At 63.5% G+C, this 56,526-nt stretch carries 55 protein-coding genes (1 of these 55 only partly in view); 29 read left to right on the top strand and 26 right to left on the bottom strand.

Translation table 11 applies throughout. The features are described from left to right. Positions 1-13, bottom strand: the beginning of a protein-coding gene (locus AC1D05_RS12245; protein ID WP_477440972.1) for a hypothetical protein. Its footprint begins 203 nt before the window's first position; 13 of the gene's 216 nt are visible here — the first part of the coding sequence; the start codon lies at positions 11-13; its stop codon lies beyond the left edge, outside the window. Between the two features lie 168 nt (positions 14-181). Between AC1D05_RS12245 and AC1D05_RS12240 the strand changes: the two genes are divergently transcribed. Beyond that, a complete protein-coding gene (locus AC1D05_RS12240; protein ID WP_477440971.1) occupies positions 182-682 on the top strand; it encodes an MmcB family DNA repair protein in 501 nt (166 codons plus the stop codon). A gap of 14 nt (positions 683-696) precedes the next feature. Here the strand turns inward: AC1D05_RS12240 and nhaA are convergent, their stop codons facing one another. The 5 genes from nhaA to AC1D05_RS12215 all read right to left on the bottom strand — a co-directional run bounded on the left by nhaA (position 697) and on the right by AC1D05_RS12215 (position 7,388). After that, positions 697-1,893 (bottom strand): Na+/H+ antiporter NhaA, encoded by a 1,197-nt coding sequence (nhaA, locus tag AC1D05_RS12235; protein WP_477440970.1) that lies wholly within the window; start codon positions 1,891-1,893, stop codon positions 697-699. Between the two features lie 20 nt (positions 1,894-1,913). After that, the gene (locus AC1D05_RS12230) at positions 1,914-2,477 is read right to left on the bottom strand and encodes an ActR/PrrA/RegA family redox response regulator transcription factor (RefSeq protein WP_010913121.1); all 564 of its coding nucleotides are present in this window, start codon (positions 2,475-2,477) and stop codon (positions 1,914-1,916) included. 63 nt (positions 2,478-2,540) lie between these two features. Continuing rightward, positions 2,541-3,866: an ActS/PrrB/RegB family redox-sensitive histidine kinase gene (locus tag AC1D05_RS12225; protein WP_477440969.1), complete on the bottom strand. Its 1,326-nt coding sequence runs from the start codon at positions 3,864-3,866 to the stop codon at positions 2,541-2,543. 124 nt (positions 3,867-3,990) lie between these two features. Then, the gene (gene hrpB, locus AC1D05_RS12220) at positions 3,991-6,450 is read right to left on the bottom strand and encodes an ATP-dependent helicase HrpB (protein ID WP_477440968.1); all 2,460 of its coding nucleotides are present in this window, start codon (positions 6,448-6,450) and stop codon (positions 3,991-3,993) included. A 47-nt stretch (positions 6,451-6,497) separates the two neighbouring features. Then, on the bottom strand, positions 6,498-7,388 hold the full coding sequence (locus tag AC1D05_RS12215) for a DMT family transporter (protein WP_477440967.1): 891 nt from the start codon (positions 7,386-7,388) through the stop codon (positions 6,498-6,500). A 24-nt stretch (positions 7,389-7,412) separates the two neighbouring features. Between AC1D05_RS12215 and AC1D05_RS12210 the strand changes: the two genes are divergently transcribed. The 15 genes from AC1D05_RS12210 (at position 7,413) to AC1D05_RS12140 (ending at position 21,371) form a co-directional block, all read left to right on the top strand. Beyond that, positions 7,413-8,111 (top strand): PIG-L deacetylase family protein, encoded by a 699-nt coding sequence (locus tag AC1D05_RS12210; RefSeq protein WP_477440966.1) that lies wholly within the window; start codon positions 7,413-7,415, stop codon positions 8,109-8,111. Positions 8,112-8,344: 233 nt separating this feature from the next. Next, on the top strand, positions 8,345-9,676 hold the full coding sequence (locus AC1D05_RS12205) for an ABC transporter substrate-binding protein (RefSeq protein ID WP_477440965.1): 1,332 nt from the start codon (positions 8,345-8,347) through the stop codon (positions 9,674-9,676). 221 nt (positions 9,677-9,897) lie between these two features. Next, positions 9,898-10,845 (top strand): carbohydrate ABC transporter permease, encoded by a 948-nt coding sequence (locus tag AC1D05_RS12200; RefSeq protein WP_027040434.1) that lies wholly within the window; start codon positions 9,898-9,900, stop codon positions 10,843-10,845. Then, entirely contained in the window at positions 10,842-11,792 is a 951-nt protein-coding gene (locus tag AC1D05_RS12195) for a carbohydrate ABC transporter permease (protein ID WP_096453068.1), read from the top strand. Before AC1D05_RS12200 ends, AC1D05_RS12195 begins: the two co-directional genes overlap by 4 nt. Beyond that, positions 11,789-11,995 carry a hypothetical protein gene (locus AC1D05_RS12190; protein WP_256749111.1) on the top strand — a complete coding sequence of 69 codons (207 nt, stop codon included), beginning with the start codon at positions 11,789-11,791 and terminating at the stop codon, positions 11,993-11,995. The genes AC1D05_RS12195 and AC1D05_RS12190 overlap by 4 nt, the downstream gene beginning before the upstream one ends. Before the next feature lie 2 nt (positions 11,996-11,997). After that, entirely contained in the window at positions 11,998-13,110 is a 1,113-nt protein-coding gene (locus AC1D05_RS12185) for an ABC transporter ATP-binding protein (RefSeq protein WP_477440964.1), read from the top strand. After that, the gene (locus AC1D05_RS12180) at positions 13,103-14,116 is read left to right on the top strand and encodes an ABC transporter ATP-binding protein (RefSeq protein ID WP_477440963.1); all 1,014 of its coding nucleotides are present in this window, start codon (positions 13,103-13,105) and stop codon (positions 14,114-14,116) included. Before AC1D05_RS12185 ends, AC1D05_RS12180 begins: the two co-directional genes overlap by 8 nt. 74 nt (positions 14,117-14,190) lie before the next feature. Beyond that, on the top strand, positions 14,191-15,834 hold the full coding sequence (locus tag AC1D05_RS12175; RefSeq protein WP_477440962.1) for a dihydroxyacetone kinase subunit DhaK: 1,644 nt from the start codon (positions 14,191-14,193) through the stop codon (positions 15,832-15,834). A gap of 72 nt (positions 15,835-15,906) precedes the next feature. Further along, entirely contained in the window at positions 15,907-16,509 is a 603-nt protein-coding gene (dhaL, locus tag AC1D05_RS12170) for a dihydroxyacetone kinase subunit DhaL (RefSeq protein ID WP_477440961.1), read from the top strand. After that, positions 16,506-16,895: a dihydroxyacetone kinase phosphoryl donor subunit DhaM gene (gene dhaM / locus AC1D05_RS12165; protein WP_352944448.1), complete on the top strand. Its 390-nt coding sequence runs from the start codon at positions 16,506-16,508 to the stop codon at positions 16,893-16,895. Before dhaL ends, dhaM begins: the two co-directional genes overlap by 4 nt. Before the next feature lie 18 nt (positions 16,896-16,913). After that, entirely contained in the window at positions 16,914-17,216 is a 303-nt protein-coding gene (locus tag AC1D05_RS12160; protein WP_477218411.1) for an HPr family phosphocarrier protein, read from the top strand. A 41-nt stretch (positions 17,217-17,257) separates the two neighbouring features. After that, positions 17,258-18,832: a phosphoenolpyruvate--protein phosphotransferase gene (ptsP, locus tag AC1D05_RS12155; protein ID WP_477440960.1), complete on the top strand. Its 1,575-nt coding sequence runs from the start codon at positions 17,258-17,260 to the stop codon at positions 18,830-18,832. Between the two features lie 7 nt (positions 18,833-18,839). Next, the gene (locus AC1D05_RS12150; RefSeq protein WP_477440959.1) at positions 18,840-19,265 is read left to right on the top strand and encodes a hypothetical protein; all 426 of its coding nucleotides are present in this window, start codon (positions 18,840-18,842) and stop codon (positions 19,263-19,265) included. Between the two features lie 32 nt (positions 19,266-19,297). Beyond that, on the top strand, positions 19,298-20,284 hold the full coding sequence (dhaK, locus tag AC1D05_RS12145; RefSeq protein WP_477440958.1) for a dihydroxyacetone kinase subunit DhaK: 987 nt from the start codon (positions 19,298-19,300) through the stop codon (positions 20,282-20,284). A gap of 64 nt (positions 20,285-20,348) precedes the next feature. Next, entirely contained in the window at positions 20,349-21,371 is a 1,023-nt protein-coding gene (locus AC1D05_RS12140) for a nucleotidyltransferase family protein (RefSeq protein WP_477440957.1), read from the top strand. A gap of 8 nt (positions 21,372-21,379) precedes the next feature. Here the strand turns inward: AC1D05_RS12140 and AC1D05_RS12135 are convergent, their stop codons facing one another. The 5 genes from AC1D05_RS12135 to AC1D05_RS12115 all read right to left on the bottom strand — a co-directional run bounded on the left by AC1D05_RS12135 (position 21,380) and on the right by AC1D05_RS12115 (position 23,969). Next, the gene (locus AC1D05_RS12135) at positions 21,380-22,363 is read right to left on the bottom strand and encodes a serine kinase (protein WP_477440956.1); all 984 of its coding nucleotides are present in this window, start codon (positions 22,361-22,363) and stop codon (positions 21,380-21,382) included. After that, a complete protein-coding gene (locus AC1D05_RS12130) occupies positions 22,360-22,794 on the bottom strand; it encodes a lasso peptide biosynthesis B2 protein (RefSeq protein ID WP_477440955.1) in 435 nt (144 codons plus the stop codon). Before AC1D05_RS12130 ends, AC1D05_RS12135 begins: the two co-directional genes overlap by 4 nt. Before the next feature lie 19 nt (positions 22,795-22,813). Further along, positions 22,814-23,098: a PqqD family protein gene (locus AC1D05_RS12125; protein WP_477440954.1), complete on the bottom strand. Its 285-nt coding sequence runs from the start codon at positions 23,096-23,098 to the stop codon at positions 22,814-22,816. A 458-nt stretch (positions 23,099-23,556) separates the two neighbouring features. Beyond that, the gene (locus AC1D05_RS12120) at positions 23,557-23,721 is read right to left on the bottom strand and encodes a DUF2259 domain-containing protein (protein ID WP_477440953.1); all 165 of its coding nucleotides are present in this window, start codon (positions 23,719-23,721) and stop codon (positions 23,557-23,559) included. A 53-nt stretch (positions 23,722-23,774) separates the two neighbouring features. Further along, the gene (locus AC1D05_RS12115; RefSeq protein ID WP_477440952.1) at positions 23,775-23,969 is read right to left on the bottom strand and encodes a hypothetical protein; all 195 of its coding nucleotides are present in this window, start codon (positions 23,967-23,969) and stop codon (positions 23,775-23,777) included. 155 nt (positions 23,970-24,124) lie between these two features. Here AC1D05_RS12115 and AC1D05_RS12110 point away from each other — a divergent pair, with 155 nt between their 5' ends. Both AC1D05_RS12110 and AC1D05_RS12105 read left to right on the top strand, forming a co-directional pair. Further along, the gene (locus AC1D05_RS12110; RefSeq protein WP_477440951.1) at positions 24,125-26,032 is read left to right on the top strand and encodes a propionyl-CoA synthetase; all 1,908 of its coding nucleotides are present in this window, start codon (positions 24,125-24,127) and stop codon (positions 26,030-26,032) included. A 132-nt stretch (positions 26,033-26,164) separates the two neighbouring features. Further along, entirely contained in the window at positions 26,165-27,247 is a 1,083-nt protein-coding gene (locus AC1D05_RS12105) for an acyltransferase family protein (protein ID WP_477440950.1), read from the top strand. 438 nt (positions 27,248-27,685) lie between these two features. Here the strand turns inward: AC1D05_RS12105 and AC1D05_RS12100 are convergent, their stop codons facing one another. The 6 genes from AC1D05_RS12100 to AC1D05_RS12075 form a co-directional block, all read right to left on the bottom strand. Continuing rightward, a complete protein-coding gene (locus tag AC1D05_RS12100; RefSeq protein WP_477440949.1) occupies positions 27,686-30,073 on the bottom strand; it encodes a polysaccharide biosynthesis tyrosine autokinase in 2,388 nt (795 codons plus the stop codon). A 137-nt stretch (positions 30,074-30,210) separates the two neighbouring features. After that, complete coding sequence (locus AC1D05_RS12095; RefSeq protein WP_019862855.1) at positions 30,211-31,107, bottom strand: UTP--glucose-1-phosphate uridylyltransferase; 897 nt, start codon at positions 31,105-31,107, stop codon at positions 30,211-30,213. A gap of 74 nt (positions 31,108-31,181) precedes the next feature. Next, the gene (locus tag AC1D05_RS12090; RefSeq protein ID WP_477440948.1) at positions 31,182-32,150 is read right to left on the bottom strand and encodes a glycosyltransferase family 2 protein; all 969 of its coding nucleotides are present in this window, start codon (positions 32,148-32,150) and stop codon (positions 31,182-31,184) included. Continuing rightward, positions 32,140-33,090: a glycosyltransferase family 2 protein gene (locus AC1D05_RS12085; protein ID WP_477440947.1), complete on the bottom strand. Its 951-nt coding sequence runs from the start codon at positions 33,088-33,090 to the stop codon at positions 32,140-32,142. Before AC1D05_RS12085 ends, AC1D05_RS12090 begins: the two co-directional genes overlap by 11 nt. Then, complete coding sequence (locus AC1D05_RS12080; protein WP_477440946.1) at positions 33,090-34,079, bottom strand: glycosyltransferase family 2 protein; 990 nt, start codon at positions 34,077-34,079, stop codon at positions 33,090-33,092. The genes AC1D05_RS12085 and AC1D05_RS12080 overlap by 1 nt, the downstream gene beginning before the upstream one ends. A 15-nt stretch (positions 34,080-34,094) precedes the next feature. Next, positions 34,095-35,267 (bottom strand): glycosyltransferase family protein, encoded by a 1,173-nt coding sequence (locus tag AC1D05_RS12075; RefSeq protein WP_477440945.1) that lies wholly within the window; start codon positions 35,265-35,267, stop codon positions 34,095-34,097. 188 nt (positions 35,268-35,455) lie between these two features. Between AC1D05_RS12075 and AC1D05_RS12070 the strand changes: the two genes are divergently transcribed. Continuing rightward, a complete protein-coding gene (locus tag AC1D05_RS12070) occupies positions 35,456-36,952 on the top strand; it encodes a lipopolysaccharide biosynthesis protein (RefSeq protein ID WP_477440944.1) in 1,497 nt (498 codons plus the stop codon). Between the two features lie 52 nt (positions 36,953-37,004). Further along, positions 37,005-38,027, top strand: a complete 1,023-nt coding sequence (locus AC1D05_RS12065) for a phosphoribosyltransferase family protein (protein WP_477440943.1) — start codon at positions 37,005-37,007, stop codon at positions 38,025-38,027. Positions 38,028-38,064: 37 nt separating this feature from the next. On the opposite strand, the gene AC1D05_RS12060 is transcribed toward AC1D05_RS12065, so the two are convergent. From AC1D05_RS12060 to AC1D05_RS12025, 8 genes are all read right to left on the bottom strand, one after another. Beyond that, positions 38,065-39,144 (bottom strand): glycosyltransferase, encoded by a 1,080-nt coding sequence (locus AC1D05_RS12060; protein ID WP_477440942.1) that lies wholly within the window; start codon positions 39,142-39,144, stop codon positions 38,065-38,067. Positions 39,145-39,209: 65 nt separating this feature from the next. After that, on the bottom strand, positions 39,210-39,662 hold the full coding sequence (locus tag AC1D05_RS12055; protein WP_477440941.1) for a hypothetical protein: 453 nt from the start codon (positions 39,660-39,662) through the stop codon (positions 39,210-39,212). Positions 39,663-39,675: 13 nt separating this feature from the next. Beyond that, a complete protein-coding gene (locus AC1D05_RS12050) occupies positions 39,676-41,118 on the bottom strand; it encodes a GMC oxidoreductase (RefSeq protein WP_477440940.1) in 1,443 nt (480 codons plus the stop codon). Between the two features lie 67 nt (positions 41,119-41,185). Continuing rightward, entirely contained in the window at positions 41,186-42,517 is a 1,332-nt protein-coding gene (locus AC1D05_RS12045) for a UDP-glucose dehydrogenase family protein (protein ID WP_027040464.1), read from the bottom strand. 49 nt (positions 42,518-42,566) lie between these two features. Continuing rightward, positions 42,567-43,448, bottom strand: coding sequence for an endo-1,3-1,4-beta-glycanase ExoK (gene exoK, locus AC1D05_RS12040; RefSeq protein WP_477441190.1), 882 nt, complete (start codon positions 43,446-43,448; stop codon positions 42,567-42,569). 139 nt (positions 43,449-43,587) lie between these two features. Further along, positions 43,588-43,989 carry a hypothetical protein gene (locus AC1D05_RS12035; RefSeq protein WP_477440939.1) on the bottom strand — a complete coding sequence of 134 codons (402 nt, stop codon included), beginning with the start codon at positions 43,987-43,989 and terminating at the stop codon, positions 43,588-43,590. A 289-nt stretch (positions 43,990-44,278) separates the two neighbouring features. Then, positions 44,279-45,301: a glycosyltransferase family 2 protein gene (locus AC1D05_RS12030; protein WP_477440938.1), complete on the bottom strand. Its 1,023-nt coding sequence runs from the start codon at positions 45,299-45,301 to the stop codon at positions 44,279-44,281. A gap of 65 nt (positions 45,302-45,366) precedes the next feature. Continuing rightward, positions 45,367-46,497, bottom strand: coding sequence for a nucleotidyltransferase family protein (locus AC1D05_RS12025; protein WP_477440937.1), 1,131 nt, complete (start codon positions 46,495-46,497; stop codon positions 45,367-45,369). 517 nt (positions 46,498-47,014) lie between these two features. Between AC1D05_RS12025 and AC1D05_RS12020 the strand changes: the two genes are divergently transcribed. The 6 genes from AC1D05_RS12020 to AC1D05_RS11995 all read left to right on the top strand — a co-directional run bounded on the left by AC1D05_RS12020 (position 47,015) and on the right by AC1D05_RS11995 (position 52,890). Then, positions 47,015-47,167: a lasso peptide gene (locus AC1D05_RS12020; protein ID WP_010913078.1), complete on the top strand. Its 153-nt coding sequence runs from the start codon at positions 47,015-47,017 to the stop codon at positions 47,165-47,167. Between the two features lie 136 nt (positions 47,168-47,303). Beyond that, positions 47,304-47,603 carry a PqqD family protein gene (locus AC1D05_RS12015; RefSeq protein ID WP_477440936.1) on the top strand — a complete coding sequence of 100 codons (300 nt, stop codon included), beginning with the start codon at positions 47,304-47,306 and terminating at the stop codon, positions 47,601-47,603. After that, positions 47,587-48,102 (top strand): lasso peptide biosynthesis B2 protein, encoded by a 516-nt coding sequence (locus tag AC1D05_RS12010; protein WP_477440935.1) that lies wholly within the window; start codon positions 47,587-47,589, stop codon positions 48,100-48,102. The genes AC1D05_RS12015 and AC1D05_RS12010 overlap by 17 nt, the downstream gene beginning before the upstream one ends. After that, complete coding sequence (locus AC1D05_RS12005; protein ID WP_477440934.1) at positions 48,099-50,039, top strand: lasso peptide isopeptide bond-forming cyclase; 1,941 nt, start codon at positions 48,099-48,101, stop codon at positions 50,037-50,039. The genes AC1D05_RS12010 and AC1D05_RS12005 overlap by 4 nt, the downstream gene beginning before the upstream one ends. Beyond that, on the top strand, positions 50,036-51,037 hold the full coding sequence (locus AC1D05_RS12000; protein WP_477440933.1) for a phosphoenolpyruvate carboxykinase (ATP): 1,002 nt from the start codon (positions 50,036-50,038) through the stop codon (positions 51,035-51,037). The genes AC1D05_RS12005 and AC1D05_RS12000 overlap by 4 nt, the downstream gene beginning before the upstream one ends. 8 nt (positions 51,038-51,045) lie before the next feature. Next, positions 51,046-52,890 (top strand): ABC transporter ATP-binding protein, encoded by a 1,845-nt coding sequence (locus tag AC1D05_RS11995; protein WP_477440932.1) that lies wholly within the window; start codon positions 51,046-51,048, stop codon positions 52,888-52,890. A gap of 23 nt (positions 52,891-52,913) precedes the next feature. Here the strand turns inward: AC1D05_RS11995 and AC1D05_RS11990 are convergent, their stop codons facing one another. Continuing rightward, on the bottom strand, positions 52,914-53,189 hold the full coding sequence (locus AC1D05_RS11990) for an exopolysaccharide production repressor exox (RefSeq protein ID WP_477440931.1): 276 nt from the start codon (positions 53,187-53,189) through the stop codon (positions 52,914-52,916). A gap of 600 nt (positions 53,190-53,789) precedes the next feature. Here AC1D05_RS11990 and AC1D05_RS11985 point away from each other — a divergent pair. The 3 genes from AC1D05_RS11985 (at position 53,790) to pyrE (ending at position 56,524) form a co-directional block, all read left to right on the top strand. Next, complete coding sequence (locus AC1D05_RS11985) at positions 53,790-54,467, top strand: sugar transferase (protein ID WP_095200881.1); 678 nt, start codon at positions 53,790-53,792, stop codon at positions 54,465-54,467. Between the two features lie 86 nt (positions 54,468-54,553). Continuing rightward, on the top strand, positions 54,554-55,813 hold the full coding sequence (locus tag AC1D05_RS11980) for a polysaccharide biosynthesis/export family protein (protein WP_477440930.1): 1,260 nt from the start codon (positions 54,554-54,556) through the stop codon (positions 55,811-55,813). 84 nt (positions 55,814-55,897) lie between these two features. Next, complete coding sequence (gene pyrE / locus AC1D05_RS11975; protein WP_477440929.1) at positions 55,898-56,524, top strand: orotate phosphoribosyltransferase; 627 nt, start codon at positions 55,898-55,900, stop codon at positions 56,522-56,524. The last annotated feature ends 2 nt before the right edge of the window (positions 56,525-56,526 follow it).

The following is a 56,526-nucleotide window of genomic DNA, read 5'->3' as shown; positions in this document are numbered from 1 at the left end:
GGGCCTGAAGCATGGCCGCACCAAGGATTACGGTTCCAGCGAAACAACGGAAACAGCGCGTAGGGAGCATGGCTGATTTTGTAGCACAGGTACCGCTGCCCGCTATCCGGGTTTGTCAAATATATAATCGCCATCGCCCGAGGGGTTCAAACCGTGAACAAAATCTGGCATGGTGGCTGCCATGCCGATCATTTCCCCCATCGCAATCAACCCCCTCATTGACGGCCGCCAATCCGAACGCGCCATGCTGGTGCGGCGCGGCGTGCAGCGGCTGCTCATGGAAATGGGCGCGCATGTGCTGCCTGAATTGTCGCTGGCCACCGGCCGCCGCGCCGACCTCGTGGCGCTGACCCGGCAGGGCGACATCTGGATCATCGAGATCAAATCCTCGATCGAGGATTTCAAGGTCGACCGCAAATGGCCCGACTACCGGCTGCATTCCGACCGCTTCTTCTTCGCCACCCATCCCGGCGTGCCGGCGGAAATCTTCCCGGAAGAGTGCGGCTTCATCCTGTCCGACGGCTACGGCGCCGAAATCCTGCGCGACGCGCCGGAGCATCGCATGGCGGCGGCAACGCGCAAGGCGCTGATGCTGCGCATCGCGCGGGCCGGCGCGGCGCGGTTGCTGGCGGCGGAACTGGCTGGTGTGTCGGTGCCGGCGCTGGAGGGGGAGAGCGAATAGTTCGTTGTCCGCCCCTACTCCGTCTCGTCTCCCACCCCACCCGCAGCCGGCGCCATCAGCAGCACGGCGGCGCCGAGGATGGCGGCGATGAAGGAACCGGCAAGGATGCCGACCTTGACCGCGTCCTGCAGTGCGACATCGCCGGCGAAGGCGAGCAGGCCGATGAACAGGCTCATGGTGAAGCCGATGCCGCAGAGCAGCGAGATGCCGACCATATGCGACCAGCCGGCATGGGCCGGCAGATCGGCCAGGCCGAGCCTTATGGCAAGTGCGGAGGAGCCGAACACGCCGACCAGCTTGCCGACCACGAGGCCTGCAGCGACACCCAGCGTCAGTGGCTCGATCAGCGCGCCAAAGCTGAGGCCGGCGAGCGAAACGCCGGCATTGGCGAAGCCGAAGATGGGAATGACGAAGAACGGCACGATTTTGTGCAGGCCATGCTCGAGCCGATGCAGCGGCGAGTGGTCGAGGTCGTGGCCGATCCCGGCGGAGCGTTCGAGCGGAATGGTCAGCGCCAGCGCAACGCCGGCAAGCGTGGCGTGGACGCCCGATTTCAGCACCAGCACCCACAGGATGGCGCCGAGCACGAGATAGGGCACCAATGTCATCACCCGCATGCGGTTGAGCCCGATGAGCACCGCAATGACGGCGAAGGCGGCGCCGAGATAGGCCAGCGACAGGCCGCCGGTGTAGAAGATGGCGATGATGATGACGGCGCCGAGGTCGTCGATGATGGCGAGCGCGGTCAGGAAGACTTTCAGCGACGCCGGCACGCGGCTGCCGAGCAGCGACAGCACGCCAAGCGCGAAGGCGATGTCGGTGGCGGTCGGGATCGCCCAGCCGGAGAGGGCCGGTCCGTTGTTGCGGTTGATGGCGACATAGACCAGCGCCGGCACCAGCATGCCACCGGCTGCCGCGATGCCGGGCAGGACGCGGCGTGGCCAGGTCGACAGCTGGCCGTCCAGCATCTCGCGCTTGATCTCCAGCCCGACGAGCAGGAAGAACACCGCCATCAGCCCGTCATTGACCCAGTGCGAGACGCTGAGCGGGCCGAGATAGGCATGGAGAACGGAGAAATAGGTTTCGGCAAGCGGCGAATTGGCGACGATCAGCGCGAGCGCGGCGGCCACCATCAGGATGATGCCACCAGCCGCCTCGCTGTCGAGAAATTCGCGGAAAACGGAAACCGGCCGCTGCTTCAGATCCTGCATGTCGCCTCCGCTGCTCGCTCTCAGCGCGGCGCGCGCTTGGCCAATATCCGCTGCAACGTGCGGCGGTGCATGTTGAGCCGGCGCGCGGTTTCAGAGACGTTACGCTCGCACATTTCGTAGACGCGCTGGATATGCTCCCAGCGCACGCGGTCGGCTGACATCGGGTTTTCCGGCGGCGCGGCGCGCTCGCCCGAGGTGCGGGTCAGCGCCGCGAAGATGTCGTCGGCGTCGGCGGGCTTCGACAGATAATCGACGGCACCGAGCTTCACGGCGGTCACCGCGGTGGCGATGTTGCCGTAACCGGTCAGGATGATGGTGCGGGAATCCTCGCGCTTCTCGCGGATCGCGGCGACCACATCGAGGCCGTTGCCGTCGCCGAGCCGCATGTCGACCACGGCATAGGCCGGCGGATTGGCGCGCGCCTTGCCCACGGCCTCCTCGACGCTCTCGGCGGTCTCGACCACGAAGCCCCTGGTTTCCATGGCGCGGGCCAGACGGGTGAGGAACGGCTTGTCGTCATCGACGATCAGAAGCGAGGTGTCCTCGCCTTCAACCATTGCGCCAATATTTTCATCGCCTGTCATCGTCTTGAAATTCCTGCTGCCTTAATTTTACGCAGATATAGTTTTGCGCCGCTATTGTCCAATTTACGCAATGTCAAACATGGTGGCCGGGGCCGTTTCCGGGTTCAGGAAGACCGTTCTCGGCCACGAAATCTGCACCACGGCCCCTTCTCCCAGGCCGCTCGAATTGCGGAAATCGAGCGTGGCGCCCGAGCGTTCAAGCAGCGTCTTGGCGATGAATAGGCCAAGCCCCAGGCCACCGCCGGCTTCATTGCCCTGGCGCGTCGACATATAGGGTTCGCCGATGCGGTCGATGATCTCGGGCGGAAAACCGGGACCGTCATCGATGATCGAGAAGGTCACGGCGGCCTCATCCCAGCTCCAGCGCACGGTGACGCTTTTGCGGGCGAAATCGACGGCGTTTTCGACCAGATTGCCAAGGCCATAGATGACGCCCGGATTGCGGCGCCCGACCGGCTCCGGCCCGGTGCGCTCGCCCGGGCGAAGCTTGATCGAGATGCCGAAGTCGCGATGCGGCGCGGTGACCTCCTCGACCAGCGAGGTCAGCGGCAAGCGGGACAGATGCGCCTCGCCCTCCGACGACAGGCTGGTCAGGCGTTTGAGGATTTCGCGGCAGCGTTCGCTTTGCGAGCGCAGCAGCTTCACGTCTTCGCCGTATTTCGGATCGCTGCCGAGCGCCTTTTCCATTTCCTTGGCGACGAGCGTGATGGTGGCGAGCGGCGTGCCAAGCTCGTGCGCCGCCGCCGCCGCCAGGCCATCGAGCGCCGAAAGGTGCTGTTCGCGCTGCAGCACCAGTTCGGTGGCGGCAAGCGCATTGGCCAGAAGCCGCGCTTCGGCGGCCACCCGGAAGGCATAGATGGCGGTGAAGGCGATCGAAGAGAGCACCGCCATCCACATGCCGGCGACATAGATGAAGGGCATGGCCAGCGGCGCGCCTTCATACCAGGGCAAAGGCAGATGGATGAACACCAGCAAGGTCGCCGCGATCATCACCAGCCCGCCAAGGATGGAAGTCAGGCGCAGGGGCAGCGAGGTCGCCGAAATGACGACGGGCACGGTCATCAGCAGCGAGAACGGATTGGTCAGGCCGCCGGTCATGTAGAGCAGGCCTGCAAGCTGCAGGCTGTCGAAGATCAGGATGCCGAAGGCGGCAAACGGGGTAAGCCGGTGCGCGGCCGGAAAGCGGAAGGCCAGGAACAGGTTCATCCAGGCCGAACAGGCGATCAGCGCGAAGCACAGGCTGACCGGCAGCGGGAATTTCAAGCCATAGGCGACGACGAGCACCGCCACGCTCTGGCCGACAATGGCCAGCCAGCGCAGCCGGATCAGCGTGTTGAGGCGCAGCCGCTGGCTTTGCTGGAAATCGGGCGAACGCAAAACGTTGATCATGGAAATGGATTACAGCCGCGAGGCCAGGAACGCTAGGTCCGCTCCAATCCGATGGAGTCGGATTGGAGCCCTACTTCTGGTTTGAGCATGATCTTTTCCAAAAACCGGTTCCCACTTTTTGGGATCATGCTCGCGGCTTGGCGCGGGCGGTGGCGGCGGCGAGCAGCGGGTTTTCCGGCCAGACATGCTTGGGATAACGGCCGCGCATGTCGGCGCGCACATCGGTCCAGGAGCCGCGCCAGAAGCCGGGCAGGTCGCGTGTGGTCTGGATCGGCCGGTGCGCCGGCGACAACAGTTCAAGTGTCAGCGGCACCGTCCCATTGGCAATCGAGGGGTGGCGGTCCAAGCCAAACAATTCCTGCACGCGAACCGCCAGCACCGGCCATTCGCCGTCATAGCGGATCGGCACATGGCTGCCCGACGGGGCGTCGAAATGCGTCGGCGCCAGCGCCTCGACCTTGCGCTGCAAATCGTGCGGCACGAGCGAAGCGAGGCCGGCCGAGACAATGCCCGGACCGATGGCGGCAAACGAAGCCGCACCCGACAGGAACGGCAGCACCCAGTCGTCGAGGCGCTCGATCAGCGCTTCATCAGACATATCGGGCCAAGGTGCGCCGAGGCCGCGATGCAGCCAGGACAGCCGCTGGCGCAGCGTCTCGGCCTCCTTGCTCCAGCTCAGCAGCGACAGCCCGTGCTCGCGCAAGGCGTCTGCTATGGCGCGGTCGGCCTCGGCGCCGGAAGGAGCCGGCAGCATGCGTTCGGCCAGCGTGATGGCGCCGAGCCTAACCGTTTCGCGCACGCGCACGGCGCGGCGCTCGCGGTCGAAGCTCGTCTGCCGGCGTGTTTCGATCCGGTCGGCCAGCGTGGCGCGGATGTCGTCCTCGCCGATTGCCGCGGCAGCCGCTATGCGGGCATTCTGCGCCTTGCCCTGTAGGTCGGCAACGACCAGAAAGGCCTCGCCCGCCAGCGGGTCGGCGGCATCGAGCATGGCGCCTGAGCCATTGGCCAGCACGAAGCGCCCGCGCTCGCCGCGCGCCTTGGCGACGCGATCCGGCCAGGCGTGGATGAGCAGAAGACCCGCAGGGACAGCTCCACTGTTTTTTGTGCCGCCCACCTGCCTTGCCAGCCTCTCAGCCAATTGCCGTGCGGCGATGGCGCGCGGCGATCTTTCCCCGCGAAAGCGCATCAGCCGCCGTTCGAGGTCAGCGCCATCACCGCCAAGGCCGCGTTCGGTAAGCAACACGGCGAGCATGGCCGCCTCGAATGCATGGCCGCTCTTCGCAGCCTCGGCGACCATGTGCGCCAGTCGCACGGGCAGAGCGAGCTTGCGCATCGAGGCGCCCGCTTCGGTCAGGCGCCCGGTCTCGTCGATGGCATGGAGCGCGCGCAGCAGCACCCTTGCCTCGTTGAGCGCCGGGGTCGGCGGCGGATCGAGGAAGGCGAGCGCCGTCGGATCGCCGACACCGAAGGCGGCGCAGTCGAGCAGCAGGCCGGAGAGATCCGCTTCGAGGATTTCTGGCGGCGTAAAGGCGGGAAGTGCCGCCGTCTGCTCGGCGCGCCACAGCCGCATGGCGACGCCGGCTTGTGTGCGCCCGGCGCGACCGGCACGCTGGTCGGCCGAGGCCCTGCTGACGCGCACGGTTTCCAGCCGCGTCAGGCCGCTGGCCGGCTCATAGCGCGGCAGGCGCGAAAGGCCGGAATCGATGACGACGCGCACGCCGTCGATGGTGATGGAGGTCTCGGCAATCGAGGTCGCCAGCACCACCTTGCGGCGGCCCGCCTGCGCCGGCTTGATCGCCGCGTCCTGCGCCTTGCCGTCGAGCTGGCCATAGAGCGGGACGATGTCGGTGTCGGCGCCGACCTTGCCGGCCAGCCGTTCGGCAGTGCGCTCGATCTCGCGTTGGCCGGGCAGGAAGGCAAGCACGCTGCCGCCCTCGTCGGCAAGTGCGGCGCGGATCGCCTTGGCCATGGCATCCTCGATCGGGACACCGGCCGGCCGTTCGTCGTAACGGATGTCGACGGGGAAGGCACGGCCCTCGCTTTCGATCACTGGCGCGCCCGACAGGAGCTTGGCGACACGGGCGCCGTCGAGCGTCGCCGACATCACCAGCAGACGCAGGTCTGGTCGCAGCGCGCCCTGCACGTCGAGCGCCAGGGCCAGACCGAAATCGCCGTCGAGCGAGCGCTCGTGGAATTCGTCAAAGATCACTGCCGAGACACCGGGCAGTTCGGGATCATCGAGGATCATGCGCGCCAGCACGCCCTCGGTGACGACCAATATCCTGGTTTTCGCCGAAGTGCGGTTTTCCATGCGCATGGCGTAGCCGACCGTGGCGCCAGGCTCCTCATCCAGCAATTGCGCCATGCGGCGGGCGGCGGCGCGGGCAGCGAGCCGGCGCGGCTCAAGCAGCACGATCTTGCCCGCCCCCAGCCAGGATGCATCGAGCAGCGCCAGCGGCACCAGCGTCGTCTTGCCGGCACCGGGCGGCGCCACCAGCACGGCGCTGTTGCCAGCGCCAAGCGCTGCGCCCAGCGCCGGCAGCACGGCGGATACTGGGAGCTCCGGCAGGGATCTTGTCGTCATTGCGTCCGCATATCAGCGGTCATGGTCGCCGTGCAACCGGCGTCGGCTCAAAGTCTGGTCCGCGAAAAAGGGTTCCAGCGCACCGTGCCGAGCCGCACTTCTTCGCGCACCATGGTCAGCAGGCCGGCCCCACCGACGATCGCGAGGCCGACGAGCGACAGCCAGTCGGGGTATTCCTTGAAGAACAGCGCGCCGAGGATCACCGCCCAGACGATCTGCGAATAATGCGTCGGTGCGATCCGGTTGGCGGGCGCGTATTTGGCGGCGAGCAGCTGCATGAATTGTCCGCCCGCGGTGAAGGCGCCCGCCATCGCCAGCCAGACAAGCTGCATGGCATTCGGCAAGGTGAACGCGGTGGTGGCGACGCCGACGCCGTTGAACAGCAGGCCATAGCCGACAAGCACGCCGAGCATCGATGTGCGCTTCTCCTGCTGCGCGAGCGATCGCAGCAGGATGACGCTGGTGGCGGCGAGGAAAGCGTTCACGAAGGCGGCCAGATGGCCGAGGTTCAATTCGCGAAAGCCCGGCCGCACCACCAGCATCACCCCGGCAAAGCCTGCAAACACTGCCAGCCATCGCCAGGGGCCGACCTTTTCCTTCAGGATGACGGTCGACAGGATGGTGACCAGCAAGGGCGCCAGGAAGATCAAGGCGTAGACTTCGGCCAGCGGAATGTGCGTGAAGGCATAGACGCTGAGCACGCCGGAAGCGATGCCGGCCCAGGCTCGGGCCTGCACGGCCCATGGCCGCTTCATGCGCCAGAAATCGCGCCAGCGTTCACCCGCCGGGCGGGTGAAGAACAGGAAAAACCCGGCAAACAGGGTGGCGAAGAAGCCGATCTCGAAGACGCTGAACTGTCCGCCGAGGCTCTTGATAACGGCATCGCTGCCCGAATAGCTTGCATAGGCGATCAGGGCGAGCAGAATTCCGTTCGTCACGTTCCATTTCCGGGGAGAGAGTCGTTGAAAATACTGGCGCTCGGTGCGCATCCGGACGACATCGAGATCTTCATGTTCGGTACGATGGCCGCCTATGCGGCGCAAGGCGCAGAACTCACTTTTGCCGTGGCCACGGATGGTGCCAGGGGTGGCAAGAGCGATGCCACGGTTCTCGCCCGTGTCCGTCGTGAGGAAGCAATGGCGGCGGCCGCGCTGCTAGGTGCTGCGTCACGCTTCCTCGACTTTCCCGACGGCGAGCTGGTCGCCGATGCCGCGCTGATCGGCGCGCTGAAAACGCTGATCCGCGAGACCGGGCCGGAGCTGGTGATCACGCACGCGCCCAATGACTATCACGCCGACCATCGCGCGCTGTCGGACGGCGTGCGCATCGCGGCCTCGTTCGCGGTTCCGGTGCTGCATGCCGACACGATGGGCGGAACCGGATTCTCGCCGACGCACTATGTCGATGTTTCCGCCTACCGGGATATCAAGACGCAGGCGATCCGCGCGCACCGCTCGCAGCGGCCGGAGCAATATGTCGACAGGGCGCGCATCCAGAACGAATTTCGCGCCGGTCAATGCAACGCTGTCCCCGGTTCTCTGGCCGAGGCTTTTCGCTTTGAGCCGACATTTCCCTTCGCCGACATACGCGCCTTGCTGCCGCCCGCGCCGCCGGTCCGGCCGGTGGTGCCACAGACCAGCGTCATCGGCGAGGCCGACTGAGCGGCTGCCGGAGCAATCATCCGGCGGTCATTTCTCAACGATTTCAATCACCCGTTTCGTCATGTTGCGGCGCAGCGACGAATTCGCTTGCGTTGTTTAGTAAAAATTGCATCACTAAACAAATTACTAAACATCTGCCGCGCTCCGGCGCCGCCATGTTTGGGCCTCTGAGGAGAGAGGTTTAGGGCTCTTGAAACCGTCATCCGGGCGCGTTTCGCAAATGGGAGGAAGGCATGAAATCGAGCTTGAAAATGGCGTTGGGACTGGCCTCGGCGGTGGTTGCGTCGACAGCTGTCTCGAACGCCGCGCACGCTGAAGACCTGACGCTTTGCTGGGCCGCCTGGGACCCGGCCAACGCACTTGTCGAACTGTCCAAGGATTTTACCAAGGAGACCGGCATCGGCATGAAATTCGAGTTCGTGCCGTGGACCAACTATGCCGACCGCTTCCTCAACGAGCTGAACTCGCACGGCAAATTGTGCGACCTGATCATCGGCGACAGCCAGTGGATCGGCGGCGCGGCCGAGAACGGCCACTACGTCAAGCTGAACGACTTCTTCGACAAGGAGAAGATCAGCATGGACGACTTCGTGCCGGCAACCGTGGTCGGCTATTCGGAATGGCCGAAGAACACGCCGAACTACTGGGCGCTGCCGGCCATGGGCGACGTCGTCGGCTGGACCTATCGCAAGGACTGGTTCTCCAAGCCGGAACTGCAGAAGGAATTCAAGGAAAAGTACGGCTGGGATCTCGGCCCGCCGACCACCTTCGACCAGCTGAAGCAGATCGCCGAATTCTTCCAGAAGCGGCAGATCGACGGCAAGACCGTCTATGGCGCGTCGATCTACACCGAGCGTGGCTCGGAAGGCATCACCATGGGCGCCATGGACGTGCTCTACAGCTACGGCTTCCAGTACGAGAACCCGAAGAAGCCCTACGAGATGGAAGGCTTCGTCAATTCGGCAGACTCAGTCAAGGGCCTGGAATTCTACAAGTCGCTCTATGATTGCTGCACCCCTCCGGGCGCATCGAACAGCTACATGGGTGAAGGCGTCGATGCCTTCAAATCCGGTCAGGTGGCGATGCACATGAACTTCGCCTTCACCTGGCCGGGCCTGCAGAAGGACGAGAATGTCGGCGGCGACAAGATCGGCTACTTCGTCAATCCAAAGGGTCCCGGCGGCGCCCAGTTCGCGCAGCTCGGCGGCCAGGGTATTTCGGTGGTCTCCTATTCCGACAAGCAGGAATCGGCGCTGAAATACATCAAATGGTTCGCCAACAAGGATGTGCAGGCCAAGTGGTGGTCGCTCGGCGGTTACTCCTGCCTCAACGCAGTGGTGAAGGATCCGAAGTTCCCGGCCAGCCAGCCCTATGCGCAGACCTTCCTCGACTCGATGGCCATCGTGAAGGACTTCTGGGCCGAGCCAAGCTACGCGCCGCTGCTGCAGGCGTCGCAGAAGCGCTTCCACGACTATGTCGTCGCCGGCCAGGGCTCCGCCAAGGATGCACTTGACGGCCTGGTCAAGGACTGGACCCAGGTGTTCCAGGATGACGGCAAGATGTAACCGGCTCCTCCCGAGCTAGGACCCAGAGCCGGATGATTTCGGGTCGAACAGACCTGAAATCATCCGCTCCGGACCAAAGAGAGAGTGAGCATGATGTCGTCCGCAAACCGCGTCACACTTTTCGGCATCATGCTCTCGGTCCCGTGCCACCCTTGGCACGGGACGCAGTTCAGATAAATTCCATCACAGAGACGACCCAAGTGACCGAAGCAGGACTGACCATGCTCAATCGGACCGCGGAGAACGTTGCCCGGGCGACCCCGGAACCGTTGGCCCGCAAAGTCCGGGGCATCAGCGACAAGGGCCTCGCCTGGCTGTTCATCTCGCCGACGATCCTGTTGCTGCTTGCCATCAACATCTTCCCGCTGTTCTGGGCGATCTATCTGTCGTTCACCAATTACCGGGCCAACCGGCCGAACGAAGTGGTGAAGAACCTCGGCTTTGCCAACTACCAGCGCATTCTCGGCGATCAGGACATCTGGATCGCCATGCAGACGACGGCGCATTTCGTGTTCTGGACGATCCTGTTGCAGACGCTGATCGGCTTCACGCTGGCCTGGCTGATCGACCGAAAATTCCGCGGCCACGCCTTCTGGACGACGCTGATCCTGGTGCCGATGATGCTGTCGCCGGCGGTGGTCGGCAATTTCTGGCGCTTCCTCTATGAGCCGCAGATCGGCCTGTTCTCTTATGTCATTTCGTTCGTCAGCGGCATTCCACCGACAAGCATCCAGATGCTCTCCAACGTGTCGCTGGCGCCGTGGTCGATCATCATCGTCGACACCTGGATGTGGACGCCCTACGTGATGCTGATCTGCCTGGCAGGACTGCGCTCGATCCCCGAATATATCTATGAGGCGGCCGAAGTCGACCGCGCCTCCAACTGGCGGCAGTTCTGGTCGATCACCCTGCCGATGGCGCTGCCCTTCATCATGCTGGCGGTGCTGTTTCGCGGCATCGAGAACTTCAAGATGTTCGACATGGTCAACCTGCTGACCGGCGGCGGCCCGGGCTCGACCACGGAGGTCGCCTCGATCACGCTGAAGCGGCAGGCGTTCGAGAGTTGGCGCACCGGCTATTCCTCGGCCTTCGCCATCATCCTGTTCGTCGCGGTGTTCGGCCTCGCCAACATCTACGTCAAGGCGCTCAACAAGGTGAAGCAGAGATGAGCCTGACCACAGCCCACTCGGTCGTCGCCCCTTCGGCCAACTCGAAGCGCATCGCCGGCGCGATCATCATCGCCTACGCGCTGATTTCGATCGTGCCGCTTTTGTGGATCTTCGCCACCAGCTTCAAGACGCCGCCGGATTCGATCGCCTATCCGCCGAAGCTGCTGTTCCAGCCGAGTCTCGAAGGCTATTGCAATTTGTTCACGACGCGGACGAGGCAGACGCCGGAATACATCAACTCACTCGGCCCGGCGACCGGCTTCTGCGACGAGACCACGCGCAAGCGCAACATGGTGATCGCCGGCCCGTCCAACTTCCTGCCGCGCTTCGTCAACTCGCTGATCATCGCCTTCGGCTCGACCTTCTGCGCGGTCTTCCTCGGCACGCTGTCGGCGTACGGTTTCTCGCGCTTCAAGGTGCCGCTGGCCGACGACCTTCTGTTCTTCATCCTGTCGACGCGCTTCATGCCGCCGATCGCGGTCGCGATTCCCATCTACCTGATGTACCGCGAGCTCGGCCTGTCGGACACGGCGCTCGGCATGATCCTGCTCTACACCGCGGTCAACGTGTCGCTGGCGGTGTGGCTCTTGAAAGGCTTCATCGACGAGATCCCGCGCGAATATGAGGAAGCGGCAATGATCGACGGCTATACGCGGCTTCAGGCGTTCTGGCGCACGGTTTTGCCGCAAGCCACCACCGGCATTGCCGCGACCGCCATCTTCTGCCTGATCTTCGCCTGGAACGAATATGCCTTCGCCGCGCTGCTGACCTCGGGTACGGCGCAGACCGCGCCACCTTTCATCCCGACCATCATCGGCGAGGGCGGCCAGGACTGGCCGGCGGTTGCGGCCGGCACGACGATCTTCCTGGTGCCGATCCTGGTTTTCACCATCCTGCTTCGCAAGCAATTGCTGCGCGGCATCACCTTCGGTGCGGTGCGCAAATGAGCATGACCAATCCTGTGAAACGCAAATCGCGCTGGCCGGTCTGGGCCCGGCGCGGCCTGATGGAAAACATCGCGACGGCGCTGATCGCCATCGGTTTCCTGATGCTGTTCCAGCCCTTCGCGCTGTCGCTCTACACCTATTCCTTCATCACCATGCTTGCTGGCACCGTGATGTTCATCATCGTCTCGAAATTCCCGGAATAGTCATGGCCGAGATCCGCGTTCAACACCTGAGAAAGGCCTTCGGCGATTTCGTCGCCGTGCAGGATTCCAACTTTGTCGTCGAGGATGGCGAGTTCTTCGTCATGCTCGGGCCATCGGGCTGCGGCAAGACGACGACCTTACGCATGATCGCCGGGCTCGAACTGCCGACGGGCGGCGAGATCTTGCTCGGCGGCGACGACGTCACCATGCTGCGGGCACGCGAGCGCGACATCGCTTTCGTCTTCCAGCTGTTCGCGCTCTATCCGCACATGAATGTGCGCAAGAACATCGGCTTTCCGCTTTTGGCACAAGGCATGCCGTCGGCCGAAATCCGCACCCGCGTCGAAGAGACGGCGAAGCTTTTGCGCATCGACCATCTGCTCAACAAATCCGTCTCCGGCCTTGCCGGCGGCGACCGCCAGCGCGTGGCGCTCGGCCGCGCCATCGTGCGGCGGCCAAAGTGCTTCCTGATGGACGAGCCGCTCGGCACGCTCGATACCGAATTCCGCGATCTGATGGTCCACGAACTGCGTGAGCTGCACAACCGCATCCACGCCACCACGGTCTATGTCACGCATGACCAGATGGAAGCGATGTCGATGGCCGACAAGATCGCTGTCATGAACCACGGCGTCATCGAACAGTTCGGCACGCCACGTGAGATCTATGACCGTCCCGCGACCATGTTCGTCGCCGACTTCATCGGCTCGCCGCCAATGAACTTTTTGGGCTTCGGCGGCGGGCTCGCCAAGGGCGCGAAGGAGATTGTCGTCCAGGGCGCGAAAGTCACGGTGCCTGAGGTGCGCGAGGATATTGCGCCGGCCGACATGGCACTCGGCATCCGGCCCGAACACATCCGCTTCGATGACGCCTCGAAGCTGCGCGGCGCGATCTACGGCACCGAATATCTCGGCACCACGCAGATCGTCGCAGTGGAAACGGCGGACGGCATCATCAAGGCGCGCGTGCCGGCCGAAATCCGGCTCAATGCCGGCGACCATGTCGGCCTGGCATTGAACAGCGCGCGGCTGTCGCTGTTCGACAAGGGATCGGGCCGCGCGGTGCGAACCGCCGTCCACGATACCGCCTCTCAGGGGAGAGCGCAGCATGGCTGACGTGCACATCAAGAACGTGACCAAGAGCTTTGGCGAGCAGGTCGCCGTCAACGGTCTCGACCTGCATATTGCGGACGGCGAGTTCGTCGTGCTGCTCGGGCCGACAGGCGCCGGCAAGACGACGACGCTGCGGCTGATCGCCGGGCTGGAGCGGCCGGACAGCGGCACGATCGAAATCGGCGGCCACAATGCGACGACACTATCGCCGGCGGAGCGCGACACCGCTTTCGTGTTCCAGCAATATTCGCTCTATCCGCATCTGTCGGTGTTCGACAATCTTGCCTTCCCGCTGCGCTCGCCGGCGCGGAAAATACCGGAAGACCAGATCCGCCGGCGCGTCGAGGAAGTGGCGAAGATGGTGCGCATCCATCACAAGCTCGCCAACCGCTCGACCAAGCTGTCGGGCGGCGAAATGCAGCGCGTCGCCATCGGCCGTGCCCTGGTGCGCAAGCCTTCGATCTATCTGATGGACGAACCGCTCTCGTCGCTCGATGCCAAGCTGCGGGCGGATCTGCGGCTTGAATTGAAGCGCATTCAAACCGAGCTCGGCGCCACCATGCTTTACGTCACGCACGACCAGATCGAGGCGATGACGATGGCCGACCGCATCGGTATCCTCGCCGACGGCGTGCTGGTGCAGATCGGGTCGCCGCGGACGATCTATTCCGAGCCGGCAAACCTGCATGTCGCCGCAAGGCTCGGCCAGCCGGCGATCAATCTTCTGCCGACCGGGTTGCTGCCTGATGGCGGCGCACCGACTGGCACCAAGACGATCGGCGCGCGCACGGAACATCTGGCGATCGAGAAGGCCAGGAATGGTCACGCCGACGGCGTCGTCGACTGGGTCGAGCATCTCGGCGACCAGAACCACCTGCATGTGACAGTGGGGCCGAAGAAACTGGTGACGCTGACCGATCCCGACACCGATCTGGCGCAAGGCGACAAAGTGGTGATCCGCTACCGCTCGCCGCTCTATTTCGGTGCCGACGGACAACGACTGATGTGAATGATTTTCGGCGTTCCCGCCAAGGGTTCAAACGCCGGCTTGTGATTGACGATCGCGAATACGGGACGAATTCGATGAAGCACTTTTTCAACCGCCGGGAAACGATCGTCACCGAGGCGCTGGACGGTCTGTTGCGGACCATTGGCTCAGGCGATCTCGCGCGCCTCGACGGCTATCCCGAGATCAAGGTCGTGCTGCGCGCCGATTGGGACAAGACGAAGGTCAGCGTCGTTTCCGGCGGTGGCGCCGGGCACGAACCATCGCATGCCGGCTTTGTCGGCAAGGGAATGCTGACGGCGGCGGTTTCGGGTGAGATCTTTGCCTCGCCAAGCGTCGAAGCGGTGCTGGCGGCCATACGCGCGGTCACCGGCCCGGCCGGCTGCCTGCTGATCGTCAAGAACTACACCGGCGACCGTCTCAATTTCGGTCTGGCTGCCGAGAAGGCGCGCGCCGAGGGCTTTCGCGTCGAGATGGTGATCGTCGCCGACGACATAGCTTTGCCGGATATCAACCAGCCGCGCGGCGTTGCCGGCACGCTGTTCGTACACAAGATCGCTGGCCACCTTTCAGAAGCTGGCCACGATCTGGCTGATATCGCGACGACCGCTCGCGCGGCGGCGAAGGACATCGTTTCGCTCGGCATGTCGCTGTCGTCCTGCTCCATCCCCGGCCAGCCGCATGAGGACAGGTTCGGCGCGGACGACGGTGAACTTGGCCTTGGCATTCATGGCGAGCCTGGCGTCGAGCGGATTGCCTTGCAAAGCGTCGACAGGCTGGTCGCGATCATGGCGGACCGCCTGGCCGCGCGGCTCGACGCGGGAGCTAGCCATGCCCTGCTGATCAACAATCTCGGTTCGGTGCCGCCGCTCGAAATGTCGCTGGTTGCCAATGCGGTACTGGCCTCGCCGCTGGCCAAGACCGTCAAGCTGGCGATCGGTCCCGGACCGCTGATGACGGCGCTCAACATGAACGGCTTCTCGCTGTCGCTGATCCGGCTCGATGCCGCGCGTGAAGAAGCGCTGCTAGCGCCGGTCGGCCCACACGCCTGGATGCCGGCAAAGCCGGTCGCGGCGCCTGCCATCGTGCCGATGACGAAAGCAGCCGGACAAATCGCGGCACGCAAGCCCAGCCAGGATGCCGGCACCAGGCACTTGATCGTCACGGTCTGCGAAAGACTGATCTCACTCGAAGCGACGTTGAACGGTCTCGACGCCAAGGCGGGCGACGGCGACACCGGCTCGACGGTGGCGACCGGTGCGCGCAGCGTCCTCGAGCGGCTCGATACGCTGCCGCTGGCCAGCCCCGCGGCGGCGCTCGGCGCAATAGGCGACATACTGAGCGCATCGATGGGCGGCTCCAGCGGGGTGCTGCTGTCGATCTTCTTCACGGCCGCGGCGCAGGCCCTGGACAGCGGTGCTGATGTGGCCAAGGCGCTGCTCGCCGGGCTCGAGCGGATGACTTTCTATGGCGGCGCAAAAATTGGCGATCGCACGATGGTCGATGCGCTGGAGCCGGCTCTGAAAGCGCTCGACGCCAACGGGCTGGAAGAAGCAGCGGCGGCGGCTCAGCGTGGTGCCGAGGCCACGGCCGCCATGGAGAAGGCAAAAGCCGGACGGTCGGCCTATGTCGGCACCAAATTGCAAGGCGTCGTCGACCCTGGCGCCCATGCGGTGGCCGAGGTGTTCGCGGCCGCCGCCACGCTGCTGGTCTCGGCCTGACGCATGCACCAGTTGTCGAATGACCGTTCTTTCGCTACTGCCGGCAGACTGGAAACCGGGAACTTGGGCGATATGGCGGCGTTGAACCTTGCCAGGTTGATCACGGTGGCCGCCGATACGATTGCCGCTCACGCCGAGGAATTGACGGCGCTCGACCAGGCGATCGGCGACGGCGACCATGGGCTGAACATGACGCGCGGCTTCGAAGCCGTGCGGGCAGAGGCCGACGCGTTCGCTGCCAGACCCTTGCCCGACGCCCTGAAAGCGATCGGCACCAAGCTGGTGATGACGGTGGGCGGTGCCTCCGGCCCGCTGTTCGGCACCCTGTTCATGGCGCTTGGCAAGGAGATTTCCGCGGAGCCCGACCGTGCCAATTTGACGACTGCCTTCGGCAAGGCGATCGAAGCGGTGGCCGCGCGCGGCAAGTCGCAAGTCGGACAGAAGACTATGCTCGATGTGCTGCAGCCGGTACATGATGCCTTGGTCGGGGACAAGACGGCGGCGGAAATCGCCGACATCGCCGACGCTGCCGCCGAGGCGACCGTGCCGATGAAGGCGTTGCGCGGCCGCGCCTCGTTTCTTGGCGACCGCTCTATCGGCCATATGGATGCCGGCGCGCGCTCGACCGCGCTGCTGGTGCGCACCGTGGGGCAAGCGATCGGGGACGACGCATGAGCAATGTCGGGATCGTGATCGTGTCGCATTCGCCGCTGGTCGCGGAAGGCACGGCCGACATGGTACGCCAGATGGTGGGCGACGAAGTGCCGCTTGCATGGTGCGGCGGAAACGGTCATGGCGGGCTCGGCACCAATGTCGAGGCGATCATGGGCGCCATCGACAGAGCGTGGTCGGAAGCCGGTGTGGCCATCCTTGTCGATCTCGGCGGCGCCGAGACGAACAGCGAAATGGCGGTGGAAATGATCGGCGAGCCGCGCTCGCAGAAGATCATCGTCTGCAACGCGCCGATCGTCGAGGGCGCGGTGATGGCCGCGACCGAGGCATCCGGCGGTGCTTCGCTGAAGGAAGTGGTGGCGACGGCGCACGAATTGTCGCCGTCGTGAGTGAACGGGATTCTTGAGATGTCCGCAGCCGCCGAAGCGACCGTCCTGATCACCCACGATGTGGGCCTGCATGCGCGTCCTTCGGTGAAGTTCACCAAGCTGGCCAAGACTTTTGCCGCCGACGTGGAAATCGCGCTTGCCGCCAACGGGCCATGGTTCGACGCCAAGAGCATCGTCAAGGTGATGGCGGCGAAGGCGCCGAAGGGCACGGTGCTGCACATCAGGGCCAGCGGCGACGGCGCCGAGGACGCAGTCAGCGCGCTGATAGACCTGGTGCAGCGCGATTTCGACGAGGACGCCGGTCATGTCCGCTCGGCGTGACGCTGGCGCGCTTCTTCGCCGGCCCACAAGGAATGCGGGCCATGCGGATTGAGGGTGTTCCGGCCTCGGCCGGCTATGCCGAAGGACCGCTGTTCGACCTCGACCGGCCGCCGGCCGTCTATGCAGGCAAGGCCACCGCAGCGGAAGAGAAGACATCGCTGGAAGCCGCGATCGGCAAGGCGGTAAACCGGCTTTCGGCAATGGTCGAAACCGCCGACAGCGACGCCGCCGGCATACTCGAATTCCACATCGCCATGCTGGAAGACGACGCGCTGAGCGGACCGGCTTTCGCGTCTATCGCGTCCGGGCGAGCCGCCGACACGGCCTGGCGGCAGGCACTCGATGCCGAGATCGCCGGCTACGAGGCCTCGGACCAGGACTATTTTCGCGCCCGCGCCACGGATTTGCGCGATATCAGGGACCAGGTGCTGCGTGTCCTGACCGAGGACGGCGGCAGCACAGCGCCTGCCGGCGCCATCCTCTGCGGCGAAGACATCGCGCCGACGCGCTTTCTCGAAACCGACTGGAGCAGCGGCGGCGGCATCGCGCTGAAGGCGGGCAGTACGGCCAGCCATGTCGCCATGCTGGCGCGCTCGCGTGGCGTGCCGATGGTCGTGGGGCTGCGCGAACCCCTTGCCAGTCTCGCAGGCACAGCGCTGCTCGACGCCGAGCACGGCAGTATCGTTGTGGCGCCCTCGCCGGCCGAGATCGGCTCGTTCCGGCAATCGTCCTCTTCCTTCGCCGCCCGCCAGGGCAAGGCGCGAACCTATCTGGCGCGGCCGGCGATGACCAAGTCCGGCACGGCGGTGCGCGTGCAGGTCAACATCGCCGACCCATCCGACGTTGACGGCATCGATATCGCAACCTGCGACGGTGTCGGCCTGATGCGCACCGAATTCCTGTTCGGCAAGACATTGCCGGATGAGGAGACGCAGTATCGCGCCTATCGCAAGGTGCTGGAATGGGCCGGCGAAAAACCGGTGACGATCCGCACCGTCGATGCCGGCGGCGACAAGCCGGTGCCGGGCTTTACCGTCGAGGAAGGCAATCCGTTCCTCGGGCTGCGCGGCATCAGGCTGTCACTGGCGCGGCTCGACATTTTTCGCGTACAGATCAGGGCATTGCTGCGCGCCGCGCCGCACGGCAATCTCAAGGTCATGTTTCCGATGATCGCCGTCGCCGACGAGTATGAACGCTCAACCGCCTTGTTTGCGGAGGAGCAGACGGCGCTTGTGGCGCGCGGCGTCGCACACAAGATGCCGCCGCTCGGCATCATGGTCGAGGTGCCGTCGGTGGCCATCGCTCCGGAGGCGTTCGCCGGCGTCGCCTTCTTCTCGATCGGCTCCAACGATTTGACGCAATATGTGATGGCGGCGGCGCGGGACAATGCCGCAGTGGCGCACCTCAATTCAGTTCGCCATCCGGCGGTGCTGCGACTGATCGGTTCGGTCACGGCCTTTGGGCAGGAGAATGGCATTCCCGTCAGCCTGTGCGGCGATGCCGGCGGCGATCCGGCTGCGATACCGGCGCTGCTCAAAGCCGGCCTGCGCGATCTGTCCGTCGCGCCGGCACAACTCGCCATGGCCAAGGCGGCCATTTCAGATGTTTCGGTCTAGGGCTGGCATGGTCGACATCAAACCCGAACCCGGTTCCGAAGAGGCGATCCGCGCCTACAAGACCATCCTGTCGCAGGTCATCGACCAGCGCCCGTCCGGCATGCGCCAGCGCCTTGCCGACGCGCTTGGCAAGCACCGCAGCTTCGTCACGCAGATCTCCAGCCCGGCCTATACGATCCCTATCCCGTCAAAGCATCTGCCTTCGATCTTTTCCGTCTGCCATTTCAGCCCGGCCGAGCGGGATCAGTTCCTCGCCGCCTACCATCAGGCGCATCCGGGAAAAATGTCGATCGCCGCCGGCATGCGCAAGACGCGGCATGTGTCGCTTGTCGTGCCAGATTTCGGCGACGACAAGCAGAACGCGGCGCTCGACCGGGCGATCAACGAATTCATCCAGAAGATCACCAGCATCGCCGGCAAGGGTGGCGGCTGACCATTTGTTGCCGGGCTGTTTGGGAGGACGCCATGAAGAAATTTATGAACGCGGTGGACACGGTGCTGACCGAGAGCCTTGACGGTTTCGTCGCGGCCCATGCCGATATCCTCATGCTTGGCGACGAGCACAAATTCGTGCGCCGCAGGACCTTGCGGCCGGGCAAGGTGGCGCTGATTTCGGGCGGCGGCTCGGGCCATGAGCCGCTGCATGGCGGCTTTGTCGGCCATGGCATGCTGGATGCCGCCTGCCCCGGCCAGGTGTTCACCTCGCCGACACCCGACCAGATGCTGGCGGCGGCGCAGGCCGTCGACAGCGGCGCCGGCTGCCTGTTCATCGTCAAGAACTACGAGGGCGATGTGATGAACTTCGACATGGCGGCCGAAATGTCGGAAGGCATCCTGCAAGTGGTGACCAATGACGACGTCGCCGTCGAGAATTCGTCCTATACGACCGGCCGGCGCGGCGTCGCCGGCACGCTGGTGGTGGAAAAGATTGTCGGCGCGGCGGCCGAGCATGGCCTGGCCCTCAAGCCGTTGAAGGTGCTGGGCGACCGCGTCAACGCCGCCACCCGCTCGATGGGTGTGGCACTGACCAGCGGCACCGTGCCGGCCGCCGGCAAACCGACCTTCGACATCGGCGACGGCGAGATGGAATTCGGCGTCGGCATCCATGGCGAACCCGGCCGCCGCCGCGACACGTTGAAGAGCGCTGACGCGATCGCCGAGGAGATCTGCGCCTCGATCCTGGGCGATCTGGGCGACAGAGCGAAAGGCCCGGCGCTGCTGTTCGTCAATGGCTTCGGCGGCACGCCGCTGATGGAGCTCTATCTGATGTATAACAGCGCGCGAAAAATTTTCGAGACGCGCGGCGTGACGATAGCCCGCTCGCTGGTCGGCAGCTATGTCACTTCGCTCGACATGGCCGGCTGCTCGATCACGCTGACCATGCTCGATGACGAGATGACCGGCTGGTGGGATGCGCCCGTCCACACGGCGGCATTGCGCTGGGGCATGTGACGCTGGCTTCGGTCGCGCTTTTCTGCAACCATTCCGGACAATCCACGCAACATTTGTCCGGTTGATGCTGCCATCCCTCACCTCCGCCGAAGAAAAACTGCTGGTGCGCTTTGCCGATCCGGAGGCTGCGGCAGTTGGCGAAGAATTGTCGGCAAAGGCTCTGTCGGCGCTGCTCGACAATGCCGAATTCCACGGCGTCCTGCCGATCATGCTGCGCAAATTGCAGGAGCGTGGCGACGCGCGTCTGCCGCCGGACGCCGGCTTGCGGGCGAAGCTGGACGATTTGCGCGACAAGGCGACGATCGCCACCGGCCAATCGATGCTGCTGCAATATCATGGCGACCGCATCATGAAGGGGATGGCGGCGCAAGGCATTCCGGCGCGGATCGTTAAAGGGCCGGTCTTCGCGCGGAAGCTCTACCGCAACGTATCCGACAGGCCGTTCACCGACATCGACATTCTCGTCGAGCCCGCCAACCTTGCGCGCGCAAACCAGGTGATCGCTGCATGCGGCTTCGATCTCGGCAGCGATGAGGCCGAATCTTACCAATTGCAGGAGTTCAAATGGCTGGAAAAGGAGAATTCCAGCCTGCTGGTCGAGCTGCATGGCGACCTGGTGCACGACACCGGCATGCGGCGGCGCCTGTCGCTGGGTTTCCGCGAACTGGGCATTATCGACGGCGACGCAACGGACACGCCGGCGGCGCTTTTGACGATCGCCATCGTGCACGCCGCCGGCGGCCACAAATTCCATCGCCTGCAGCTTTGCGTCGATGTGCTGCAAGGGGTGCGGGCGCTGCAATCGGCCGAATCGGAAACCCGCCTGCTCGAAGCCGCCCGCATGACAGGCATCGAGCTCGAACTGGCGATCGTGCTCAATGTGACCGGCCAGTTGTTCGGTGAGCGCCGAGCGCTTGAACTCGCCGGACGGATCAAGCCCGACCTCTCTATACGGCTGGCCAAGCGGCTGATCACCACGAACACCCTGCTCAGGGTCAATTCCAGGGAGAAGATCGGCTCGCGCCTGCGCCGTGATGCCTTCCGCTGGATCCAGCGGCTGGCCAAGGCCAGGCCGTACGTCGCTTGAAGTGGCCGTTAATCCGCTGATGTCAACGTGGCGATGATCAGCGGTGCCGCGTCGGCAGGGCGTGCGCCCACCTCCAGCGTGAAAGTCGGCACCGACGACACCAGTCTGCCGATCGTCGCCAGCCGGCGCTTCTGCGACGGCAGCAGGCCGGTCAAGCCGGTGCGGACATTGTCTATCGCCAGCGCCACCATCGCGTCGGTTCGGGCCATGGGCACGAGCCGGGTTTCGCTGTCTGCGGACCGCGCCAGGTGCAGCAGTGCCGCCACCGGCCTGGCGGCAGGGCTTTCGATGCGGACGATCTCGCTCAACCTCTCCAGCGAGACGGCCTGTTCGCCGTTGCGATCCCACGACGGGCCAAGGCATGGCGACACCTGCGGGATCATTTCGGCGGTCTTCTGGTGGATCTTGACGTGGCGCGGCAGCCCCCAGGCCAGGGGCTTGTCCGAAGCCAGATCCAGGATCATGGCATCGTCGGAGCACAGACCGAAGCCCTGGGTCGCCAGCGCCAGCGACGTCGTGGTCTTGCCGGTGCCGCTCGGCGCGTGGATCAGGACGAGAGCATCGTGGCCAGGCAGCGTCAGCCCGGCCGTGTGCAGCATATGCTGGCCGCCGGCGTCGAGTGCGGCGTCCAGCACCAGCATCGATGGCGTCCAGGCCGCTTTCGCGCCGGGGCGAACCCTGAGTTCAGCCCAACCGTCCTCGTCATTGATGGCAACGGTCTGACGCTCGGGAAAGACAATATGGATGGTGCCGCCGTCGGCGAGCATCCGGCAGTAGCCGTCCTCGGGTATCTCGCCGTCGAAGACAAGGGATCCGCCGGGTGCCTCGTCCAGGACATCCGCCTCGTTGATATCGAGGCGAAAATCCGGCTCGACGCCTTCGATACGCAGGATGCCCAGCATCCTGTCGAACTCCTGCCACAGCTCGGGGCGCTCGGCCGATATGCCGAGGACCTGGCCGTTGAGGCCATAGTACACTGAAGGCCTGGTCAAGCGGGGCGCACCTTTGAGGCATCGGCATGGTGGCGATAGATCTCGACCATGCCCGGAAGGCTGTCACTGACCACCGGCCTGCCGTCGAGGCAGACCCAGCAATGCGCCGAAACGCGTGGCGTCTGCAGCGACTTCGGATCGACGCCGAAACGCAGTTCGGGATCGAAGCCGGCGAGGCGCAGGAAACGATGGCCGAGGAGGCCTTCCCTTAGGCACCTGCGGTCGCGCATCAGCCAGGGATGGCGCACGGTGCGGTTGACGCGGGCGACGATGTAGGCGGCCGGCAGGCCGCGATAGGGCGTCGAGGAGGCAAGCGGAGCCCATTTCAGCACGTCTTCGAAGCTACGCCCGGCAATCAAGGCCGGCATCAGCCGCGCACTTGCCCAGAGATGGCAGCGAAACAGGGCACGCAGGAGCGGACCGTCAGCCATCAAGCGCGCCCCTCAGCCATCAAGCACCTGGGGCCGTGAGGATACCTTCCGAGACAAGGTCGGCGGCCAATGCCGCCATGTCCTCGTCGAGCGTATCCTTGTCGACCTCGAACTCCGCGCAAAGCAGGCCGACGATCTGATCGAAACTGCGCGCACCATCCACCTTGTCGAGAAAGGCTTCGGTCGTGCCGTTGCAGGTGTAGAGTTGGCCGCTGCGCGCCAGAAGCACGACGGCACCATCGCCGACATGCTGGACCGAGGCGTCGTCCGCCAGTCGTAAAATCGTTCCAGAGGCAATTTCCATCCCGTACCCCCAACAAGCCATATAAAACCCCAAAATGAGATAGCGCGGTGGTGGGGCGCTGTCTATCGACCGGCCGGGGAGATGGCGTCTCGGCTCGTACGGCTTTGCATCTTCGCAGGGTGTTTGCCCAGTTGAAAAGTCGCATTCAAGTGCCTGCTCGAGTCCGAAATCGTCCCAGAAATAGTCGTCAACGCTAGATGACAAGCAGGTGAACTGGCCGGCAGGGCCGTTGCATTTCTTCCCCTAAGTAAGGTAAGGACTCCCGGGGTTTTGGGGAGATAGCGTATGCGTTACAACTGGGAGCGGGCTCCGACGACTTTCGAACGTCATCGAAAAGCCCTGGCGGCAGCCATTTTGATCTTCGGCGGCGTAGGCCTCATGCTTGTGGCCCTGCCGATCTAGCTAAATCGAATTTTGTCCAATGAATACCGTTTGTTAGGCGGCTATCGGTCGACCTCTCAGCGAGGCTGTCCGGTCACGGCAATGAAGCGGCGGTCGCGCCCCTCAAAGCCCTGGCTGAAGCGCTGGACCAGCACGACAATCACCGCCGGTTTGCCGGAAGGTGCGTATTCGTAGAATTCCGACAGGCTGTAAGAGGTTGGGCAGTTTCTCGAGCCCGGCACGGCCTTGTCTTCATGCAGGGTCTTGAACGGCTTGCCGTCCTGTCCCTATAGCGTCAGCCGGCAGCCGAGGCGCCGGCATCGAGCTCACCATATTGCTCGAAGGCGAAAGTGCTGCCGTCGGGCGAGAAACCGATGATGTGCCTTGCCGCGGTGTCTCCGGCCAGAGCGGGCGCGGTGGAGATCGCGAGCACTGCGCCGATCGTCAGCGCAAACACCGGTTTTGCCATGATCGACACTGGATGGCGCATTGTTCAGATCCTCCCCGGAGAGGACTTCACTTCACGACACGGCACGCCAGGGGTCAAGGCGGGACCGGTTCAGACGAAAATCGGGGAAGACAGCGCCGGAAAAAACAGCTTAGGCTGTTTGCAAAGACGGCAAATGGTTCCTGGGGAGGTTACGGATGGCTTCACGCTATCACGAGGTCTATGACGGCTGGAAACGCGACCCGGAGCAATTCTGGGCGGACGCGGCCGGCGCCATCGACTGGTATTCGCCCTGGGACAAGGTGTTCGATGCCGCTGCCGGCGTCTACGGCCGCTGGTTCACCGGCGCGACCTGCAACACCTGCTATAACGCCATCGACCGGCATGTCGCCGGCGGGCGCGCCGACCAGATCGCGCTGATCTACGACAGTGCCATCACCGGAACGGTGAAAAAGTTCACCTATGCCGAGCTGAAACGCGAGGTGGTAGCGCTGACCTCGGTGCTGAAAAACCGGGGCATCGCAAAGGGCGACCGCGTCATCATCTACATGCCGATGGTGGCCGAGGCGGCCATCGCCATGCTCGCCTGCGCCCGCATCGGCGCGGTGCATTCGGTCGTCTTCGGCGGCTTTGCCTCGCATGAATTGGCCACCCGCATCGACGACGCCAAACCGAAGCTGATCATCTCGGCCTCCTGTGGCCTGGAGCCCGGCCGGATCGTTCCCTACAAGCCGCTGCTCGACAGGGCGATCGAGATGTCCCGCCACAAGCCGGACGCCTGCCTGATCCTGCAGCGCGACCAGCTGCGCTGCGACCTGAAGGACCATTTCGACATCGACTATGCCGATGCCGTTGCGCGCGAGCGCGCGGCTGGCGCCAATGTCGACTGCGTGCCGGTGCTCGCCACCGATCCGCTCTACATCATCTACACCTCAGGCACGACCGGCCAACCCAAGGGCATCGTGCGCGACAATGGCGGCCACATGGTCGCGCTGAAATGGACGATGGAAAACGAGTTCGGCGTCAAGCCGGGCGAAGTGTTCTGGGCGGCGTCCGATGTCGGCTGGGTGGTCGGCCATTCCTACATCGTCTACGGCCCGCTGCTGCATGGCTGCACCAGCATCCTGTTTGAAGGCAAACCGATCGGCACGCCGGATGCCGGCACCTACTGGCGGGTCATCTCGGACCATGGCGTGGTCGCACTGTTCACCGCGCCGACGGCCTTCCGGGCGATCAAGGGGCAGGACCCCAAGGGCGAGTTCGTTCCCAGATACGATCTGTCGAAATTCCGCACGCTGTTCCTCGCTGGCGAGCGCGCCGACCCGGAAACCATCAAATGGGCGGAGCAGAAGCTCAACGTGCCGGTGGTCGACCATTGGTGGCAGACCGAGACCGGCTCGCCGATGACCATCAACCCGGCCGGGCTTGGCCTGTTGCCGGTGAAATACGGCTCACCCGGCGTGCCGATGCCCGGCTACGACATCCGCGTGCTCGACGACGCCGGCCACGAAGTGCCGCGTGGCACACTCGGCAATGTCGTGGTCAAGCTGCCACTGCCGGCGGGTTGCCTGCCGACGCTGTGGAACGCCGACCAGCGCTTCCGCCAAGCCTATCTCGACGAGTTCCCCGGCTTCTACAAGACCGCCGATGCCGGCATGGTCGACGAGGACGGCTATCTCTATGTGATGGCCCGCACCGACGACATCATCAATGTCGCCGGCCACCGGCTGTCGACCGGCGCCATGGAAGAGGTGCTGGCCGCCCATCCCGATGTCGCCGAATGCGCCGTCGTCGGCATCGCCGATGCGATGAAGGGCCAAATTCCGCTCGGCTTTGTGGTGCTGAACGCCGGTGTCGCGCGTGACGGCGGCACCATCGAGAAGGAGGTCGTCGCGCTGGTGCGCGAGCGCATCGGCCCGGTCGCCGCCTTCAAGACCGTCGTGACGATCAAGCGCCTGCCCAAGACGCGGTCGGGAAAGATCCTGCGCGGCACCATGCAGAAGATCGCCGACAAGGAGGCATGGACGATGCCGGCGACCATCGACGACCCGGCCATCCTCGACGAGATCACTGCTGCCATGAAGGAACGCGGGATCGGGATTTGAGGCTGACGCGGGAGCGATCCCGCGCAGCCTTCCCTACCGAAGAGCTTGTCCTGATCGGTAAGCAATACTTTTATTGTGCAATGCAGCAAGCCACCCTACAATGTCTGGCGGGGGGCCATCCGGCGGTGCGGTATGGCTCAGCAGAAAATTACGTTTGGCGGCGTCGACATCCTGCGGTTTCTCGCCGCCGTCCTGGTCATGGTCTACCACTATGGCTTCTGGGTGTGGGCCTATCCCGATGGCATCTCGGCGCAGGCCACGGGCGGCGTTCCCCCGCAAGCTGATATAGGCGCCTGGGTCGGGTCAGGCTGGGTCGGCGTTGAGATCTTCTTCGTCATCAGTGGCTTCGTCATCGCCTTCAGCGCCGAAAAGTCGACCCCGTTGCGGTTTTTCGAGGCCAGGGTCAAGCGGCTGGCGCCGGCGGTCTGGATCTGCGCACCCATCACGGCCTTACTCTTGCTGCTCATCGGCCTGAGCTGGCCGACCGATGCGGTGGTCAGGCTCGTGCGCACCGGCCTGTTCGCGCCCTATGGTCCCTGGGTGGACAGCGTCTACTGGACACTCGGCATCGAGATCGCCTTCTACGCCATCGTCTGGATCCTGCTGCGGCTTGGCCGCTTCCATCTGATGGAGGCGGTTGCCATCGCAATCGGCCTGGTCAGCACGCTGTTCTGGTGCCTCTATTATCCGCTCGGCTGGGCCGACTTTGCCGAGGCGCGCTGGCTGCAGCTCACCCTGGTGCATCATGGCTGCTTCTTCGCGGTCGGCGTGCTGCTGTGGCTGATGCGGTTCAAGGCGCTGACGATCCCTCGCCTTGGCTTCTGCCTGCTGTTTCTTGGCGGCGGCGTGCTGCAGATCGCCAGTTCCGTCGACGTGCACAGCATCAAGGTCAATGCCGTGATGCCCTATGCGCCGCCGATCCTGATCTTCCTCATCGCGATTGCCTTGATGGCATGGTCGCTGCGGCTCGACCTCAGCTGGAGCGGCTGGCGCCGGATCGGCCTGATGACCTATCCGCTGTACCTGATCCACGACGTCGTCGGCGCGGCAATGCTCGGACCGATGGTCCGTGCCGGAGTGCCTTATCTCCTGTCGATGGCAATCGTCGGCGCGACCATGATCGCGGCAAGCTGGCTGGTGGCCACCGAGGCCGAGCCGCGTATCCGGCTGCTGCTCGACCACACGGTGTTCCGTTACCGACTGAAGGCGGCGTAGCCGCGAGTATGGCTAAGGCAGGCGTAATGCTGGGAGCCCGTGGCAAATCAGTGATTGGGTTGAGTGGCCCGACTGCTATGCTCACGCATGCCAGCGCGCACCCCGCATTATTTCCAGTAGCCTACGTCGAAAACATCTCCATATCGACGCATCCGCCAACTGCCGAACGCTATAAGTCAATTGTCGATCAAAAATGGAGATGCACCAATGACTGAGAATGAGCGCGCGGCCCTCGATAAGGCCTTCGAAAAGGGTCAACAATCCGCCCGCGAAAGACGATACAACAACAGGTATCCGCCGATCAATACGACCAGGGCTTTGAGGTCGAGATGGAAACGATCTTCGATTGATAGAGCGCGACGAGCTACCGTCGCGGCCTCCTAAGCCAACGCCTTCGCCAACCTCAGGCAGGCGAAGTGAAGCAGGCAGCGGCCGATATCACACCGACGCCTTGGTGCGCACTTCCGACTTGTCGAGATAGTAGCTCGAATATTTGTCGAAGAATTTCTCCGACGCGCCGAACGATCCGTATTTGGCGAGCTTCTTCAGGTCGACCTTGTTGAGCACCGCGCCGACGATCTTGTTGGCGACATAGGGTTCGGATTCCAGCATCGACCTGACCATGGCGCGCGGCGTGCGGCCCCATTCGGTGACCAGCACGAAGCCGTCGACCAGCGGCGCGAAGGCCTTGGCGTCGACCACCGGCCCGAGCGGCGGCAGATCGACGACGATGTATTCGAACGTCTCCTTGGCGTTCTCGATGAAGCGCCGCATTCCGGCCGAGGACAAGAGTTCACTGGTGTGGGAGAAATTGCCACGCAGCACGGCGGGGATGATGGCGAGCTTGGTCTGCCGGTCGATCTTGCCGACGGATTGCCAGGTCTGGCCGTTGACCACGGCCTCCATCAGGCCCTGCTCGGCCTCCATGCCGAGGCTGCGGCTGAGGCCAGGATTGCGCAAGTCACCGTCGATGAGCAGCGTCTTGGCGCCATTGGCGGCAAGCAGCCCGGCAAGATTGGCCGCTACCGTCGACTTGCCTTCGCCGGGAAGCACCGAGATGACGCCGACGACGCGGCTGCCTTGGCCTTCCATCACGACATCGAAGGCGATCTTGGCGCTGCGCAGCGTTTCGGAGAACATCGACGCCGGAGCGTCGATGCTCACCCTCATGCGTGCGCGCCTTTCGATGGCGGCCGGCGACCTGGCGGTCTTGGCATCCGGCTGAGTCTCGGCTTGCTTGTCATCCTTGGCGGGTTTGCTGCCGATGGTCGGCAGGTAGCCGAGGAATTTGAGGCCGACGCGGTCACGTACCTCCTCACCGGTCCGGAAGAACCGCTCGTTGAATTCGTTGAGGCCGCCGAAGCCGGCGCCCATCAGCACACCGAGCACGAGCGACAATCCGAGCACGATGATGGAGCGCGGGCTCGAGGCGGAGAGCGGCGTCGAGGCGTCCGAGATGATGCGGATCTTGCCGACCGGGAAGGATTGCTGCTGCGCGGCTTCCTCGTAACGGCCGAGGAACGTCTGGTAGAGCGTGGTAAGCGCCGTCGCCTTCTGGTCGAGATCGCGCAACTGGACCTGCGACTGGTTGTCGATGGAGCTCTTGCCCTGTGCGGCGGCGACATTGGCCCTGAGCGCGGTCTCGCGCGAAAGCGCTACCTCATACTCGTTGCGATAGCTTTCGGTGAGCTGCTTCAGCTCGCCGAATATCTGCGCCGATATGTCGGCCTTTTCCTTGGCAAGGGCCACGGCCTGCGGATGCTGAGGGCCGAAATTCGCCTCGACATCCTGCTGCCGCTTGGCGACGGTGAGGTAGCGGGTCTTGAGCGCCGAAATGACCGAACTGCTCGGCTGATCGGCAGATATGGCGGCGTCCTTGAAAGCGTTTTCGGAGCCGCCTTCGACGATCGACTTGTATTGCTGGTAGCGGGCGCTGGCGCGCGCCGTGTCGGCCTGTGCCACGATAAGCTGGGCGTTGAGGTCGGCAAGCTGCTTGTCGCTCATCAGCTGGCCATCGCTGTTGGCGGACAGGCCGTGTTCGGCCCTGAATTTCTCGACCGCGAGCGATGCCTGCTGCGAGCTCTCGCGCAGTTCCGTCAGCCGGCCCTGCAGCCAGACCGCCGCGCGCTCGGTGGCGTCGAAGCTGGCATCGAGCTGATCGGCAAGATAGGCGTCGGCATAGGCCTTGGTGATCGCTTTCGCCAGTCCCGGATCCGTCGCCTGATAGCCAAGCGCGATGACATAGCTTCGTCCGACACGATCCGCCCGGATCTCGTTCTGCAGCTTGAGGATGGCGTAGTCGCGGCCCGCCGCGGCAATCAGCGCATCGCGCGTTGCGGGGTCGAGCTTGCTGAAGTCACCCATGCCCGGCATGGGCGCGCTGGGGTGGACATACTGGATCAGGCCGCGGATCAGGCCGACACCCTGGGCAAGGGCGGACTGGGGCGGGTTCATGAACGCTTCGTTCTGGTCGAGTTTGAGCTTGTCGACCACCACCGCGGCAAGCCGCGTCGAGGTCAGGATCTCGATCTGGCTCAGAATGGCGGAATCGGTCTGCATGGTCGTCGACGCCGCCGAAATATCATCGACGATCTTGTTCAGGCCCTCGTCGATCAGCACGCTTGAGACTGACACGTATTTGGGCGGCGTTGTCTGCAGATAGAGCATGCCCAGGAAAAGACCGATGGCGGCGCACACGGCGACCACCTTGGCCTGCCGCGCAGCCATGCCAAGCAGCCGCTCGATATCGATGAAGTCTTCGCCGTTTCCTGCGTCCGAATTCGGCAATGGCATCCTCTTGTCGAGAGGAAAGTTGGCATAATTCATCTTCAGTCCAATTCTAGCTTACAGGCGCCTCGAAGATCGGGAGCATCGCCAAAGGCAACGCAAGCTTCATGCCAGACGGCGGGGGCCTGTCGGCCCCTCGCCGCCAGCCATCCGGCAATACTCCCGAAAGATGGGCATTATGCGGCTTCTTCCTGACGTTCATGCGACCGGACGAACTCCTGAAGCATCTCGAAAACCGGGCCCTTCATGTCGTTGCGCGCCAGCGCAAAGGCGATGTTGGCCTGGATGAAGCCTTCCTTGGATCCGCAATCGAACATGCGGCCGAGGAAAGGCTGGGCGAAGAACGGCTGGTCCTTCGACAGGCGGACCATGGCGTCGGTCAGCTGGATCTCGTTGCCGGCGCCACGCTGCTGATTGCCCAGCAGCGCGAAAATCTCGGGCTGCAGGATGTAGCGGCCGTTGATGTAGAAGTTCGACGGCGCGTTGGCCGGGGCCGGCTTTTCGACCATGGCCGTGACCTCGAAACCACCGCCGATCTCGGCGCCGCGGCCGACAATGCCGTATTTGTTGGTCTCGCTCGGATCGCACCGCTCCACGGCGATGACGTTGCCGCCGGTGCGCTCATAAAGATCGACGGTTTCGGCGAGGCATCCGCGCCCGCCGAAGGACACCATGTCGGGCAAAAGCAGGGCGAAGGGCTCGTTGCCGATGACCTCGCGGGCGCACCAGACGGCGTGACCGAGGCCCTGCGGCGACTGCTGGCGGATGAAGGAGGTGGCGCCGGCCACCGGCAGCATGCTTTCGAGCGCTTCCAACTGGGTCTTCTTGCCGGTCTGCTCCAGGGTTCCGATCAATTCCGGATGCAGGTCGAAATAGTCCTCTATGACCGCCTTGTTGCGGCCGGTCACGAACACGATGTGCTCGATGCCGGCTTCGAAGGCCTCGTCCACCGCATATTGCACGACAGGCCTGTCGACGACGGGAAGCATTTCCTTCGGCATCGACTTGGTCGCCGGCAGGAACCGTGTTCCAAGCCCCGCCACCGGTATCACGGCCTTCCTGATTTTCTTCATCGCAAATTCCTTCTGAGGAGATCGACTGCAGTTCCTTCACAGGCCACGAAAAATCCCTCCATGTGCCTGCATCTTCACCTCCCCACCCCCACGGCAAACTGTGCCGCTACTCGTCGCAACCGCACGGCGATCGGCATGCCCATATGCCTGACCGCCGCCGGGTCGCTGAGCGCCGTCCGGATCGCCTTGAGCGGGGACCGCGCCTTGATGTGCTGAACCATCGCCAGGAAGGAGGCCGCCTTGCGCAGGCTGCGGCCGCGCCGGGCAAAGGCCGCCTGGGCTGCCTCGTCCATCCGATGGGTTTGAGCGAATACCGCATCCGCCTTGCGCATGGCTTCGACATGGTGAAGCTCGAGCACACGCGAGATGGAGCCGCTGCGGATATGATAGGCATAGCCGATCTCCGGCTCGACCACGCATTTGCCGCCCTTGGCAAGGGCTTCGGCAAACAGGATGTAATCCTCGCCGATCCTCAGTTTCTCGTCATAGCGAAGCCGGTTCTCGTCCAGGAACCGGCGCTGGAAGATCGGCTTGAGGTAGCCGAGGTTGAACTTCGATTCGAAGACGATGTTGCCGGCGATGTAGGTGGCGAGCGTTATCTCGTGCAGCCCTTCCAGATACCGGCGCGGGAACATCGCATCTTCGACCACCCCGTCCTCGCGGACGACCTGGAGATTGTCGACGGCGATCTGCGCATCCGCCCTCTCGGCACGGTCGATCATGGCGGCGATACGGCCAGGAAAGACGGCGTCGTCGGAATCGAGAACCGCGACCCACCTGCCGCGGGCGACGTCGAGCCCGGCATTCCTGGCGCCGCCGGGACCACGGTTCTTGGCCAGGGCGACGACGCGCACAATGTCCCCGGGATAGGCCCGCGCCACATCGAGCGTGGCATCGCGTGACTGGTCATCGACGACGATGATCTCGACGCTGACATCCTTCTGCGCGATGGCGCTGGCAATCGCCCGGTCGAGCGTTGCCTCGGCATTGTAGGCGGCGATGACAAAGGAAACATCGGGGGTTGGGGAAACGTCAGGCTGCACGCTTGCCTCCTTCCCCAGCCGAGGATTGGCCGTAGAGACGGATTTCGCGGATGCCGACAAGGCCGCTGACGACGCCGACATGCATGATGCCGCGCAGCACGCTGCGGTTCCTGCGCACCGGGCTGGCGACGACGGGAAGCGCCGCGGCGAAACAAAAGGCTGCCTTTGCGGAAGCCAGGCCAACATGCTTGATCAGCCCGATGCCACGCGCATTGCTGCCGAGAAGGTGGCCATGCGTCTGACCGACGCGAAAACGGCGACGGCCGAGCCAGTCGAACGCGGCTCTTGAGCGCGGCACCACCTCGTCCACCCAGGCGTCTTGAGAAAACGCGATGCGGCCGCCGGCCTTGACCATCTGGTCGAAGAGTTCGGTGTCTTCGCCACCGGTCTGGCCGCGCGCCAGGCTGAAGCGGCGGCCGCGCAGGCTGTCCGATCCCATGCGCAGCAGGACATTGCAGGTGTAGCCGGTGCGGATCTCGCCGCGCACCCAGACCGGCAAAGTCGAGTGAAAATCGCCACGCCGCATCCATTCGGGGGCATCCGGGCGGTAAAGTGCCCGCACCGGGCCGAGCACGGCTGTTGCACCACTTTCCTCGGCCGTCGCCACCAGCTCGGCCAGCCAACGGGGAGAGGCAGTCTCATCATCGTCGATGAAAGCGAGGAAATCCGCTTCGCTGGCGTCAAGGCAAGCGTTGCGGGCGACCGAGATGTTGCGCGCGGGTGCATGCCGATAGCGGACCGGCAATTTCAAATCCTGCGACAGCGCCGTCACCAGGGCCTGCGCGCTTGGCGTGTCGTCATTGTCGGCGACAATGACGCTGATATCAAACCCTGCCGGCATCTCCATGGCGGCAAGCGAGCGCAGCGTATCCGCCAGTTCCGGACGCCGGAACGTGCAGACGCCGATATCGATGCTGCGGTTCTTGGTCTGAACCGCCATCACGCCACCCCGCGTCGCGCGCCGAGGCCGAGAAGCTGCAGCCAGAAGCCGACGGACCAGCCGAAATGCATGACCATCGCCGAGACGCCGGCAAGTGCTACGCCGGCATTGCGCTGGCGGATGGCCGTCACCAGGCCGTAGCCCAGGCATACCGCCGCCCAGATCAGCAACGGCACCGCCGCGATCCAGTGAACGAAGGAGAAGGCCGCGAGAAGAACCACCGGGAAGACCGCCAGCGGCACCATCTGCCGGACCTTCGGGATGACGCGGTGCTTCAGCACATTCTTGGCGCGGCCGCGGCCATAGCCGAGATACTGGAAATAGAGACCTTTCAGCGAGGCGCGCGGATAGTAGACCATCTGCGTCTTGCCGCTCATCCAGATCTTGTAGCCGGCCTGCCGAAGCCGGTAGTCGAGCTCGGCATCCTCATTGTGGCTGAACGTCTCGTCATAGCCGCCGACGGCGCCGAAGGCCGATATCCGCATCAGCGCGTGATGGCCATGGTCGACCCATTCTCCGGCGGAGAGGTGCCGATGCTTGGAGCCACCGGTGCCGAGTTTCGAATTCTGCGCCGCCGCAACCGATTTCTGCACGGCGCCGTTGCCACTGGTCAGCATCGAAACCACGACCGAATCCGCTGATGTGGCCAGTGCTTCCTCGAGCAGCCGGTCGCAATAATCGTCGGGATAGCCGCCATGGGCGTCGATGCGGATGAGATAGTCCGCGCCTTCCCCAAACGTGCCGACGGCGAGATTGATCGCCGCGCTCTGGATGCGCCGCTTGTTGTGCAGCAGGATAACGCGCGCATCCTTGGCGGCGACCTGCTCGACAATGGCCAGCGTGCCGTCGGTGCTGCCGCCATCGGCGACGATAATCCTGGCGCCAAGCCTTTCAGCAGCGGGCCGCAATTGATCGAGCAGCGTACCGATATGGGCTGCCTCGTTGAGGCAAGGGATCACGATCAGGCTGGGGGGAAGCGCTTGCGTCATCGGGCGATGTTGATCCTATGCCAGGGCTTCAGTCGCGAGGGGTTCGCGCACGGTGGTCAGGCGGCGCAGTTTTTCGACCAATGCCCTGCAGTCGCTGCGGTCGTAGCTCCACGTCCTCGGATTGTGGGCAAGCACGCGAGCCTTCAGCCTGCCGAAGCGGTGCTCCTCCATCTTGCCGAGTGCGGTCTCGAGCGCGTCCGATGAAGCCTGCGGCAACAGGACGCCGATGTCCTGCTGGCTGAGGAACCGTCCGGTTTCGGTATGGCCCATCGAGATCGGCACCGCCCCGAAGCGGCAGCCTTCATAGAGGCGGTTGGGCAGCAGCCATTCCGAATTCTGCCCCTCTTCGAAGAAATCGATCGCCCAGGAGAAATGGACATCCTGGTAGATCGCGGCCATGTCCTCCGGATTGCGGTAGGGCCCACGAAACGACAGATAAGGCTCGGCATCGACGAAGGCATGGAAATCCGGGAATTCGGAGAGCGCCGGACGGCCGCGCAGCACCACTTCGAAACGCCCATCCATGCGGTGCGTGAAATCGGCCAGCAGCTTGAGCGAGCGGCGACAGCGCAGCGCCCCGAACCAGCCGATTCGCCATGGCGGGGCGGCAGGCCCTTCCACCACCTCGCGTTCGGCCGGCAAGATCGCTGCTGCCTCGAAATATTTGTTCTCGACCAGCTCGACGGGTGCGGCGACCTGGCGGAAGGGCTTGAAATAATTGGCGATGAAGGCGGGCGAACTGGTTACCAGCAGCTTCACATCGCGCGCGAGATGGCGCTCGGTAGCGCGCAACGCCTTGCCGAGGAAATCGTCGCGGAGCACCAGGCGGTGGATGTCGAGGCATTCATAGACGATCGGCACCGTGGCGCCGAAAGCCGATTTGGCGCGACGGGCCAGTGCCAGCATTTCCAGATTGCGCGCGATGATGAGATCGGGCCGAGGCGTGCCCGCGAGCTTTGAACCGATTGAAATCGCAGCTTTCGCCACGGCCGCCAGGCGCTGGGCGAATCGGCCGTCGCGCGTCGCGCCAAGGTCGATCGGGCGCAATCCCTCTATATCGGCAATCGGGGTTTCGGTGCGGCGGAAGCCCGCCAGGGTAACCCGGGCGCCACCTGCCCTGAGCATTGTGATCCGTCGGCGAACCGCCGGATCGGAAACATCGTGCACCAGGTACAAGACATGCAGCATAAAAACTCGACCGCTGTTTGACCCCACCCACAGGGATGCTAGTACAGCTCTTGCTGCATCGCAACATTTTTGGCGCGACAATGGACATTTTCTGTTGCACTGCAAAATTATTGCCGTAGTTTGGCGTTGGCGGCGGGCGTGGATTTTCAAGGTTCGGAAATCCGCGCAAAAAATCAGGAATCCTGAATTTGGAAGCCAATCCATTCGATCCGCCAGAAGGCTCGCTCCGCAAATCGGTCGGCCGTGGCGCGGTGGTGACGGCCATGTCGCAATCGGTGCGGGTCGCGACACAGATCATATCCGTCATCGTGCTGTCGCGGCTCTTGTCGCCACAGGATTTCGGTGTCGTGGCGATGTGCGCGCCGGTGCTGGCCTTCATCGCGCTGTTCCAGGATTTCGGCCTGACCCAGGCGACGATCCAGAAAACAGGCATCCGGCATGAGGAGGTGAACTACCTCTTCTGGATCAATGTCGCGGTCAGCGCGATCCTGGCCTGCGTGCTCGCGGCTGCGGCACCGCTGGTCGCCGCCTTCTATGGCGAACCACGCGTGACCGGCCTGGTGGCCGCGTTCGGGCTGCAGATCATGGCCTACGGGCTTGGCGCCCAGCATCTGGCGCTGTTGACGCGGCGCATGCAGTTCGGACGCCTGGCGATCATCGATGTCGCCAGTGCTGTTGCCGGGCTGACTGTATCGATTGCCTGGACCTTCATCGACCGCTCCTACTGGGCGCTGTTTGCCGGCACGCTGACCGGCGCCGTGCTGCCGACGCTGTGCTACTGGGCGAGCTCGCGCTGGCGGCCGGGCATGCCGCGCAAGGTCGCCGGCATCGGCGAACTGATCAATTTCGGCGCCGGCATCACCGGCTTCAACTTCGCCAATTTCTTCGCCCGCAACCTCGACAATGTGCTGATCGGCAAATACTGGGGCGAGCAGCAACTCGGCCTTTACGACCGCGCCTACAAGCTGCTTCTGTTCCCGCTCAGCCAGATCACCAATCCGCTGTCGAAGGTCATGGTGCCGGCGCTGTCCAGGCTGAAGGACGAGCCGGACCGCTACCGCAGCGCCTATCTGCGCGTGATGCCGCTGATCCTGCTGGTGGCGCTGCCCGGTGTCGCCTTCGCGACCGCGATGTCGGATGTGCTGATCCCCTTCGTGCTCGGCGAGCAGTGGCGCGCCAGCGCCTCGATCTTCCTGGCGCTCGGCTTTGCCGGGCTGCTGCAGCCGCTCAACAACCCGGCGGGCTGGCTTTTCGTCAGCCAGGGCCGCTCCGGTGACTTCATGCGCTGGGGCATCATCACCGCCGTGACGTCGGTGCTCGCCTTCGCGATCGGCCTGCCCTATGGCGCGCTCGGCGTGGCGATTGCCTATGCGGTCAGCGAATATCTGCGTACACCGTTCCTGTGGCTCTATGTCGGCAAGAGCGGGCCGCTGCAGGCCAGCCATGTGCTGCGCGCGGCAACGCCGTTCGTGCTCGGCGCGCATCTGGCGCTGGCGGCGGTCTGGCTGATCAAGCCGCTGCTACCGCAGCAGCAGGTCATCGCCTTGGCCAGCGGCGCCATTCTTGCCTACCTCATCACCATCGTCGTCGCGCTGGCCTTCGCATCCGGCCGCGAGGCCTTGCGCGAAGCCCTGAAAATGCTGCCGGCAAGACAGCCGGCGGCAACGCCGCGCGAGGCGCAATAATTTCGGCGCCTTTTTGAACCACTCACGTCCACACGAGCATCAGGTCTGATTCATGCACTACCGATCGATCTCCGACATGAACGACACGATCGTCAGCAACCTTCACCGGCTGCCGCGCGATATCGACCTGGTGGTCGGCGTGCCTAGAAGCGGCGTGCTGGCGGCGACGCTGGTCAGCCTTGCGGCGAACATTCCGATGACCGACCTGGATAGCTTCCTCGACGGCCGGGTCTATACGTCAGGCATCACCAAGCGCCGCGCCGCGCTCGACCGCGAGGTCTCGGACATGCGCAAGGTGCTGGTGATCGACGACAGCGTTGCCGGCGGCAACGCCATGCGCGACGCCCGCGCCCGTATTCAAGCTGCCGGCATCGAGGCCGATTTCACCTTTGCCGCCGTGTTCGGCCTGCAGCCGCAGCATCAGGAGATCGATGTCGTCTTCGAGGTCGTGCCGCATCCGCGCATGTTCCAGTGGAATTTCATGCATCACAAATTCCTGGCGCAATGCTGCGTCGACATAGATGGCGTGCTGTGCCTCGATCCGACCGAGGCGGAAAACGACGATGGCCCGGCCTACGAGAAATTCCTCAGCGAAGCGCGGCCGCTTCATGCCCCGACCCACAGGATCGGCTGGCTGGTCACCAGCCGGCTGGAGAAATACCGTGCGCTGACCGAGGCATGGCTGGCCAAACATGGGATCCAGTACGACCAGTTGATCATGCTCGACCTGCCGAGCAAGGCGGAGCGCCAGCGGCTTGGCGCGCATGGCAGTTTCAAGGCCGATTTCTACCGCAAGTCCAACGCCATCCTGTTCATCGAAAGCGAGCATCCACAGGCGCTGAGGATCACGGAACTGTCGGGCAAGCCGGTGCTGTGCGTCGAAACGCATATGGTCAGCTTCCCCGACACGCTGTCGCTGCCGGCGCTCGGCCAGGCGGCGCGCAACCTGCCGGCGAGGCTGCGGCAGATCAATTCGCAGGAAGGCCGCAAGGGCGCCGCCAAGGCTCTCGCCCGTGCCTTGCTCGGCGCCCGTGGCTACGAGACGCTGAAAAGCCGGGTCAAGCGCCCGGCCTGACCGGCATCGCTATTTTACGCGGGCGGCAGCGTGCCCTTCAGGCCGCCTGGCGTGCGCGTTGCTGCACCGCCCTGTCCAGTATCGAGAAGAAGGTGACGAACTGGCGATCCGGATCGAGCTCCGGGCGCGCCGCAAAACCACGCGCGAGGCTGGAAACCCGCTCGTATTCCTTGTTGTCGTTCCACAGCAGCCTGACGGCCGCGACCCAATCGATGAGCGGCGCGTCGTAGTCGAGCACGGTGCCGCCAGGGCCGATCGCTTCGGGCAGGCCGCCGCGCCGCGAGCCGACGACCGGGATGCCGCTGCAATGGGCCTCTGAAGCGACGCGCCCCCAGGCCTCTTCCCATTTCGAGGGCGCAAGCAGGATCCTGGTGCGGCCATAGATCGTCTTCATGTCGTTGGTGCGGCTCTCCAGCGTGACATTGCCGAGCGGCGCGATCGTCTCTTCGATGCGGGCCCGATGATCGTCCTCCAACTTCCAGCTTTCAACGAACAGGAACGGGATTTCGGGGCAGGCGCCGGCAAGGCGCACTGCCAGCTCGAAGCCCTTTTCCTCATAGGGGTTGATCAGGGTGACGAACTGGCCCGTGGTCGGCGTGGCGTACTGCGTCGGGTTGATGGTCGGCGGGATCACCGTCGCCTCGATGCCGAACTCTCTGGCGTAGCTGCGTGCGGTGAACTCCGAATTGGCGATGTAGACTGCGGAGCCCAATTCGCGCAGGTCGCCGCCCAGTTCGTGGAACTCGACATTCCTGAGATAGACGACCAGCGGCACGCCCTCGGCCTGCAACGCTTTGCCAAGCGGAACCGATTTGTGGCACTGGACCACCGTCACATCAGGCTTCAGTTTCTTGACGGCAAAGCCTGCTGCTTCCCAGGGAAACCATGTCCTTATCACCGGGTAACCGGGAAAGCTGTCGACGACCGCGGGTTGCCGAAGCAGTTTCATCTTGGCGCGCGCCTTGAGGCCGAACATTCCGTCGCCGAACAGAGCGGCGAGTACCGACGCTTCGTGCCCGTGTTCGATCAGTTGCTGCACCAGATGATGCGTGCTGGACTGGACGCCGCCGCCGAACTCGGGCGGATAGCCGTTGCCGCTGGCAAAGAGGACTTTCATGGAACCGGCTCCTGGTCTTTTCGCATTTCAGTCATGCGGCCATGAAGAGCCGCGTCGAAGGCGCCTCAGGCGCTCTGTGGCGGGTCAAGCGTCGCGAACGGGTTGGTGCATGAGTGCCATCCGGTGAACCGGATCGGATCGTCAGGTGAACTGCGCCAGGCGTAGTCCGTCAGCATATGAAACTCTGCAATGACCCAGCGGTCGAACTGTAAGAGATCTTCCCGCTTCTGCTGAGGCAGGAGGCGGCGCGCGGCTCCCCCCAATTTGAGCTCCTCCACCAGAGTGACGGCATCGCTCAATTTTTCACTTGGAAAGACCCAGGGATTCCGGTTGCGGAACTCCAGCGCGAACTGCTGCAGATGCTCGATGCGCATGTTCAGCCTGCCGAGATATTTTTCCAGCGTGACGCGGACCAGATCCTCGTCCGAAAACGACGAGACGGCCGCATAGGCAACACCCGTCGACGCAACACCGCCTGCCAGGATCGCCAGGGCCGAGCGCCGTGTGACTTCGATCATCGGGCCGCTCCTCTCACGCGATCCGGCTCGCCGCCCGCAGGGACAAAGCTGCCGCGGTCAGGCTTGGGTTGGCGCAGGAGCAGCTCGGATAGGTGCTGGTGCCGACGACAACCAGGTTTCTCAACCGGTGATGGATCATGTTGCTGTCGATGACCGAATCGGCCGGGCCGGTGCCCATCCTCAGCGTGCCCTGGACATGCGATTCCGTTGGCCGGATGCCGCGGTCGAAGAGCCGTTCGACCGGCAGCGGGGCAAGCAGTCCAGGCAATTTCTCCAGCGCCCGTGCCATGCCCTTGACCGCATAGTCCGACGGCGCCTTGAAGGAGACAAAGGCATTGTCGTCTTCGTCGAGGGTGACGAAATTCTCGTGGTCGAGCAGGTTTTCCGTGACCACGACAAGCGGCAGCGTCTGGCGCAACCGCCCCTTCTCGGCACGCATTCCGTGCTGCCAGCGGTTCTCGAAATAGACCAGTGCCGCCGCGTGCTCGGACCGGTGCGGACCGTCATAGAGGCCGAAATTCAGGCCGGTGGTGATGGTGCTGCCGTCGAAATTGTCGACGCCGTCGAGATAGACCTCGAAATTCCAGCCGTAGGATTCGTGCAGGCCGCGCCCGACGAATTCATCTCCGAGGCCCGATCGCAGCATGATTGCAGCGCTCTGGATGGCATTGGCGCCGAGGATGAAAAGATCGCCGCTGACCTGATATTCCTTGCCGTCATGGACGAAGGTGACCGAACGGACCGTGCCGCCGACATGGTCAAGCCTGCGCACTTCAGCGCCGAGGCAGACCGAAACGTCAGGATGCTCGAAGACATGCATCAGGCCATTGTTGACGGTGAATTTGGCGTCGGCCGGACACAGCCAGCAGCGCAGATTGGCGCAGCACGAGCTACGCTGCGCGGTCGGCACGCGGGCGCGCGCGGTCGGCATGACGAAGTGCTGGTCGGGCTGGGCCGCCTTCATCATCTTGTCCGGCGTCGACATGCGATGCGGCGGTTGCGGAAACGGTTTTGAGCGCGGCAGCATCGCCGCCATGTCGGGATCGCCCGAGATCGACATGATCTCTTCGGCATCGCAGTAGAACGGCTCGACATCGTCATAACTGATCGGCCAGTCATTGCCGATGCCGTAGGTGCTTTTCAGCCTGAAGTCGTTGGGATGGAACCTCGGCGTCTGCGCGAACCAGCAGTTGGTCCCGCCACCCAGCCCAATCGTGTAATTCCACGGCTTGTCGGAATTGGTCTTGTAGGTCGTCTCGTCGTCGATGTCGGTGTTGGCGTTCTGGTCGAGCTGCCATTCATGCGTGTTGTGGCGGCCCCATTCCAGCACCAGGATGCGCGCCTTACGCCGCTTGGCAAATTCGTGCAGGAAGAAGGCCGAGCCGAAGCCGGAACCGATCGCGATGAGATCAAAATGATCGCTGGTGACTTGCTCGGGCTTTACGTCCAGCACCATCAGCCACAACTCCTTTCCATACCGGGCGCACCCGTCAAATTCTGCTCCCGGCTCTCCGAGCCTGGTCTCACGCCGCCATTCTGCCGATCGAGTGGTATTCGATGCCGTGGCGCGCGACGACCTTGGGGTCATAGAGGTTGCGGCCGTCGAAGATGACCGGCGTGGTCAATGCATCCTTCAGCGCGTCGAAGGACGGCGCGCGGAAGCTTTTCCATTCGGTGGCGATGAGCAGCGCATCGGCGCCGCGCAAGGCCGCCTCCTTGGTGCCGCACAGAAGCAGGTCGTCGCGCAGGCCATAGATGGCCTGGCATTCCTGCATCGCCTCGGGGTCATAGGCCTGCACATTGGCACCGGCGTTCCACAGCGCCTCCATCAGGACACGCGCCGGCGCCTCGCGCATGTCGTCGGTGTTGGGCTTGAAGGCCAGGCCCCACAGCGCAAAGGTCTTGCCCTTGAGACTGCCCTTGAAATAGCGGTTCACCTTGTCGAACAGCACGGATTTCTGGTCGTTGTTGCGCTCCTCGACGGCACGCAGCAGCTTGGCGTCGAACTTGACGCCCTCGGCGGTCTTGATCAGGGCGCGGACGTCCTTGGGAAAGCACGAGCCGCCATAGCCGAGGCCCGGATAGATGAAGTGGTAGCCGATGCGCGGGTCGCTGCCGATGCCCTTGCGCACCTCCTCGATGTCGGCGCCTAGCTGCTCGGCCAGATTGGCCATCTCGTTCATGAAGCTGATCTTGGTGGCCAGCATGCAGTTGGCGGCGTATTTCGTGAATTCGGCGCTGCGCACGTCCATCACGATCATCTTCTCGTGGTTGCGGTTGAAGGGCGCATAGAGCTCGCGCATCACCGCCTCGGTCTCTTCGCTCGAGGTGCCGACGATGATGCGGTCCGGCTTCATGCAGTCGGCGACGGCCGAGCCTTCCTTGAGGAATTCGGGATTGGAGGCGACGTCGAAGCTCAAATCCTCGCGCCCTCTTTTCTTCAGCGTCTCGGCGATCCTGGCTTTCACCTTCTCGCAGGTGCCGACCGGCACGGTCGATTTGCCGACGACGATCTTGGCGCTATCCATCTCGCGGCCGATGGTCTCGGCGACCGCCAGCACATATTTGAGGTCGGCCGAACCGTCCTCGCCGGGCGGCGTGCCAACCGCGATCATCTGGATTTCACCGTGCCGGACGGCAGCGGCGGCATCGGTGGTGAATTTGATGCGGCCGGCGGCGTGATTCTCCCTGACGATGCTTTCGAGGCCTGGTTCGAAGATCGGGACGAGGCCCTGGTTGAGCCGCTCCACCTTGTTTGCGTCGATGTCGACGCAAACAACCTGGTGGCCAACCTCAGCAAGCACCGCCGCCTGCACAAGGCCGACATAGCCAATTCCAAACACCGTCAAGTTCATTCGGTTTCATTCCCATCCATGGCCGCCAACCGTTTTCGGTCCGGCCGGTTCAATTCGTCTTTCCCAACTCTTTTACGCTGCATACGAGCGATTCGGGAAACTGGCATGGCTCGCCGAGCGCGGTGAAGGCAACGCGCTCGATCTGCAGCGAAAGCTTGCGGCCCGGATCGGCGAACGCGCCCATCCAGCCTTTCATGGTGTCGCTGCCCCAAAGGCTGAAGAAGATCTTCTGCGCATGGCTGGGCAGCTTGGCCGGGTCGGTGATGGTGTTCACCAGCTGGCCGTTGACGTACCAGCGCAAACTGTCCTTCTCCCAGACGAAGGCGTAATCGTTGAAGGCCTTGTCGGTGCCGCCCGGTACCTCGACGATCTTCTCGTTCTTGCCCTTGCCGTCGATATAGGCGTTGACCTGCACCTTGGAGGTGTCCTTGGTCAGGATCTCGAAGTCGATCTCGTCCCAGGGCTGCTTGTCGGATGGGCCGATATAGGAAAAGAACGCCGCATTGAGGCCGGGACCTGCATCGGTCTTCATCCGCGCCTCATAGGTGCCGTAGCCGAAGCGCTGCTTGGTCTGGATCTCGCCGCAGGTGAACTCACGGTCCTTCAGCTTCTGCTTTTCGAAGCCAAGCGACAGCACCCCGTCAGACAGGCTGACCTGCCCCTTCGACCAGGTGCAATTTTGATGGCTGCCATTGTTCCAGCCGTCGGACACATACCAGCGCGACCGATCGAAGCTCTTGAAATCATCGACGAAAGAGGGAGCGGACTGGATATCCTGTGCATGAGCAGGGACAGCCGAGAGGCTGCCAAGAGCGGCCAGCAATAGCGCACCGATCAAACCCAATCGCCGCAGGCCGGTTTGCCGGGTCAGGTGCGCGAAGGGCAGTGCATCAATTGCTGTTGTGGACGTGGTTTCCGGATTCGAATTCATACCAAACTCACCTTTGTGCTGTGCGTCCCCAACCCAAAGTCGACGTTTGAACCACTTCCAAACGGGCCAACCTTGACCTCCTCTTTGACCCTCCCGAAATCCCTCTCCTGTCTTGCATCCTTGCTGCGCGCCTTCACCGTCACGCTCGGCCGGCGCCCGTGGGCCTGGCGAAATCAACCGCGGCGGCCGAATCGGACTCGCCATTCTCGTCGAAGACCGTATCCAGCGAATGACGGAGCGCCCTCATCAGGCCGTTCTGGCGTGACAGCGCCGCGATACGGCGCTCGCAATTCAGGATCGACTCCGTCAGCGCGCTGACTTCGGATGAGCGGCGGTCGGTCGCGGAGCCGTTTTCGATGGCTTCGACGAGAAAGGCCGCGTTTGTCGCCGTCTTGCGGTAGCGGCTCTCCAGGCCGGTTTTCTCGGCCTCGATCTCGGCTGCGATCTGCTCGAACAGTTTCGCCAGCCGATCGAGGCGCGCTATGTCGGCCTGCCGGTCGCGGGCAGGATCCCTTGATCTGAAGCCGAATATCGAGGCCATGGGCTTAAATTCCTGTCATCGCCGGCTTGCATGCCGGGAACCTGGCCGATCCCCGCAAGCGGGGTTGAAAAACTCGTACCGCATTGTCCAACTCCACCGATGGGAGAGACTTCGGACCAATCCGATCGGGGGCCAGTTCGGTTGGTCGTTCAATTTGCTGCAACGCAACATAGACTGCCATTCCCGGAGCCGGGAGGCAACCACCCAATTCGTAAACTCATAAATCCGGTGGAAATGCTTTGCGTGGCGAGCGTGCCGTTGACAGGCAAAACGGGGCATTTCCCGCGCCTTACCGCTCCTTGCCCGCGCTGGTCCCGGCCATCAGGAAACGCAGCGGCGGCACATGCTTTTGCCCGGAGACAAGGCCAACGCGCCGAAACAGCGCCTCGATCTTGTCGGACGCCACGCCCTGGACGATGGGGACCAGGTTGGATTGGCTGGCGAAGGCATAGGCGGCGGCCGAAGCCAGGCCGCGCTCGGCCTTCACGTCGAGGAAATTGCGCAGCCGGTATTTGTCGCGCACATGCCGCTCGTGGCGCCGCAGCACCGCCTTGGAGCCTTCCGGCAGGCTGTCGATCGCCAGCAGCGCCAGATCGGCGTCCGCCAGCCGCTTCAGATCCTGCGTCTTGTGGCGGCCGCTAAGCGAATCGGCCCGCACGATGGCGCCATAGCCGCAGGAGCGGATGACCTTGAACCGTGCCCCGTGGGCGACCGCGCGGGCATAGAGTTCGTAGTCCTCGCCCAGCCGCAGGCTCTCGTCGTAGCGCAATCGGTGCCGGTCGAGGAAGGCGCGGCTGATCACCGGCTTCAGGAAGCCAAGCTCGCCTCTCTGCACGCGACGCCTGGAGATGTTGCCCTCGACGAAGCGCTCGAAGTCGAGGAATTCCGGGTCGGCGGCGAAATCCGGGGCGACGATTTTCGTCGCGTCGCTCGTTGCGTCATCCCTGATGAGCATGATGTTGTCGGCCGCGAAATCCCAGTCGGCGGCGGCAAACAGGGTGCGGAACCGGCCCTCGAGGAAGAAGTCGTCAGCATCCAGAATGCTGATGAACGGTGCCTTTGAGCCGGCGATGGCGGCATTGCGGGCGAAGGACGGGCCGCGATTGACGTCGAGGCGCATGACCTTGAGCCGGGCACTGCCATCGTCGGCGGAGCGGGCGATCTCGGCCGTATCGTCGGTGGAGCCGTCATCGACGACGACGACCTCCGCCACTTCCGGTTCGCGCAACGCGGATGCGATGGCGACCGCAATCGTGCGCCCTGCATTTTTGGCCGCGATGATCACGCAGACCTCGGATTTCGTCATCGACATGGGTTTTGCCTCTTGCACAGGTTCCGATATGCCCTCGCCCTGTACGTATTGCGACGCGACAGCCATTACGGACTGGCCGGCCGCTCGAAGATGCGGCGGCTGATATCCGCCGACGCTGCCCAGCCGGCCTCGGCCAGGTAGCGGACGGGAGCCTTGCCGCACAATTCCCACAACACCGTTCGCCGCTGCGGCCATCGCAAGGACGACAGCCACGGCGCGATCACCATGTTGAGCAGGTCCTCATTGCCGATGCGCGACAGGATCGGTTTGGCCCGCTCCGACAAAAACGTGCCGGTGCCGCCCAGCAGCACATCGGCGGCGCGCAGGCCAAGCAGCAGCGTATCGTCCAGCCCCTGGCTTACCGCCGCATCGAGAACACGCTGCTGATCGGCCTCGTCGAGACGGTTGGCGCTGGCCCTGATGTCACAGACATAGCCGGCGCAGGGTTCGCGGTTGAACAGTGCCTTGGCGACGCTGATGCAGGACAGCATCAGCGTGTCGGCGACCGACGTGAACGGCACTTCGGTGCCGGTGATCTCGACCAGCCGTTTGCGCCGCAGGAAGCCGTCGGCATCGCGCGGACTGGGCGAGCCGGGCTGCTGCAGGCGATAGTGAAGGTCGACCGTCGACGATTTCGGCCCGTTGCCGCGGATCATGTGCTGTTCGCCAAGGAAACGAATCCACCAGACCGAGCGCGACTTGCCAGCGACCTCGTAGCCGATCGAGCGCAGTGCATCGCGCGCGCTTGCAAACCCGGCAGGGGAAACCAGGATGTCGACATCGCCCGAAGGCTTCATGAAATGGTCGTCGTAGAGCAGATGCTGCTGGAACGGGCCTTTGAGAAAGACGAAATCGATCTGCCTGTCGCGCAGCGCCTGGTGAATCGCCATCGAATCCATCAGGCAAGCGGCGTTCATCGAAACCGTCCGCCGGCGATAGGTGTCGAGCCATTGGAAAAGCTCAGCCGGCCTGTCAGCCGCCGGAGCGCGAGACAGTGCCTTCAGAACGAAGGTGGCGACCTTGTTCAGCCTGGCGATGTCGCCGACGGCGGCGGCGGAAAGGTTCGGCGGCGACACATCGCCGGCCGAGGCCGTCGGCGCAGCGAAATACAACCGTAGGCACGCCTGCACATAGGCGATCTCGTCGACGCAGTCGGCGGCGCGCAGTCGTTCATAGGAACTTTCCGGCAAGGCCATTGAGCGCATAGTCTCCAAAATGCGGTTTGCGCGACGCTTATGCTGCAAGTGCGAAGCAAAGCATCCTCAAAAACCTCGGCGCCGTAAAGTCTTTCCTTTCGCAGTGCGAAATTTTGCAACCAGAGCGTTTGCCGAGCGTTCTGAAGATGGCGCAACATACGGCTGAAATTCCGATCCGATCGAGGTACTTTAGGCATCCATCGACACCGGCCGGCTAACAAAAATACATCTTTTTAGCCGCGCCTAAAAAAGCGCCGGCGCTATGAACTTTTTATGCAAGCAAAATCAAGTGCTTAAAGAATCGCCAGCCGCAACGCGTGATCGCACTTGTTTTCAGCTGAAAAGAGGCGGAACTTTGAGCATTCCGCACACGCATGGTGACGTCCGCAACCCGTAATTGATTAACCGGAGGTAAATCAGGCTTGACTCATAAATGTTGCCATGCAGCTATTGCATCGCAGCATGAAAGTGCTGACGGCACTCGACAGGCCGTTTCCAGTCCTCATTGGAGCGTAAAATGGAACAGAATGTTGAAAAGCACGAGTACGAAACGCCCAGCCTGACGGTACATGGTTCGATCGAGACCATCACTCAGGGCGGTGGCGGCAGCACGGCAATCGACGCGTCGTTTCCGGCGCACACCCCGATTGGCGATCTGACGTTCTCCTGAGACTAGCCTGGTTCTGGAGGAGTGACGTTGGGCCTCCAGGATTGAAGACCGTGAATGGAGCCGGGGATGAAAATCCCCGACTTTCTCTTTTTGAACTGACGACGCGTAGACCGTGTGTTGCAAACGAGGTTTTGGGATGAACTGGAACCCATCCGAGCACGATATCGTAAATGCCACGAAGGACGCCGTGGCCTGCGAATTCGGTGATGGCCTCGCGCTTCTCAACCTGAAATCCAATATTTATTACAGCCTCAATGGCGTCGGTGCGTTCATCTGGGAGCTGATCCAGGAGCCGAAGTCGATCGCCGATATCCGCGGCGCCGTGCTCGAGCGCTACAATGTCGACGCCGAGCGCTGCAAGGCCGACGTCGACGCCTTGCTGAAAGGCATGGCCGAAAACGGACTAGCGAGGCTGCAGCATGAGGCACTCGTCTAGGCAGGTTTCGCAAAAGGCCATGATCTCGCGGCAAAGACCTGCGACGGCACAAAGGCCGAGGCCAGCGAAACGTCGGCCCAGCCGGAGCTTGGCCCGCGTTCTTTCCCTGAGTGGCTCGGAAGCGCTTTTCCTCTGCCATTGCCTGCTGGTGGTCGCTTGCATTCGGCTAGGGCTGACATTTTTCTCGTACAATCGCGTTCGCGGCATGGTGACCCGGCTCAACGCCCACCAGTGCGCCAGCATGGGCGAGCTGCGGCTCGTCGCCTGGGGGGTTGCCGCGGCTGCGCGGTTCGTGCCGCGCGCCTCTTGCCTTACCCAGGCGCTTTCGGGCCAATACATTCTCGCGCGCCAGGGCAATGCCTCCAACATCCGCATCGGCATCGAACGCGGCACGGGCGACCAGTTGAAGGCGCATGCCTGGCTGGTCAGCGACAACCATGTCGTGCTTGGCGGCTCGGTCGATGGCTTCGCGCATCTGGTCGACCACGGCAGCCGATGAGCGGCGTGGCCGGAATCCTGCTGCGACAGGGACACGCAGTAGCGGTCCGAGGCCCCGCGCCGGCGGATGCGGCGGCCGAAATCCAGCAGATGCTGGCACGCATGCGCCATCGCGGCCCCGACGGAAATTCCTGGTGGCTGGATGCCTGCGTAGCCCTTGGCCATGCCTGGCTCAACACCACGGATGAAGCCGGCCCCGGCCCGCTGACCATGGCCGGCGGCAAGCTTGCCATCACCGCCGATTGCCGGCTGGACAATCGCGACGAACTGATGGCGCGGCTCGGCATACGCGACAGGTCGGTTGCGGACGCAACATTGCTGATGCGGGCCTATCTGCGCTGGGGCGAAGCCAGCCCCGTGCATCTGCAGGGCGATTTCGCCTTTGCCATCTGGGACGCCGAGCGGCAGCTGCTGTTCTGCGCGCGCGACCATTTCGGCGTCAAGCCATTCTACTACCACGCCGCGGACCGGCGTTTTGCCTTTGCCTCCGAGATCGGGCCGATGCTTGGCCTCGACGGGGTCGGTGCACGCATCAGCGAGCGCAGCATTTCGGGTTTCCTGGCCGGGCTTCCCGACGACCCGCAATCCACCCCCTACAGCGATATCTTCAGCCTGCCGGCGCGTCACAGCCTCACCGTCACCGCGCAACAGGTGGTGCTGCGCCGATACTGGCAGATCGAGCCGTCGGCGCGACCGCTACGGTCGGATGCGGCGGAGGAATTCGCCCATCTGTTCTCGCAATCGGTGCGCAACCGCATGCGCGGAAGTCAGTCGATCGGCGCAATGCTGAGCGGCGGCCTCGATTCCTCCTCGATCGCCTGTGTCGCCGGCCTGCAGAACGCCGCCGATCGGAAGCCAAAGCTGCCGACCTTTTCGCTGATTTTCGAGAAGGGCTCGTCGATGGACGAGCGCCCCTTCATCGATGCCGTGCTCGATCAGCAGAAGAGCGATCCGACGCTGATCCCCGTCGGCAATTATGCGCCCTTTGCTGAATTCGAACGGGTGCTGGAGGAGCAGGAAGGCACCTTCCTGGCGCCGGGCTTGACGCTGACCCGCGGCATCTACCGGACGGCTGGCGCCAAGGGCATCAAGGTGCTGCTCGACGGCCATGGCGGCGACGAGGTCGTTTCACAGGGCCATGGCCATTTGCACGAGCTTGCCAATGGCGGCAGGTGGCTGGACCTTTGGCGCGAGGTCCGCAGCGCCTCCAACACCTATGGCGACAGCACGTTTGGCCTCTATTTCCAATTCCTGACCCTTTACGGGCCGGCCTGGCGGATCGCCAAGGCGAGACAGATGGCGACCCGGGCTCTCAACAGGATACGCAAGCCCGCGCAAACACAGCGCCGCAGCTGGCGCGACCTGATCAATCCAGACCTAGCCAGGCGGACAGAACTTATCGACCGCTTCCACCGGGCCGGCTATATGCCGCCCGGCGTCCAGGCCAGCGACGCGCTCAGCCATCGCTGGATCCTGTCCAACGGCTATGTGCCGCATTCTTTCGAGGTGCTCGACAAGGCGGCTGCCAATTTCGGTGTCGAGCCGCGTTATCCCTTTTGGGACAAGCCGCTGGTCGAATTCTGCCTGGCGCTGCCGGGCGAGGAGAAACTCAGCCACGGCTTTGGCCGCTATGTGTTGCGCCGCGCCATGGAGGGTATCCTGCCGGCGGCGGTCCAGTGGCGACGCACCAAGATCGATTTCACCGCCAATCTCGTCAACGGCATGGTGCGCAACCACCGCGATCTCCTGGAACAGCTGCTCGTTTCTGACGCTGGCCGCATCGCGCCCTATGTCAACCTGCCACAAGTGAGTGCCGCCTATGCACGGCTGCTGCGCCAGCCCGATCAGGCAGCACCGCTCGATGTCCAGTATGTCTGGCGCTCGGCCTCGCTGTCTCTCTGGCTGCGGCAGGTCCAGAACAGCGGGAGCCCCGCATGATGCCGCGCAACCAGCCGGTCACCCCATACCTTGGTGATCCTCCTTCCCATGGCGGGACGGTGCGGGAGCGACGTTACTACCGGACCTATGGCCTGACCATCGCATCCGACGTGGCGTTGCCCGAGCTGGAACCGGCGGTGCCGGGGGCGGCGGATATCCTGATCGCCATCGGCACGATCGACATGCCGAAGCCTTCGCCCGAGGCAGCGACGATCTTCCGCTTCGAACCGGACCGGCAATATCTGGCATGGCATGCCGTCGGCGCCTTCCTGATCAGCGATTTCAGCCGCATCGACATCGAGCCGGCGCCCGGCGTCGACGACGCGCTGCTTGCCTTCCCGCTGCTGGGCCCAGTGATGGCGCTGCTGCTGCACCGGCGTGGCCTGCTCGTCCTGCATGCCAGCGCCATCGCGGTGGCCGGCACTGGCGCCATCTTCATGGGCGACAAGGGCGCCGGCAAATCGACGACGGCAAGCGCGCTGATCCGGGCTGGTCATGAATTGCTCACCGACGATGTCGTGGCGCTCGATTTCACCAATCCGGACGCGCCGATGATCGTTCCGGGGTTTCCTCAGATCAAGCTTGCCGCCGACGCCGCAGCCGCGATCTCGCTCGGCCGAGCGGAGGTGCGGCCGCAAGTCCATCCAGCGATCGAGAAGATGCAACATCGCCTGCACGGCGCCTTCTCCGGCGGCAAGGTGCCGGCGACCAGGGTCTATGTCCTCGAGCGCGGCCAACGGGCCGAGATCACGGCATTGCCCGGCATTGCCGCCTTGCCGGCCATCATCAAATTCTCCTACGTGACGCGTTTCGGCCGCGCGGCCCTCACCGGCGATTTCGCGGCGCTGCATTTTCGCCAATGTTCAGCAATCGCTAACCATGTCGGCGTGTTCCGGCTGGAAGTTCCAACCGGTCTCGACAGGATTGGCGAGGCCGTGGAGCTGATCGAGACCGATCTGGCGGCCGGAGACCTGACGGCTGGCCGTCGGCGGCGGTGAGCGCAAACATGTCGAAATCATCAATCCTCCGCCTGTCACTGTTTCGCGATGTCGCCGCGTTCGGCGCCGTCATCGCCCAGATCGGCGGACGGCGGACCTGGACGGCGCTGCTGTTCCTGATCCTCGGCAGCCTGACGGAAGGCATCTCGATCCTGCTGCTTGTGCCGCTGCTGCACCTGGTCGGGCGCGCCGACCAGGATTTCGCGGTGCGCTTGCCGAACAATGATTTCGTGCGCTGGCTGGTGCCGGACGGAACGCTGCAACTGACGACGGTGCTGTGCGCGCTGGTCGGGCTCGTTGCGGTGCAGGCTGCGTTCAACCGCTTCAAGTCGGTCTACATGGCCAGGCTTCTCTTCGATTTCATCAACCGTTTGCGCATGAACCTGTTCGAGAGCATCGGCAAGGCGCGCTGGGGCGTGTTCGCGCGCCTGCGCAGCTCCGATCTCGACCATGCCCTGACCGGCGACATCGATCGCGTCCAGGGCGCCGCCTTCTCGCTGCTGATGTTGGTGCAGATCGCAGTGCTTTTGGTGGCCTATCTCGTGATCTCGATGTTCATCTCGCCGGTCATGACGGCGTTTGCGATCGTCATCGGCATCGTGATGTTTATAGCGCTGCAGCCGTTTCGGGCGCGCGCCACCGCCTTCGGGCGTGTCCTGACCAGCAATCGCCAGGATCAGTACCGGACGGTCTCGGAATTCCTCGGCGGCATCAAGGTGGCCAAGAGCCTGAATGTCGAGGCCAGCTATTTCGCGCAATTGCAGACGACGCTGGAAAAGATGAAGGCCGACAACATCGACTATGTCAGCAACAGTTCGATCGGCACCGCGGTGTTCCAGGTGGCGAGCGTCGTCGGCTTGAGCCTGTTCATCTATGTGGCGCTGGTCCGCTTCAACCTGTCGCTGGCCGAGATTGTCGTGCTGCTCCTGGTTTTCATGCGCATTGCGCCGCGCTTTATGGACATGCAAACACAGGCCCAGCAGGTCCTGATCAACCTGCCCGCCTATACGGCCATGCGCAGCCTGCAGGCCCGTTTCGACGCCGAGCGCGAGCCGGGCCATGCCGAATCAGAGGATAAGCAGAAGCTGTCGCTCGATACCGGGTTGAACATTCGCGGTGTCTCCTTCGGCTACGACGACGGCACCGGCAAGGCGGTGGTGAGCGACATCACCTTCGGACTGCCGGCTGGCAAGGTCACCGCCCTGATCGGCCCCTCGGGATCGGGCAAGAGCACGATCGCCGACATGCTGCTCGGTCTGCTCGAACCGACTGCCGGCAAGATCCTGGTCGACGGCGTCGAGATCGATGCCGGCAATCGCCGGCGCTGGCGTGATCAGGTGGCCTATGTGCCGCAAGACGTGTTCCTGCTGCACGACACGATCGCGGCGAACCTGCGTCTGGCCGCGCCACAGGCCAGCGACGACAACTTGTGGGACGCGCTGCGCGCGGCGCATGCCGGCGAATTCGTCGAACGGCTCGACCAGCGGCTCGACACGATCGTCGGCGACCGCGGCGTGCGCCTCTCAGGCGGTGAGCGCCAACGCATTGCGTTGGCACGGGCGCTGCTGCGCAAGCCGTCGCTGCTCATCCTCGACGAGGCGACCAGTGCGCTCGACTGGCAGAACCAGTCGCTGATCGCCCGGTCGATCGACGGATTGCGCGGCGCGATGACCATCCTGACCATCGCGCACCGGCCCTCGATGATCGCCTTCGCCGACTGGGTGGTGGCGATGGAAGACGGCCGTGTCGTGGAAGTCGGGCAGTATCAGCGGTTGAAGGCAAAGCCGGCGAGCCGGCTGTCCAGGATGCTGTCGGGGGAACAGTCGGAAACCGAACCCGCCAATGTGGCCTGAGATCAGATCCTTCTGACGAAGACCTAGTGCAGGCTGCGCCGGGCGCTGCCCAGCTTCTCGCCTTCGGCCACGTCAGGCGAGCTCAGCTTTCTCTCGGCTTCACGCAGCCTGTCAGCCGGCGTCGGCGCACTCCTGGCGATCATGGCATAGACGAGCACGAAATAGCCGGCCTGGATGATCACGGCGCAAATGATGACGCGCAACAGTGTCGTGCCCAGCGAAGCGCCGCCAAGCCAGGACCAGGCAACAACGATTGCGAGAGCGAAAATCATCCCAACGATGAATTTTGGAAGCGACATACCCAACAGCCCATAAACCGGCCCGGGTTATATCAAACGATAGCCCCACCCGAGCGCCGTCCCTTGTTCTGCGGGCTTGTAAAGGTGCCCGCTATCGACCGGTTGCTTCCGGCCTTTCAACCTGTCGCCACTCTGACAGGTATAATTTGCAATTCTATTAAGGCGAGCAGGAGGCGGCAAGGGCAACCGCACATATTTTTGATTGAGCTTGCGCGATCGACTCTGTCATGTTGCAACGCACACCACCGCAATTCACTCAACCTGCAGCCACCGGCCCTTTTCAGTACAACCCACAATATTATGTAGTATTTTATGTTAATAGTCGCGAACTTCGCACCTTCCTAAAGCACTAATATGTACCGTTCCCGGCCATTGAGAACGGCTCGCCCAAAAATCGCCCAAAAAAGGTCCGCATTTTTTTCCGTTTGCCCATTTCTTGTCACAATTGTGCTAAGCATCCTGAAAAATGTGCATTGCTAGCTTATTATTTAGTCAATTCATGACGCGACTATTTCAGCGGGCCGGGAAATTGTGTGTTGCGCTGCAACATTTTTTTGGTATCGTGTGGTGAACCATTCGTTCAACGCATGGAGTTTCTGCATGAGGGATATTGCCAAGTCGGCCACGGCGGGCTTTTCGCAGGCTGACACCGATTTTCCGCCGCCGATCGGCGGCCTCATCAAGCGCAGCTTCGATATTGCCGGCTCACTGGTTGGTCTGATCGCTCTTAGCCCGCTGTTCATCATGATAGCGCTGCTGGTCAAGTTTTCCGACGGTGGATCGATTTTCTACGGTCATCGGCGAATCGGTCGCGGCGGACGGATTTTTCCGTGCCTGAAATTCCGCACCATGGTTCCGGATGGCGACAAGGTGCTGGCCGCCTATCTCGCCACCAATCCGGACGCCAACGCGGAGTGGATAGCGACCCGCAAGCTCAAGAACGATCCGCGCGTCACCCGCGTCGGCGCGGTGTTGCGGAAGCTCAGCCTCGACGAACTGCCGCAGATCATCAACATCCTGCAGGGCGATATGAGCCTTGTCGGGCCTCGCCCGGTGGTGCGCGACGAGCTGGAAATCTACGGCAGCGCCGCCGTCTACTATCTGAAGTCGCGGCCCGGCCTGACCGGCCTTTGGCAGGTCAGCGGCCGCAACGACGTCTCCTACGACAGCCGCGTTGCCTTCGACCGTCACTATGTCGAGAACTGGTCGCTGTTCGGCGACGTGCGCATCATCATCAAGACCGTGCCGGCCGTTTGGATGTCACGCGGCTCTTACTGATCGGCCGCCGGCACCAGGCATCCGGCGGCAAAAGCTCATCGGGCGATGGGGCTAAAACGGATCGGAACGTTCAGTTGAAAACAGACATGTTCGAAGCCTTTGGCAGCGGCCGCTTTTCCGACCGCTCTCGGCTCATGAGCACATGCCTTGCGGTGTCGCTCGCTTTTCTCCCGCAGATCGCCGCAGCCGACGACTACCATCTCGGCTCGCAGGACAAGCTCACCATCCGCATCGCCGAATGGCAGACCGTCGAAGGCACGTTCAGGGACTGGACGGCGGTCAATGGCCAATACACGGTCGGCCCGGGCGGAACGCTGTCGGTGCCTTTCGTCGGCGAGCTGCCGGCAGCCGGCAAGACCACGGCGGAAGTAGCGGCGGCGATCAGCGAGGCGCTGCAGCGCAAACTCGCTTTGTCGGACAAGCCCGAAGCCTCGGTCGAAATGGCGCAGTTCCGGCCCTTCTATATCTCGGGCGAAGTGCAGAATCCCGGCCAGTTTCCCTTTGTGCCCGATCTGACGGTGCTGAAAGCGATCAGCGTCGCCGGCGGCATCAGGCGCAGCGCCGATTACGGCCCCCAGCTCGGCAAGGACCTGGTCACCGCCAAGGGTAATTTCGATATCTCCGACGACCAGCGCGTCCGGCTGCTTGTCAGGCGTGCCCGCATCGATGCCGATCTGGCTGGCAAGGCGAGCTTCGAAGCGCCCAAGGAGGTCGAGGGCGATCCGCGGCTGCCGACCATCGTCGCCGACGAGATGACGATCCTCACGGCAGACCAGAAGGCGCTGAAGCTGAAGCTCGAGGCGCTCGACGATCTCAAGGGTGTCCTGCAGTCCGAAATCGAATCGCTGCAGAAGAAGATCGTCAACCAGCAAAAGCAGGTCGACCTGGCGCAGCAGCAGCTAGCCAGCATCGGGCCGCTGGCGCAGAAGGGCCTGGTCGCCAATGCGCGGCTTTTGGATTCGCAGCAGTCCGTCACCGACCTGCAGGGCAAGATCCTCGACTATGAGACAGCCATCCTCACCGCCAAGCAGGCGATCAGCAAGGCGACGCAGGACGCCATCGATGCCCAGAACACATTGAGCTCGACCCTCGCCGCCGACCGGCAGCAGACCGAAGCCGACCTGAACGAGGCCGCGCTGAAGGTGAATATGCAGAAAGGCCTGATCGCCCAGGCCAGCGATCCCGCGACGACGGCCGCCATCACCAACGACCAGCAGCCCACCTTTCTCTATGCGCTGGTGCGCAATGTCGACGGCAAGACCAGCGAAATCGCCGCCAAGGAAGAGACGCCGGTGCTGCCCGGCGACGTGATCAAGGTCAGGCTGGCGCCGTTGGCCAGCCAGTAGACGCGCATCCTCTGAGCGGTTCTTCGTTTCACGGAACGCCGAACCGCTCCGGTTGCTCGTTTTGACCTCTTTTGCACTGAGGCAATGCCTAGTGGGACGGTTCTTGCATTAGGCTTGAGGGTCAATCAGCCGGTTGCCACAAATGGCCGAGATGGGTGGAAAGCGGACATCGGCCTGTGTAATAGATCTGGTATGATTGATCGTGCTTTAGCGGCCGACCTCCGCGCTGCAACCCTACTGCAGGGGCAGTTTCGGCTCCGTTCGGGCCAAGTGTCTTCGACCTACTTCGACAAATACCGATTCGAGGCAGACCCTGTTTTGCTCAGACGAGTGGCTGCCGAAATGATTCCGCTACTCCCAGACAGAACTGAAGTTCTCGCCGGCTTGGAACTGGGAGGGGTCCCTATTGCTACAGCTATATCGCTGGCAACAGGGATTCCCGCAGCCTTTGTTCGTAAGAAAGCGAAGGATTACGGTACTTGTCTAGCTGTCGAAGGTGGAAATGTTCGAGGTAAGCGGGTCGTGCTCATCGAGGATGTCATCACGACGGGTGGAGCGGTTGCTGACGCAGCGCGGCTGGTCAGCGAGGCTGGCGCGAATATCATTGGCGTTGTTTGCGCTATCTGGCGCGGAGACGGAGTGCCAATCATAGCCGGGCTGCCTGGAATTCCTCTGGCGGCCGCAATGACAAAGGACGATCTCAACAGTTAGAT

Source organism: Mesorhizobium sp. P2_E9 (genome assembly GCF_056403815.1).
This window is presented reverse-complemented; position numbering and strand designations above follow the sequence as displayed.

Excerpts from the sequence above, each read along its gene's own strand:
- AC1D05_RS12240 (WP_477440971.1), top strand. The coding sequence starts at position 182 with ATGCCGATCATTTCCCCCATCGCAATCAACCCCCTCATTGACGGCCGC.
- nhaA (WP_477440970.1), bottom strand. The coding sequence starts at position 1,893 with ATGCAGGATCTGAAGCAGCGGCCGGTTTCCGTTTTCCGCGAATTTCTC.
- AC1D05_RS12230 (WP_010913121.1), bottom strand. The coding sequence starts at position 2,477 with ATGACAGGCGATGAAAATATTGGCGCAATGGTTGAAGGCGAGGACACC.
- AC1D05_RS12225 (WP_477440969.1), bottom strand. The coding sequence starts at position 3,866 with ATGATCAACGTTTTGCGTTCGCCCGATTTCCAGCAAAGCCAGCGGCTG.
- hrpB (WP_477440968.1), bottom strand. The coding sequence starts at position 6,450 with ATGACGACAAGATCCCTGCCGGAGCTCCCAGTATCCGCCGTGCTGCCG.
- AC1D05_RS12205 (WP_477440965.1), top strand. The coding sequence starts at position 8,345 with ATGAAATCGAGCTTGAAAATGGCGTTGGGACTGGCCTCGGCGGTGGTT.
- AC1D05_RS12200 (WP_027040434.1), top strand. The coding sequence starts at position 9,898 with ATGCTCAATCGGACCGCGGAGAACGTTGCCCGGGCGACCCCGGAACCG.
- AC1D05_RS12195 (WP_096453068.1), top strand. The coding sequence starts at position 10,842 with ATGAGCCTGACCACAGCCCACTCGGTCGTCGCCCCTTCGGCCAACTCG.
- AC1D05_RS12190 (WP_256749111.1), top strand. The coding sequence starts at position 11,789 with ATGAGCATGACCAATCCTGTGAAACGCAAATCGCGCTGGCCGGTCTGG.
- AC1D05_RS12185 (WP_477440964.1), top strand. The coding sequence starts at position 11,998 with ATGGCCGAGATCCGCGTTCAACACCTGAGAAAGGCCTTCGGCGATTTC.
- AC1D05_RS12180 (WP_477440963.1), top strand. The coding sequence starts at position 13,103 with ATGGCTGACGTGCACATCAAGAACGTGACCAAGAGCTTTGGCGAGCAG.
- AC1D05_RS12175 (WP_477440962.1), top strand. The coding sequence starts at position 14,191 with ATGAAGCACTTTTTCAACCGCCGGGAAACGATCGTCACCGAGGCGCTG.
- dhaL (WP_477440961.1), top strand. The coding sequence starts at position 15,907 with ATGGCGGCGTTGAACCTTGCCAGGTTGATCACGGTGGCCGCCGATACG.
- dhaM (WP_352944448.1), top strand. The coding sequence starts at position 16,506 with ATGAGCAATGTCGGGATCGTGATCGTGTCGCATTCGCCGCTGGTCGCG.
- AC1D05_RS12160 (WP_477218411.1), top strand. The coding sequence starts at position 16,914 with ATGTCCGCAGCCGCCGAAGCGACCGTCCTGATCACCCACGATGTGGGC.
- ptsP (WP_477440960.1), top strand. The coding sequence starts at position 17,258 with ATGCGGATTGAGGGTGTTCCGGCCTCGGCCGGCTATGCCGAAGGACCG.
- AC1D05_RS12150 (WP_477440959.1), top strand. The coding sequence starts at position 18,840 with ATGGTCGACATCAAACCCGAACCCGGTTCCGAAGAGGCGATCCGCGCC.
- dhaK (WP_477440958.1), top strand. The coding sequence starts at position 19,298 with ATGAAGAAATTTATGAACGCGGTGGACACGGTGCTGACCGAGAGCCTT.
- AC1D05_RS12140 (WP_477440957.1), top strand. The coding sequence starts at position 20,349 with ATGCTGCCATCCCTCACCTCCGCCGAAGAAAAACTGCTGGTGCGCTTT.
- AC1D05_RS12130 (WP_477440955.1), bottom strand. The coding sequence starts at position 22,794 with ATGGCTGACGGTCCGCTCCTGCGTGCCCTGTTTCGCTGCCATCTCTGG.
- AC1D05_RS12125 (WP_477440954.1), bottom strand. The coding sequence starts at position 23,098 with ATGGAAATTGCCTCTGGAACGATTTTACGACTGGCGGACGACGCCTCG.
- AC1D05_RS12115 (WP_477440952.1), bottom strand. The coding sequence starts at position 23,969 with ATGCGCCATCCAGTGTCGATCATGGCAAAACCGGTGTTTGCGCTGACG.
- AC1D05_RS12110 (WP_477440951.1), top strand. The coding sequence starts at position 24,125 with ATGGCTTCACGCTATCACGAGGTCTATGACGGCTGGAAACGCGACCCG.
- AC1D05_RS12105 (WP_477440950.1), top strand. The coding sequence starts at position 26,165 with ATGGCTCAGCAGAAAATTACGTTTGGCGGCGTCGACATCCTGCGGTTT.
- AC1D05_RS12100 (WP_477440949.1), bottom strand. The coding sequence starts at position 30,073 with ATGAATTATGCCAACTTTCCTCTCGACAAGAGGATGCCATTGCCGAAT.
- AC1D05_RS12095 (WP_019862855.1), bottom strand. The coding sequence starts at position 31,107 with ATGAAGAAAATCAGGAAGGCCGTGATACCGGTGGCGGGGCTTGGAACA.
- AC1D05_RS12085 (WP_477440947.1), bottom strand. The coding sequence starts at position 33,090 with ATGGCGGTTCAGACCAAGAACCGCAGCATCGATATCGGCGTCTGCACG.
- AC1D05_RS12080 (WP_477440946.1), bottom strand. The coding sequence starts at position 34,079 with ATGACGCAAGCGCTTCCCCCCAGCCTGATCGTGATCCCTTGCCTCAAC.
- AC1D05_RS12075 (WP_477440945.1), bottom strand. The coding sequence starts at position 35,267 with ATGCTGCATGTCTTGTACCTGGTGCACGATGTTTCCGATCCGGCGGTT.
- AC1D05_RS12065 (WP_477440943.1), top strand. The coding sequence starts at position 37,005 with ATGCACTACCGATCGATCTCCGACATGAACGACACGATCGTCAGCAAC.
- AC1D05_RS12060 (WP_477440942.1), bottom strand. The coding sequence starts at position 39,144 with ATGAAAGTCCTCTTTGCCAGCGGCAACGGCTATCCGCCCGAGTTCGGC.
- AC1D05_RS12055 (WP_477440941.1), bottom strand. The coding sequence starts at position 39,662 with ATGATCGAAGTCACACGGCGCTCGGCCCTGGCGATCCTGGCAGGCGGT.
- AC1D05_RS12050 (WP_477440940.1), bottom strand. The coding sequence starts at position 41,118 with ATGGTGCTGGACGTAAAGCCCGAGCAAGTCACCAGCGATCATTTTGAT.
- AC1D05_RS12045 (WP_027040464.1), bottom strand. The coding sequence starts at position 42,517 with ATGAACTTGACGGTGTTTGGAATTGGCTATGTCGGCCTTGTGCAGGCG.
- exoK (WP_477441190.1), bottom strand. The coding sequence starts at position 43,448 with ATGAATTCGAATCCGGAAACCACGTCCACAACAGCAATTGATGCACTG.
- AC1D05_RS12035 (WP_477440939.1), bottom strand. The coding sequence starts at position 43,989 with ATGGCCTCGATATTCGGCTTCAGATCAAGGGATCCTGCCCGCGACCGG.
- AC1D05_RS12030 (WP_477440938.1), bottom strand. The coding sequence starts at position 45,301 with ATGTCGATGACGAAATCCGAGGTCTGCGTGATCATCGCGGCCAAAAAT.
- AC1D05_RS12025 (WP_477440937.1), bottom strand. The coding sequence starts at position 46,497 with ATGGCCTTGCCGGAAAGTTCCTATGAACGACTGCGCGCCGCCGACTGC.
- AC1D05_RS12020 (WP_010913078.1), top strand. The coding sequence starts at position 47,015 with ATGGAACAGAATGTTGAAAAGCACGAGTACGAAACGCCCAGCCTGACG.
- AC1D05_RS12015 (WP_477440936.1), top strand. The coding sequence starts at position 47,304 with ATGAACTGGAACCCATCCGAGCACGATATCGTAAATGCCACGAAGGAC.
- AC1D05_RS12010 (WP_477440935.1), top strand. The coding sequence starts at position 47,587 with ATGAGGCACTCGTCTAGGCAGGTTTCGCAAAAGGCCATGATCTCGCGG.
- AC1D05_RS12005 (WP_477440934.1), top strand. The coding sequence starts at position 48,099 with ATGAGCGGCGTGGCCGGAATCCTGCTGCGACAGGGACACGCAGTAGCG.
- AC1D05_RS12000 (WP_477440933.1), top strand. The coding sequence starts at position 50,036 with ATGATGCCGCGCAACCAGCCGGTCACCCCATACCTTGGTGATCCTCCT.
- AC1D05_RS11995 (WP_477440932.1), top strand. The coding sequence starts at position 51,046 with ATGTCGAAATCATCAATCCTCCGCCTGTCACTGTTTCGCGATGTCGCC.
- AC1D05_RS11990 (WP_477440931.1), bottom strand. The coding sequence starts at position 53,189 with ATGTCGCTTCCAAAATTCATCGTTGGGATGATTTTCGCTCTCGCAATC.
- AC1D05_RS11985 (WP_095200881.1), top strand. The coding sequence starts at position 53,790 with ATGAGGGATATTGCCAAGTCGGCCACGGCGGGCTTTTCGCAGGCTGAC.
- AC1D05_RS11980 (WP_477440930.1), top strand. The coding sequence starts at position 54,554 with ATGTTCGAAGCCTTTGGCAGCGGCCGCTTTTCCGACCGCTCTCGGCTC.
- pyrE (WP_477440929.1), top strand. The coding sequence starts at position 55,898 with ATGCCTAGTGGGACGGTTCTTGCATTAGGCTTGAGGGTCAATCAGCCG.